At 57.5% G+C, this 56,284-nt stretch carries 54 protein-coding genes (2 of these 54 cut by a window edge); 18 read left to right on the forward strand and 36 right to left on the reverse strand.

The genetic code is table 11. From position 1 onward, the window contains the following. On the forward strand, positions 1-522 hold the 3' portion of the coding sequence (locus RYB66_RS09840; protein ID WP_005746573.1) for a hypothetical protein. 384 nt of this gene lie to the left of the window's left edge; the window shows 522 of its 906 coding nt (coding positions 385-906); its start codon lies off the left edge, out of view; its stop codon occupies positions 520-522. Between the two features lie 50 nt (positions 523-572). Here the strand turns inward: RYB66_RS09840 and RYB66_RS09845 are convergent, their stop codons facing one another. Both RYB66_RS09845 and RYB66_RS09850 read right to left on the reverse strand, forming a co-directional pair. After that, a complete protein-coding gene (locus RYB66_RS09845) occupies positions 573-1,262 on the reverse strand; it encodes a hypothetical protein (RefSeq protein ID WP_057404606.1) in 690 nt (229 codons plus the stop codon). Between the two features lie 178 nt (positions 1,263-1,440). After that, positions 1,441-2,154, reverse strand: a complete 714-nt coding sequence (locus RYB66_RS09850) for a hypothetical protein (protein WP_005741120.1) — start codon at positions 2,152-2,154, stop codon at positions 1,441-1,443. A gap of 204 nt (positions 2,155-2,358) precedes the next feature. Here RYB66_RS09850 and RYB66_RS09855 point away from each other — a divergent pair, with 204 nt between their 5' ends. Further along, on the forward strand, positions 2,359-3,291 hold the full coding sequence (locus tag RYB66_RS09855) for a hypothetical protein (protein WP_010200907.1): 933 nt from the start codon (positions 2,359-2,361) through the stop codon (positions 3,289-3,291). A 65-nt stretch (positions 3,292-3,356) separates the two neighbouring features. On the opposite strand, the gene RYB66_RS09860 is transcribed toward RYB66_RS09855, so the two are convergent. After that, positions 3,357-4,487 carry an OpgC domain-containing protein gene (locus RYB66_RS09860; RefSeq protein WP_057404605.1) on the reverse strand — a complete coding sequence of 377 codons (1,131 nt, stop codon included), beginning with the start codon at positions 4,485-4,487 and terminating at the stop codon, positions 3,357-3,359. Positions 4,488-4,781: 294 nt separating this feature from the next. On the opposite strand from RYB66_RS09860, the gene RYB66_RS09865 reads away from it, so the two are divergent. From RYB66_RS09865 to RYB66_RS09875, 3 genes are all read left to right on the forward strand, one after another. Continuing rightward, positions 4,782-5,063 carry a type B 50S ribosomal protein L31 gene (locus RYB66_RS09865; RefSeq protein WP_002554875.1) on the forward strand — a complete coding sequence of 94 codons (282 nt, stop codon included), beginning with the start codon at positions 4,782-4,784 and terminating at the stop codon, positions 5,061-5,063. 152 nt (positions 5,064-5,215) lie between these two features. Next, positions 5,216-6,307, forward strand: coding sequence for a D-alanine--D-alanine ligase (gene ddlA / locus RYB66_RS09870; protein ID WP_004658205.1), 1,092 nt, complete (start codon positions 5,216-5,218; stop codon positions 6,305-6,307). Continuing rightward, positions 6,304-6,714, forward strand: coding sequence for an NUDIX hydrolase (locus RYB66_RS09875; protein WP_005741011.1), 411 nt, complete (start codon positions 6,304-6,306; stop codon positions 6,712-6,714). The genes ddlA and RYB66_RS09875 overlap by 4 nt, the downstream gene beginning before the upstream one ends. 38 nt (positions 6,715-6,752) lie before the next feature. Here RYB66_RS09875 and metR read toward each other — a convergent pair whose 3' ends face one another. Continuing rightward, positions 6,753-7,670, reverse strand: coding sequence for a transcriptional regulator MetR (gene metR, locus RYB66_RS09880; RefSeq protein ID WP_002554872.1), 918 nt, complete (start codon positions 7,668-7,670; stop codon positions 6,753-6,755). 106 nt (positions 7,671-7,776) lie between these two features. Here metR and RYB66_RS09885 point away from each other — a divergent pair, with 106 nt between their 5' ends. The 3 genes from RYB66_RS09885 (at position 7,777) to RYB66_RS09895 (ending at position 10,356) form a co-directional block, all read left to right on the forward strand. Beyond that, complete coding sequence (locus tag RYB66_RS09885; protein WP_005741012.1) at positions 7,777-8,511, forward strand: 5-methyltetrahydropteroyltriglutamate--homocysteine methyltransferase; 735 nt, start codon at positions 7,777-7,779, stop codon at positions 8,509-8,511. A 123-nt stretch (positions 8,512-8,634) separates the two neighbouring features. Further along, positions 8,635-9,627 carry an alpha/beta fold hydrolase gene (locus tag RYB66_RS09890; RefSeq protein ID WP_080164866.1) on the forward strand — a complete coding sequence of 331 codons (993 nt, stop codon included), beginning with the start codon at positions 8,635-8,637 and terminating at the stop codon, positions 9,625-9,627. 81 nt (positions 9,628-9,708) lie between these two features. Beyond that, positions 9,709-10,356, forward strand: coding sequence for a DsbA family oxidoreductase (locus RYB66_RS09895; RefSeq protein WP_005779272.1), 648 nt, complete (start codon positions 9,709-9,711; stop codon positions 10,354-10,356). 131 nt (positions 10,357-10,487) lie between these two features. Here the strand turns inward: RYB66_RS09895 and RYB66_RS09900 are convergent, their stop codons facing one another. The 10 genes from RYB66_RS09900 to RYB66_RS09945 all read right to left on the reverse strand — a co-directional run bounded on the left by RYB66_RS09900 (position 10,488) and on the right by RYB66_RS09945 (position 22,605). Then, on the reverse strand, positions 10,488-11,816 hold the full coding sequence (locus RYB66_RS09900) for a sigma-54-dependent transcriptional regulator (RefSeq protein ID WP_002554868.1): 1,329 nt from the start codon (positions 11,814-11,816) through the stop codon (positions 10,488-10,490). 15 nt (positions 11,817-11,831) lie between these two features. Next, positions 11,832-13,757 (reverse strand): ATP-binding protein, encoded by a 1,926-nt coding sequence (locus RYB66_RS09905; RefSeq protein WP_005741014.1) that lies wholly within the window; start codon positions 13,755-13,757, stop codon positions 11,832-11,834. A 55-nt stretch (positions 13,758-13,812) separates the two neighbouring features. After that, entirely contained in the window at positions 13,813-14,547 is a 735-nt protein-coding gene (locus tag RYB66_RS09910) for an amino acid ABC transporter ATP-binding protein (RefSeq protein WP_002554866.1), read from the reverse strand. Further along, positions 14,544-15,212: an amino acid ABC transporter permease gene (locus tag RYB66_RS09915; protein ID WP_170947361.1), complete on the reverse strand. Its 669-nt coding sequence runs from the start codon at positions 15,210-15,212 to the stop codon at positions 14,544-14,546. Before RYB66_RS09915 ends, RYB66_RS09910 begins: the two co-directional genes overlap by 4 nt. Further along, positions 15,209-15,955, reverse strand: a complete 747-nt coding sequence (locus RYB66_RS09920) for an amino acid ABC transporter permease (RefSeq protein WP_004658194.1) — start codon at positions 15,953-15,955, stop codon at positions 15,209-15,211. Before RYB66_RS09920 ends, RYB66_RS09915 begins: the two co-directional genes overlap by 4 nt. Positions 15,956-16,085: 130 nt before the next feature. Beyond that, positions 16,086-17,000 (reverse strand): glutamate/aspartate ABC transporter substrate-binding protein, encoded by a 915-nt coding sequence (locus tag RYB66_RS09925; protein WP_004664079.1) that lies wholly within the window; start codon positions 16,998-17,000, stop codon positions 16,086-16,088. Positions 17,001-17,347: 347 nt separating this feature from the next. After that, on the reverse strand, positions 17,348-18,886 hold the full coding sequence (glpD, locus tag RYB66_RS09930; protein ID WP_046832734.1) for a glycerol-3-phosphate dehydrogenase: 1,539 nt from the start codon (positions 18,884-18,886) through the stop codon (positions 17,348-17,350). 440 nt (positions 18,887-19,326) lie between these two features. Beyond that, positions 19,327-20,082 carry a DeoR/GlpR family transcriptional regulator gene (locus tag RYB66_RS09935; protein WP_003363617.1) on the reverse strand — a complete coding sequence of 252 codons (756 nt, stop codon included), beginning with the start codon at positions 20,080-20,082 and terminating at the stop codon, positions 19,327-19,329. Positions 20,083-20,181: 99 nt separating this feature from the next. Next, positions 20,182-21,687, reverse strand: coding sequence for a glycerol kinase GlpK (gene glpK, locus RYB66_RS09940; protein ID WP_002554859.1), 1,506 nt, complete (start codon positions 21,685-21,687; stop codon positions 20,182-20,184). Between the two features lie 60 nt (positions 21,688-21,747). Further along, entirely contained in the window at positions 21,748-22,605 is an 858-nt protein-coding gene (locus tag RYB66_RS09945) for an MIP/aquaporin family protein (protein WP_005732236.1), read from the reverse strand. 340 nt (positions 22,606-22,945) lie between these two features. Between RYB66_RS09945 and ybaK the strand changes: the two genes are divergently transcribed. Then, complete coding sequence (gene ybaK, locus RYB66_RS09950) at positions 22,946-23,416, forward strand: Cys-tRNA(Pro) deacylase (RefSeq protein ID WP_004658186.1); 471 nt, start codon at positions 22,946-22,948, stop codon at positions 23,414-23,416. An 8-nt stretch (positions 23,417-23,424) separates the two neighbouring features. Here the strand turns inward: ybaK and RYB66_RS09955 are convergent, their stop codons facing one another. Both RYB66_RS09955 and argF read right to left on the reverse strand, forming a co-directional pair. Beyond that, positions 23,425-24,498: an ABC transporter ATP-binding protein gene (locus tag RYB66_RS09955; protein WP_004658185.1), complete on the reverse strand. Its 1,074-nt coding sequence runs from the start codon at positions 24,496-24,498 to the stop codon at positions 23,425-23,427. After that, on the reverse strand, positions 24,495-25,415 hold the full coding sequence (gene argF, locus RYB66_RS09960) for an ornithine carbamoyltransferase (protein ID WP_002554855.1): 921 nt from the start codon (positions 25,413-25,415) through the stop codon (positions 24,495-24,497). Before argF ends, RYB66_RS09955 begins: the two co-directional genes overlap by 4 nt. Before the next feature lie 450 nt (positions 25,416-25,865). Between argF and RYB66_RS09965 the strand changes: the two genes are divergently transcribed. From RYB66_RS09965 to grxD, 3 genes are all read left to right on the forward strand, one after another. Next, the gene (locus RYB66_RS09965) at positions 25,866-26,159 is read left to right on the forward strand and encodes a hypothetical protein (protein WP_002554854.1); all 294 of its coding nucleotides are present in this window, start codon (positions 25,866-25,868) and stop codon (positions 26,157-26,159) included. 132 nt (positions 26,160-26,291) lie between these two features. Further along, on the forward strand, positions 26,292-28,400 hold the full coding sequence (locus tag RYB66_RS09970) for a molybdopterin oxidoreductase family protein (RefSeq protein ID WP_316894317.1): 2,109 nt from the start codon (positions 26,292-26,294) through the stop codon (positions 28,398-28,400). A gap of 88 nt (positions 28,401-28,488) precedes the next feature. Beyond that, complete coding sequence (gene grxD, locus RYB66_RS09975) at positions 28,489-28,815, forward strand: Grx4 family monothiol glutaredoxin (protein ID WP_002554852.1); 327 nt, start codon at positions 28,489-28,491, stop codon at positions 28,813-28,815. Positions 28,816-28,943: 128 nt separating this feature from the next. Here grxD and bfr read toward each other — a convergent pair whose 3' ends face one another. The 4 genes from bfr to pyrC form a co-directional block, all read right to left on the reverse strand. Then, entirely contained in the window at positions 28,944-29,414 is a 471-nt protein-coding gene (bfr, locus tag RYB66_RS09980) for a bacterioferritin (RefSeq protein WP_002554851.1), read from the reverse strand. A gap of 201 nt (positions 29,415-29,615) precedes the next feature. After that, positions 29,616-29,834: a bacterioferritin-associated ferredoxin gene (locus tag RYB66_RS09985; protein WP_002554850.1), complete on the reverse strand. Its 219-nt coding sequence runs from the start codon at positions 29,832-29,834 to the stop codon at positions 29,616-29,618. Between the two features lie 198 nt (positions 29,835-30,032). After that, positions 30,033-30,710: a ribonuclease T gene (gene rnt, locus RYB66_RS09990; protein WP_002554849.1), complete on the reverse strand. Its 678-nt coding sequence runs from the start codon at positions 30,708-30,710 to the stop codon at positions 30,033-30,035. Then, entirely contained in the window at positions 30,707-31,750 is a 1,044-nt protein-coding gene (pyrC, locus tag RYB66_RS09995; protein WP_002554848.1) for a dihydroorotase, read from the reverse strand. Before pyrC ends, rnt begins: the two co-directional genes overlap by 4 nt. Positions 31,751-31,899: 149 nt before the next feature. On the opposite strand from pyrC, the gene RYB66_RS10000 reads away from it, so the two are divergent. Both RYB66_RS10000 and RYB66_RS10005 read left to right on the forward strand, forming a co-directional pair. Further along, on the forward strand, positions 31,900-32,805 hold the full coding sequence (locus RYB66_RS10000) for a flagellar protein MotY (RefSeq protein ID WP_004658181.1): 906 nt from the start codon (positions 31,900-31,902) through the stop codon (positions 32,803-32,805). A gap of 120 nt (positions 32,806-32,925) precedes the next feature. Beyond that, a complete protein-coding gene (locus RYB66_RS10005; RefSeq protein WP_003412906.1) occupies positions 32,926-34,143 on the forward strand; it encodes an argininosuccinate synthase in 1,218 nt (405 codons plus the stop codon). A gap of 434 nt (positions 34,144-34,577) precedes the next feature. On the opposite strand, the gene RYB66_RS10010 is transcribed toward RYB66_RS10005, so the two are convergent. Beyond that, complete coding sequence (locus RYB66_RS10010; protein ID WP_316894319.1) at positions 34,578-35,105, reverse strand: hypothetical protein; 528 nt, start codon at positions 35,103-35,105, stop codon at positions 34,578-34,580. A 1,295-nt stretch (positions 35,106-36,400) separates the two neighbouring features. Here RYB66_RS10010 and RYB66_RS10015 point away from each other — a divergent pair. Then, positions 36,401-37,027: a response regulator transcription factor gene (locus RYB66_RS10015; protein ID WP_002554843.1), complete on the forward strand. Its 627-nt coding sequence runs from the start codon at positions 36,401-36,403 to the stop codon at positions 37,025-37,027. Between the two features lie 159 nt (positions 37,028-37,186). On the opposite strand, the gene RYB66_RS10020 is transcribed toward RYB66_RS10015, so the two are convergent. From RYB66_RS10020 to metG, 4 genes are all read right to left on the reverse strand, one after another. Next, complete coding sequence (locus RYB66_RS10020; protein WP_002554842.1) at positions 37,187-37,369, reverse strand: PA3496 family putative envelope integrity protein; 183 nt, start codon at positions 37,367-37,369, stop codon at positions 37,187-37,189. A 106-nt stretch (positions 37,370-37,475) separates the two neighbouring features. Then, positions 37,476-38,114, reverse strand: coding sequence for an endonuclease III (gene nth, locus RYB66_RS10025; RefSeq protein ID WP_002554841.1), 639 nt, complete (start codon positions 38,112-38,114; stop codon positions 37,476-37,478). Beyond that, entirely contained in the window at positions 38,111-38,983 is an 873-nt protein-coding gene (rsxB, locus tag RYB66_RS10030; protein WP_005743203.1) for an electron transport complex subunit RsxB, read from the reverse strand. Before rsxB ends, nth begins: the two co-directional genes overlap by 4 nt. A gap of 129 nt (positions 38,984-39,112) precedes the next feature. After that, positions 39,113-41,161 carry a methionine--tRNA ligase gene (gene metG, locus RYB66_RS10035; protein ID WP_005743205.1) on the reverse strand — a complete coding sequence of 683 codons (2,049 nt, stop codon included), beginning with the start codon at positions 41,159-41,161 and terminating at the stop codon, positions 39,113-39,115. A 185-nt stretch (positions 41,162-41,346) separates the two neighbouring features. On the opposite strand from metG, the gene apbC reads away from it, so the two are divergent. Continuing rightward, entirely contained in the window at positions 41,347-42,441 is a 1,095-nt protein-coding gene (gene apbC / locus RYB66_RS10040) for an iron-sulfur cluster carrier protein ApbC (protein WP_004657466.1), read from the forward strand. A gap of 150 nt (positions 42,442-42,591) precedes the next feature. On the opposite strand, the gene RYB66_RS10045 is transcribed toward apbC, so the two are convergent. Beyond that, positions 42,592-42,801, reverse strand: a complete 210-nt coding sequence (locus RYB66_RS10045; protein WP_002554837.1) for a cold-shock protein — start codon at positions 42,799-42,801, stop codon at positions 42,592-42,594. Positions 42,802-43,120: 319 nt separating this feature from the next. On the opposite strand from RYB66_RS10045, the gene dcd reads away from it, so the two are divergent. Next, positions 43,121-43,687, forward strand: a complete 567-nt coding sequence (gene dcd, locus RYB66_RS10050) for a dCTP deaminase (protein ID WP_002554836.1) — start codon at positions 43,121-43,123, stop codon at positions 43,685-43,687. A 112-nt stretch (positions 43,688-43,799) separates the two neighbouring features. After that, positions 43,800-44,021, forward strand: a complete 222-nt coding sequence (locus RYB66_RS10055) for a hypothetical protein (RefSeq protein ID WP_002554835.1) — start codon at positions 43,800-43,802, stop codon at positions 44,019-44,021. 60 nt (positions 44,022-44,081) lie between these two features. On the opposite strand, the gene pdeM is transcribed toward RYB66_RS10055, so the two are convergent. The 10 genes from pdeM to RYB66_RS10105 all read right to left on the reverse strand — a co-directional run. Next, entirely contained in the window at positions 44,082-44,738 is a 657-nt protein-coding gene (gene pdeM, locus RYB66_RS10060; protein ID WP_005743206.1) for a ligase-associated DNA damage response endonuclease PdeM, read from the reverse strand. Further along, a complete protein-coding gene (locus RYB66_RS10065) occupies positions 44,735-47,227 on the reverse strand; it encodes a ligase-associated DNA damage response DEXH box helicase (protein ID WP_044299180.1) in 2,493 nt (830 codons plus the stop codon). The genes pdeM and RYB66_RS10065 overlap by 4 nt, the downstream gene beginning before the upstream one ends. A gap of 601 nt (positions 47,228-47,828) precedes the next feature. Further along, positions 47,829-48,593: an ABC transporter ATP-binding protein gene (locus RYB66_RS10070; protein WP_002554833.1), complete on the reverse strand. Its 765-nt coding sequence runs from the start codon at positions 48,591-48,593 to the stop codon at positions 47,829-47,831. A gap of 9 nt (positions 48,594-48,602) precedes the next feature. Beyond that, a complete protein-coding gene (locus RYB66_RS10075) occupies positions 48,603-49,721 on the reverse strand; it encodes a succinylglutamate desuccinylase/aspartoacylase family protein (protein WP_117140181.1) in 1,119 nt (372 codons plus the stop codon). Between the two features lie 12 nt (positions 49,722-49,733). Next, positions 49,734-50,444: an ABC transporter permease gene (locus tag RYB66_RS10080; protein ID WP_002554831.1), complete on the reverse strand. Its 711-nt coding sequence runs from the start codon at positions 50,442-50,444 to the stop codon at positions 49,734-49,736. Further along, positions 50,441-51,169: an ABC transporter permease gene (locus RYB66_RS10085; RefSeq protein ID WP_002554830.1), complete on the reverse strand. Its 729-nt coding sequence runs from the start codon at positions 51,167-51,169 to the stop codon at positions 50,441-50,443. The genes RYB66_RS10080 and RYB66_RS10085 overlap by 4 nt, the downstream gene beginning before the upstream one ends. Before the next feature lie 80 nt (positions 51,170-51,249). After that, positions 51,250-52,032 carry a transporter substrate-binding domain-containing protein gene (locus tag RYB66_RS10090; protein ID WP_316894321.1) on the reverse strand — a complete coding sequence of 261 codons (783 nt, stop codon included), beginning with the start codon at positions 52,030-52,032 and terminating at the stop codon, positions 51,250-51,252. Positions 52,033-52,375: 343 nt separating this feature from the next. Then, the gene (locus RYB66_RS10095) at positions 52,376-54,079 is read right to left on the reverse strand and encodes an ATP-dependent DNA ligase (RefSeq protein WP_316894323.1); all 1,704 of its coding nucleotides are present in this window, start codon (positions 54,077-54,079) and stop codon (positions 52,376-52,378) included. Then, a complete protein-coding gene (locus tag RYB66_RS10100; RefSeq protein WP_316894324.1) occupies positions 54,076-55,122 on the reverse strand; it encodes a ligase-associated DNA damage response exonuclease in 1,047 nt (348 codons plus the stop codon). Before RYB66_RS10100 ends, RYB66_RS10095 begins: the two co-directional genes overlap by 4 nt. A gap of 641 nt (positions 55,123-55,763) precedes the next feature. Further along, on the reverse strand, positions 55,764-56,284 hold the end of the coding sequence (locus RYB66_RS10105) for a penicillin acylase family protein (protein WP_316894326.1). The gene runs 1,954 nt beyond the window's last position; the window shows 521 of its 2,475 coding nt (coding positions 1,955-2,475); its start codon lies off the right edge, out of view — the gene reads right to left on this strand; the stop codon is at positions 55,764-55,766.

The raw sequence follows: 56,284 nt of genomic DNA on the forward strand, positions 1-56,284 counted from the left end.
CAAGTCAATATACGTATTGTCGCGACTGACGGTGCCAGGTTTGATACCACTGATTACAGCGTGGTGTTTGGCTCGTTTCCTCATATGCGTTATGACTTGCACCACGAAGAGGGCTTCAGGTTGATTCCGTATGGTTTCACCAAACCCGCTTTTCTGGCGACTCAAGCGCTCACAGAGGCAATGCTCGAGGTTACGTTTACCGACAGCAAGGCTTTTCCGCTGGAGGGCGGTGTATTTGATTTCGAGCTCAGTATCAAACATCACCAGGCTAACGGACAATACACCTCGGACAGTTCGGGGAAAATAATACAGCGGGTAACGTTTAAACGCTGCGAGGGCGGCTTGCTCGCTGATAATTTCACTCACCTGAGTGAAAACGGGCGAGAAACCTGGAGTACTCGCTACGAGCCAAAAAAGTATTGGGCTAATAATAGGCTCGCTGAGCAATTGGCGGATAAACCTCATGTGTACAATTTGGGGCTGATTTGCAATCGCTGGCTGATCAACTGGTCAAGGAGCTGACTTAAAAAACGCTCTGTCTGCCGTAGGCGCTACAGAGCGTTTTCTGACCATCAGGCCCTTGTATCGATCAAGTGTGTCGAACCTTTTTCTGCTTTTTCTTTGATCTGACTTATCCAGATTTCACTAGGGTCATCTTTTTTGCTGAGTGCTATTTTTCCAAGATCAATGATGTTTTGAAAATTTAGCAGGTCAAGTTTATAGGTTCCTTTGAATGTGTCTGTGTCATGGTCAGCCAGCGTCATGAGGATTTTGGCATGCGTGATCGCAGCATCCTTGAGGTGGGTTTTTTGGTTGATGGCATCTGATAAATACTTGATTTCATTGATGCCTAACTTATCGTCCAAGTCTATTATTTTAAGCTCGGCATCATCGCCTATCGTATAGCTGAAATTTTTACCCGTCAGGTCGGGGCGCAAATCTATAAGCTCCGCTCTGAACTCTTGGTAGAAACAGGATTGTAATTCCGACATGAGCAATGCATCCACATTAAGGTGCTCTAGATAAAGCTCTTTTGTCATTGGGCGAATGACTTTTTTAGTCGGGTCTCTCTCGTCGGGATGATTGGAGGTGAATTGCAGCCACGGCTCTTCCTCACGCGTGTAGAAAGCATTTGCAAACTCTTCTTTTTTACTCAGTGCCGGTTTATCCTCAGGCGATCGTGTGAGGGGTTCTGTTTGGAGGGGGTTCAAGGGACGTGATAGAGGAAGTAAAAAGTCGGAAGTAATAGTGCTAATGTACATTTTCTGCTCCTTGCTGAATAATTGTATCGTTCTTGTTATCGGTAAATGAACGAGATTCTTGGGCTGATAAAGCTGTGGGATAAATCCTGCTTACAGGCTTTGTGTGATTTGCGTCACGAAACAATGGCATGCCACTGGCTATTTCGAGCGAAATATCAACGGCCTGTATTTGCATTCATCAAACGTGCACATCAACCAGAGGTTTTGGTTCTTCCTCACGCTTCGGCGCATAGCGCTCGATCTGGTAAATAATCGTGTCCATGAAATTGCCAATATGGTTGCGGCTGAAGATCTGTCCGTAGTCGATGACTTTGCTGTAACTCTCCAGATTGAGGGTGTGCTGGTTACCGAATTTTTCCGTGTAATGGTCGAGTAGCGTCATCACAATTTTTGCGTGCGCACGCAGATCCTCTTTCAGTTGTTGACGTTCGTTCAGCTTCTCGGTCAGGTACGTGAACTCCGCCGGCGTGAGTACCTCGTCCGGGTCGGTCACCTGAATGTCCTGATTAAAGCCCAGCGTGAAGCCGAAATGCTTTTTTGACAGCTCTGTATTGAGGTAAAAAAGCTGCTGCTTGAAATCGTGGAAGTTGTCGTACATACGGCATATGGTTTGGTCAAAATCCTTAATGTGGTTTTCCAGATACCTGGCTCGGATATCTTTTGCTTCCTTTTCAGACATGTTCTCTAAAATAGCGCGTCCTGCCGCCGAATTTTTGTAGCTGGAAAACCAAGGTGTCTCTTCGGTCGTATAGAATTCAGCGTTCGGGTCACGCGGTTTTTTTTGTTCTGGCTCTGTAGGGAGCTTGTTCAAAGGGGGCGAGGCTATCTCGTTTTTTTTATCAAACAGGGTTTGCCATTCTTGTGCGGAGATGTAGTTAGGGCCGATATTCATTGTGCACCTGATTTTCTGTAGTCAATTTACTAACGGCACGAACAGGGAAAACTTGCGCTGAGAAGAGTGTAGGAATATTCCCAGGTTGCTGGGGTGGCAATTGTTTTGTAGGAAGTTTCTTTGTTTTTCGTTTTGCTATTGACCTTGAGATTGGATTTCTATTACGTCCTATTTTAGTTGTTTTATTAATATTAGGAGCGTCACATGAATAATCTCAAGGCAGCAAAGATTTTGGCATTTTCGTTGTTGGCATGCGCTTTACACCCGCAAGCGATAGCACACGAAGTGGGGCGGAATATTTTAAATGGGCAGGCAAGTGAGGCGGAAGTTTTAGAGGGATCTGGCGAGGTTAGAACGGAAGAGGCAGTAGAACCTAAATTTACTGAGCTGCCTGACAAATTTAATATTATCAAGGATTCATTGGTAAGCGCAGCGGACAGCCACTATTACGGCTTCACAGCATTGCGCGGGCAAAAGGTGTTGATTCAAGGGCATCTGTCCGGATCTGCTCAGTTGGAAATTCACGATGGCGCTAAATGGAATATGCTCGCCAGTGGTCAGAAAATGGTGCTCTCTTCTTTGACTCTTGGGCAGGATGTAATTGTTCGGGTGTCTCATAACGAGTCCAGTGCTTTTGTACAAGGTTCTACCTATGGCCTGATACTGGGTTCATTTCCAAAGGTCACCTATGCTCGCCTGCGAGATCAGCCATATGGTATGTCAAGAATACCTCCGGATGCGTCTACCCTGGGGCCGTTATCTGCTCAAGGAATAAGTAACGTTGTTCTGGAGATTGATATGACTGATTCGACAGGGACGCCCCTGGAAGGGGGCATTGCGTCATACTCAATTGATCTGCCGAAGTCCGATAAGTCTCGTCCCACTGGCCTTGTGAAGACTGACGCATCCGGTAAAGTCCGCACAGTGGTAGATATTGGCCGCTGCGTCGGTGGTAACGATGCAGATGTTTTTGCAGAGAAAGACAGATGGACACATATTTGGCGCACCCAATATTTTGAAGGTGGTTGGGTGGTGGATAATCCGTATGCTTTAAATACTGGCCTTGACACACCTCATCCTGATAAAGGGCAAGTCGGACATATCTGTCATCAGAGACTGATCAAAAGTACCCCGTAAGTAAATGTGTAAAGAAGACTGGCAAATGCGTTTTGCCAGTCTTTGTATTTGCAATGCTCCTTCCTTTACACCGCTATGGCGGCCTTATATCTCCCCAGCCGCTTATTCAATTCCAACCCATTGGCCATCAACATCATCAAGCCCAGCCCGACAATCGCGGTAGTCACCTGCATAGGCCATGTATCACCTGCCAGTGCGTTTGCCATGTCTGCCAGTGGCGCGAGCAATACGCCCAGGCAGAATACTTCCAGCGAATAACGGCCCATGCGGCAGGTCTGGCGGGCGGGCCAGTTTTCGAGCCAGGCGCTTGAGGTCGGCAGCAGTCGGGCGACGACGTAGACCAGTGCAAGGAAGTGCAGCAGGCGCGCGGGTGCCAGGTCGGTCTTGCTGATGGGGTACAGGGCGTCGAGGTGCAGGGTCGAGACCATTGCAGTGTGCAGGCCGGGCCATTTTTCGCTGAAGGTCAGCATCCCGGCGATCAACACGTAGACGGCGGCCATCAGGAACAGCGGTTGTTGGCGCAACGGAGAGTGTACGGCGGGTGTGGCTGTTTCGCTGCGCAATGCACAGGCACCGCCGAGAATGAACAGCAACTGCCAGGCCACCGGATTGAAATACCACACGCCACCGCCTTCATAGGCACGCAGGTTCCAGCCGAACAACGGCACCATCAGGTACAGGGCAATCGACAGGCCGACCGCCAGTTCCAGTTTGCGCAGCATCAATGGCAAGGTCAGCGGCAAGGTCAGCAACAGCACGATGTACAGCGGCAACGGGTCGGTCAGGTTGGGCTTGAAACGCAGCAACAGTTCATCGGCCAATGCCTGTTGCGGGTTGCCGACGAAGTATTCAAGGCCCATTTGCTGGACCATGTCGCGCGTCTCGACATGATTGTTGGCGACGAAGACGATGCCCATCAGCAGGGTCAGCAGAAAGATATGCACCACATACAGCACCCAGGTGCGGCGCAGGATCCGCACGCCAGCCACCAGCATGCCGTCGCGCCGGGCGATGCGTCCATAGGCCAGGATAGATGCGTAACCGGCAAGAAAGACAAAGATTTCCGCTGCGTCGCTGAAGCCGAAGTTGCGTACGGTCAACTGCGCGAGCGGGTTGTCCGGCACGTGATCCCAGAATATGAAGATCAGCGCCAGGCCGCGAAAGAAGTCGATTCGATGATCGCGTCCGTTAGTCATAACGGGGGACTCTTGAAAGTGCTAATGAGTAAAGATCGGCCACAGAGGCTCAGGTTCCAGGCCAGCGACCAGTGACGTTCGGCGGCGCGGCAGGGTGCCGTTAATTCGGCCCGATTGCAAAAGCACGCTATTACAGAATGTCTCTGGCACGCTGGTTCTGGCGGTTTCAGGACGACAGTTGCTGCACGCACGCGTTCGATCAAGCTCGCCAATGATAGCAATCAACAGCAATCATTCTCATCTTCTGTTATGTTACTGTATAACGATTGCAGTCAACTTACTGGAGAGCTAATCATGAAACCCGACATCCATCCCGCTTACCGTACTGTGCTGTTCCATGATACCGCTGCCGACGTCTACTTCCTGATCGGCTCGACCGTAGACACAGACCGTACGCAGCAGCACACCGACGGCAACACCTATCCTTATGTCGCGCTAGACGTGTCCAGCGCCTCGCACCCGATGTATACCGGGCAGCAGCGCAAGACCACCAACGAGGGCCGGATCGCGGGTTTCAACAAGCGTTTCGCCACCTTCGGCTCTGGCGGCAAGAAAGAAACCGCAGCGGCTCAATGAGCTGTCTGACCTCCCGGTGATGGGCATTTCGCATGGATTGCCCACCACCGGGGTTTTTTTTGCCTGAATTCCAGGCGTATGGCCAATCATCTGCTGGACTAACAGCCAACATTGCTTTTATCTTCGCGGCCTGAAAAACAGGAGTAACCGCTTTGAAAAAGTCAGTCGCCATCGTTTTCGGTGGGCAATCCAGCGAGCATGAGGTTTCGTTGCAGTCGGCACGCAACGTGATCAATGCGATTGATCGTGAACGCTATACGCTGACCCTGATCGGCGTCGACAAGCTGGGCCGCTGGTTGCGCTTCGACGAGGCCGACTACCTGCTCAATGCCAATGATCCTGCGCGGATCAAATTGAGTGCATCCGGCAAGCAGTTGTCGCTGTTGCCTGGCAGCACTGGTGGCCAGTTTGTCGAGGTCGAGACAGGCAAGCCACTGGCAGCCATTGACGTGGTATTTCCGCTGATCCACGGCGCGTTTGGTGAGGACGGTGCGTTGCAAGGCGTGCTGCGCATGCTGGCCGTTCCGTTTGTCGGCGCTGACGTACTCGCCTCGGCGGCGTGCATGGACAAAGACGTGACCAAGCGTCTGCTGCGCGATGCAGGCATTGCTGTCGCGCCGTTCATGGTGCTCAGCCGTGGGGAAACCCTGTCGTTCGCCGATGCAGCCACGCAGTTGGGCCTGCCGATGTTTGTCAAACCGGCCAATCAAGGCTCGTCGGTAGGCGTCAGCAAAGTGTCTGACGAGGCCGGCTTCGTGGCTGCACTGGCATTGGGTTTCGAATTTGACCACAAGCTGCTGATCGAGCAGGGCATCGTCGGCCGGGAAGTGGAGTGCGCGGTACTGGGTAACTTCGATGCGCAGGTCAGTGTCTGTGGCGAAGTGATTGCCAACGACGAGTTCTACGCCTACGACACCAAGTACCTGAATGGTGATCAGGCGCGCATCGCGATACCCGCCGAGTTTCCTGCCGATCTGAGTGATCAGGTGCGTGAAGTCGCGTTGCAGGCTTACAAGGTGCTGGGTTGCGCAGGGCTTTCGCGGGTCGATTTCTTCGTTACCGACACGCGTGACATCATCATCAATGAGGTCAACACGCTGCCTGGCTTCACTTCCATCAGCATGTACCCCAAGCTCTGGCAGGCCAGCGGTCTGACCTACGCCGAACTGATCCATCGCCTGATCGTGCTGGCCCTTGAGCGCGCTGATCAGGCGCGTTTGCTGAAAACGGAAATCTTTGCATGAAGATAATCCGCATCGCGGCGGCGCTGCTGATCGGCACAGACGGCCGGACCCTGCTGGTGCGCAAGCGCGGCACTCAGGCATTCATGCAACCGGGCGGCAAGATCGAACCTGGCGAACCGGCACCGCGGGCGCTGGCCAGGGAGCTTGAAGAAGAACTCGGGCTGATCATCGATCCGCAGCAGGCGCTGTTTCTCGGCGAGTTCGTTGCACCGGCTGCCAATGAGCCAGGTTTTGAGGTGTGTTGTCAGCTTTACGAGGTCAGATCTGATGCCCAGGTTCTGCCCGCCGCCGAGATCGAAGAAGTACTCTGGGTCGGCACAGACAGTCTTGCGGATGTGCATCTGGCTCCGCTGACACGCGACCTGATCCTGCCGTTGTACCGCCAGCGGCAAACCCGAGCGAACTGAACCCGTGTCGTCCTGTGCCTTGGCGCAGGACGATACTGTCAGCGAACCACGCTAACCCCGTCCAGCGTCGAAAACGAGGTGTCCTTGGCGGTCAGCAGGAAATCGCGCATGTACGGCGCGTCGAGCATGTCGGCGCGAATACCGGCATACAGCGTTGCGAACAGCCCTTTCTCACCCAGGCGCTTGGCCTTCACATAGCCGCGTGAGCTGTATTCATGCAGCGCCCAGTGCGGCATCCCACAGACCCCGCGTCCGCTGGCGACCAGTTGCATCATCATCACCGTCAATTCCGAGGTTCGTACCTGTGCAGGCTCGATATCGGCGGGCTCCAGAAAACGGGTAAAGATGTCCAGTCGGTCGCGCTCCACCGGGTAGGTGATCAGCGTTTCGCTGAGCAGGTCTTCTGGAACAATGTACGGCCGGCCCGCCAGCGCGTGTTGATTGGCCACCGCCAGCATCGCTTCATAGGTGAACAGCGGCACGTAGGTGATGCCGGGCAATTCCAGCGGGTCGGACGTCACCACCAGGTCCAGGTCACCACGCGCCAGCGCGGGCAATGGTGCAAACGAGAAGCCGGAAGACAGGTCCAGTTCGACCTCGGGCCAGGCATCGCGGAACTGGTCGATGGTCGGCATCAGCCATTGAAAACAGCTGTGGCATTCGATTGCCATGTGCAGCCTTCCCGCAGTGCCGCCTGCCAGACGGGCGATGTCACGCTCGGCACTGCGCAGTTGCGGCAGCATGGAATCGGCCAATTGCAGCAGGCGCAGACCGGCGCTGGTAAACCGTACCGGTTTGGTCTTGCGCACAAACAGCGGCATGCCCATGCGCTCTTCCAGTTCCTTGAACTGATGGGACAGCGCCGACTGCGTCAGATGCAGGCGTTCGGCGGCCTCCACAAGGCTGTCGGCCTCGCGCAGGGCGTGCAGGGTTTTGAGGTGGCGTATTTCAAGCACCGTCAGTGCTCCATGAGCAGTATTTGTGATCAACACGAAAAAAATGAGTTTGTCTCATGTTGTGTCAGCTGTCGACAATAGACCCATCTTTTATGGAGGACGCATCGTGGCCCTGACTCAATACCCTGACTATTTTCACATTGGCGCAGACTGTGAATTGCAGCACGCTCTGCAGGCTTTCTGGAAACAGGATCAGGGTGTTTCGACAACTGACGCCGAACTGCGCACCTGGTTGATGGCGCGTTACCCGCGGCAGGTGCCACACCTGAAACGCGACCAGCGTTTTCAGCCTGATTGGGCACCGCTGCTGGCGAGCGTCGCTGAAGCGTGCGAGCAAGGCCGCAAGCCCGCATTGATCGGTCCTCTGACACTGCTCTGGCTAAGTGACGTTCAGGGTGACCAGGTAGATCGCCTCGACCTGCTGGAGCATCTGCTGCCGGTGTATGGCGAGATCTTCGGGCGTCTGGCGGCGCGCGGTGTCGAGTGGATTCAGATCGACGAACCGATCCTGGCGCTCGATCTGCCGCTGGCATGGAGCAACGCCTTCGAACGTGCCTATCACATTCTTCAGTATTCGCCGTTGAAGAAGCTCATTGGCCTTTATCACGGTGACCTGCGGCCCAACCTGGGTGTCGCGGCCTTGTTGCCGGTTGCAGGGTTGCATCTGGACAGCGTGACCGAACCGGAGCTGCTGGCTCCGGTGTTTGATCGTCTGCCGGTTTACAAGGTCCTGTCCTTGGGCGAGTGCGACACGCATTCGGGCTGGCACCAGGAGTCCCTCCTCGAAGCGCGCGCCCGTTTTGGGGAAAACCTGATGGTGGCGGATCAGTTCGCCGCGTAACGCAACACCCGATTAACGACCACTCAGCGCCATTCATCAAACTGTCACGCAAGTGTGGCAGCGCGCTTGGCGAAACATCATCAGACTCGCGGCCTACTGGGGATCTGTTTTTTGGTGTTTTTCATGCGGGTTTTAATTTTTCTGGCCGCGCTTCTGTGCGGCTTGCCGTCTTTTGCGGCCGATCGTTGTGATGTCGATGTTCCTGTACAGCATGCTGACCTTAAAGAGGTACGAATTGCCTATCAAAGCATCGGCAGTGAATCCGACCCTGCCTTGCTGTTGGTAATGGGCCTTGGCGGGCAGTTGATTCATTGGCCGGACGAGGTTGTGGTTGCGCTGTGTCAGCAGGGCTACCGGGTGATTCGCTACGACAATCGCGACGTCGGTCTGTCTACCTGGGTGCAACAGCCAGCCGAGGCCAACCTGACCTTTGAAGTGCTGCGCTACAAGCTGGGCCTGCCGGTCTCTGCGCCGTATTCGCTGACCGATATGGCCGATGATGCCTTGGGCCTGATGGACGCCTTGCAGATTCGCCAGTTTCACGTTCTTGGCGCGAGCATGGGCGGCATGATTGCCCAGCACCTGGCCGATCTGGCCCCGTCGCGGGTCGAAAGCCTGACGCTGATCATGACCAGCTCCGGTGCGCAGGGCTTGCCTATGCCCAGTGCGGCGTTGATGCAACTGCTGGCGCGGCGCGGCGCACCCAACCGGGAAATGGCCATCGAGCAGCAGGCCGATCTGCTTGCAGCGCTGGGCAGCCCGCAGGTCAAGGATGATCGCCAGCAATTGCTGCATCAGGCTGCGGTGTCCTACGACCGGGCCTTCAATCCCGAGGGCGTCAAGCGTCAGATCATGGCGATTCTGGCCGAGCCGAGCCGGGTGGAGTTGCTGAACCGTCTGCGCCTGCCGGTTCTAGTGGTGCATGGCACGGCTGATCCATTGTTGCCGGTCATGCATGGTGTGCACGTGGCCGCGCATATTCAGGGCAGCCAGTTGCGCCTGATTCCGGGGCTGGCGCACCGTTTTCAGGAAGCCTTCAAGGCACCGTTGCTCGGGGCGGTGCTGCCGTACCTGAAAGCCCAGCATGAAGACGGTCGCAGCCTTGCCCAACTGTAAACCCTGCCCGGTTGTCAGGCACTGACAGAGGTGTATCGTATGGCCCTTGCTTATTGAATCTGCTGACTGAAAAGGGCCGACATGACGACTGCACTGAAGATCGATTTCATCTCCGATGTTTCCTGCCCCTGGTGTGTCATCGGCCTGCGCGCGCTGGATCAGGCGCTGGAGGCGCTGGGTGATGAAGTGCAAGCTCACATCCACTTCCAGCCTTTCGAGTTGAACCCGAACATGCCTGCCGAAGGGCAGGACATCAAAGAGCACATCGCCGAAAAATATGGCTCTACGCCAGAACAGATCGAAGGTATTCACGAGACAATTCGTGAGCGCGGTGCCGAGCTGGGCTTCACCTTTGCCAAGGGCGAGCGACGTATCTACAACACGTTCGATGCTCATCGCCTGTTGCACTGGGCCGAACAACAAGGCAAGCAGTACGTATTGAAGCAGGCGCTGTTCGAAGCCTATTTCAGTGACCTGAAAGACCCGTCCAGCCACCAGACTCTGGCAGACGTAGCGCAGAAGGTCGGCCTGGACCGTTTGCGTGCTCAGGCCATCCTCGACAGCGGCGAGTACACCGCAGAGGTCCGCGAAGCCGAGCAACTCTGGACATCCCGCGGTATCACCTCCGTGCCGACCATGGTCTTCAACGACCAGTACGCGGTATCGGGCGGGCAGCCGGTTGAAGTGTTCGTCAGCGCGATCCGGCAGATGCTCAGCGAGTCGAAGTAACGCACTGTCTGTGCAGGATCGGTGTCGTGCGGACGCCTATCGTTCCGCACGCTCCAGCGTGGGAATGCAGTGGGTGACGCTCTGCGTCACAGATCTGCGCGATACCGCACACTCAAGATTGGACACAGTGCTCAAAGCCCGTATTTCTTGACCTTGTCGAACAAGGTGGTCTTGGCCATGCCCAGTTCCTGACTGGCCTGGCTGAGGTTGCCGCCGCTGCGTTGCAGGGCCTCGCTGAGCAGGGATCGTTCGAAGGCCTCAACCGCTTCGGCAAACCCCAGGCTTTGATTTTCACTGACCGTGCCTGCCTGTTTGAACGCCGGCAGACCCAAGGCAAACCGCTCGGCTACGTTGCGCAGTTCCCTCACGTTACCCGGCCAGTCGTGGCTCATCAGGCTTGAACTGGTCTGTCTGTCCAGCGTCGGCGGCTCACGGTCGAAGCGCAATGACGACAACTGCAGGAAGTGTTCGAACAGTTGCAGAATGTCTTCGCGGCGCTCACGCAATGGCGGCAGCTCCAGCGTGACGACGTTCAGACGGTAATACAGGTCGCTGCGGAACTGACTGGTCTTGCTCAGTGCATTGAGGTCGGATTTGGTCGCCGCAATGACCCGGCAATCCACTGCAACACTTTGGTTCGAACCAAGCCGCTCCAGAGTTCGTTCCTGGAGGACGCGCAACAGTTTGATCTGCAGGTTGACCGGCATGCTTTCCACTTCATCGAGAAACAGCGTGCCATTGTGGGCGTGTTCGATCTTGCCGATGCGCCGCTTGCCCGCGCCGGTAAATGCATTGGCTTCGTGACCGAAAATTTCCGACTCGAACAGGCTTTCTGCCAGCCCGCCGCAATTGAGTGCCACGAACTGACTGTCCTTGCGTCGGCTGAAGTCGTGCAGGCAGCGCGCGACGAGCTCCTTGCCGGTGCCGGTCTCGCCTTCGATCAGCACATTGGCCGACGTATCGGCGACGTTGGTAATCAATGCACGCAGGTTTTGCATGGCGGGGGAGCGGCCGATGATTCGGCCTTCCAGCGAATCGCGTTCGGCCAGTTGCTTGCGCAACGCCCAGACTTCCCGGGCCAGCCCGCGCTGCTCCAGCGCGCGCCGGGTGACGTCGACCAGGCGCTCGGGAGAAAAGGGTTTCTCCATGAAATCGTAAGCACCATCGCGCATTGCGTTGACGGCCATGGTGATGTCGCCGTGGCCGGTGATCAGCACCACCGGCAGGCTGCTGTCACGCGCCTTGAGGCGGCTCAGTAATTCCAGCCCGTCGATACCCGGCAAACGAATGTCGCTGATGACGATACCGGCAAAATTGTCACCGATGCGCTTGAGGGCGTCTTCGGCGCTGGATACGCCTTCGCTGGCAATGTCTTCCAGCGCCAGCGCCTGCTGGCAGCCGAGCAACACATGCGGGTCGTCTTCGACGATCAGCACGGTCAGGTCGCTGTTGATGCTCATGGGTGTCGTCTCATGTCAGTCCACCTGGGCCGGGCCGCTCGGGCGATTGTCGGTCGGGGCATCGGGGACAAACGGCAGGCTCAGGACAAATGTTGTGCCGCCGTCACCTGGGTGCTCTGCGCTCAGGCTGCCCCCGGCTGCGGCGGCGAGGCTCGCCGACAGGGTCAGGCCCAGTCCCAGGCCTTGTTCGCCGGGTTTGGTGGTGAAGAAAGGTTCGAACAGGTGCTTGCGGGTTTCGGTATCGATGCCGTGCCCGTTATCACGTACCCGCAAGCGATAACGCCCGTCTTCAATTGACCCGGTGAGCCACAATTCGGGCGCTGGCTGGTTGAACATGGCGTCCAGCGCATTGCCGATCAGATTGACCAGGATCTGTTCCAGGCGGGTCTGGTCGATGCTCAGGGTGGCGTCGACGAAGTCTCGGTGTAACGTCAGGCCAGACTGCTCCAGGCGTACGCCCAGCAACTGCGCCGCAGCCTCGACGGCCTTGCTCAGTTGCGCCTGGCCCTGATCGTCGCCGCGTCGGGCGAATGCGCGCAGGCTGGCGGTAATGCGGCCCATGCGGTCGACCAGATCATTGATGGTGCGCAGGTTGGCACTGGCGGTGTCCAGCGCGCCTCGCTCAAGAAAACGCACGGTATTGCCGGACAAGGTGCGCAATGCCGCCAGAGGCTGGTTCAATTCATGAGCGATGCTGGTCGACATCTGGCCGATGGCTGCCAGCTTGCCAGCTTGCACCAACTCGTCCTGGGCTCTGCGCAGGGTGTCTTCAGCCTGTCTTCGTTCGCGAATCTGCGCCTTGAGGCGTTCGTTGCTGGCTCGCAGGTGTTCGGTACGCTCGGCGATCTTGCGTTCCAGCTCATTGTTCGCAGCCTGCAGCGCCTCTCTGGCCGCCAGTCGGGTCGAGATCACCTTGCGCCGCTCGTTCCAGGCAATCAGCAGAAAGGTCACCAGGGCGCAGGCCACAGCTACCAGCATGCCCTGATTGGCCGCTTCACGGCGCAGGTCTTCCAGTGGCGTAAGCAGCGTCAGATGCCAGGCGGTATCGCTCAGCGGACGGCTCTGGGCCAGATAACTGACCTGCTTGTGCTCCCGATCGACGCTGACGTTGGCCGGGAAAACAAGCTTTTCGACGCCTTCGGAGAGGGTTTCCCGTTCCAGTGGCACCAGTTCGTTAAGCGGCCACCAGTAATATTGCAGGCTGCGGGCCAGGCGTTCCTTGACCTGCGGGGTGAGCGGTCGTACTGACTTCAGGCGCCGAGCCGGGTCGCTCGAGAGGATGATGATGCCGTTCTCGTCGCTGACAAACGCCTCCAGGCGAGCACGCTGCCAGCGTTCTTCCAGTGCTTCAAGGCGTACTTTGATCACGGCGACGCCGATGATCCGGCCTTTGTCTTCCAGCCCGTGGGCCAGGTAGTAGCCCGATTCGCCCGTGGTGGTGCCGATGCCGTAAAAACGGCCGGGCAGTCCGCGCACCGCGTCCTGAAAATAGGCGCGGAAGGACAGGTCTTCACCCTGATAGCTGTCGGAATCACGCCAGTTACTGGTGGCCAGCACCCGACCGGTGGTGTCCATCACATAAATGGCGCGGCTGCCGCTGCGTCGGTTCATCCCTTCCAGATAACGGTTGACCTGCTGCTGAAGCTCGGGACTTGGCTTGTTGAGCAACTGCGACACGCTGGATTCAAGCTCCAGCACGCTGGGTAAATAGGTGTATTTGCTGATTTCGCTCTCGACCGTGCGGGCATGTAGCTCCAGCTGGCGCTCACCGGTCTCGCGCAGGCTCTTGATACCGCTGTGTTCGCTTATCAGGTAGGCGATATAGCCCAGTCCGATCATCAGCATGAGGATCAGCGGCGGTAAAAACAGTTGGCGTATCAGACGAGGTTTCACGGCGAGTGATGGCGGCGCGGCGCGATACAGAGTGGGGTCGCATTTCATCACAGTCGTCCTGAACCGAACAGCTGCCCGCGAATGCGCGGGCAGCCGGCATTACCTAGTGCTGGAGAATCTTGGCGAGAAATTGCTGAGCGCGTTCCGAACGTGCGCTGACGTCACCGAAAAACTCTTCTTTTTCGCAGTCTTCGACAATCTGTCCCTTGTCCATGAAAATCACCCGATTGGCGACCTTGCGAGCGAAGCCCATTTCGTGGGTCACGCACATCATGGTCATGCCTTCGTGCGCCAGTTGTACCATCACGTCGAGCACTTCGTTGACCATTTCGGGGTCCAGCGCAGACGTCGGTTCGTCAAACAGCATGACCACCGGGTCCATCGCCAGGGCGCGAGCGATGGCAACACGCTGTTGCTGACCACCGGAAAGCTGCCCGGGATGCTTGTGCGCATGCTCGGAGAGACCGACGCGGTCCAGCAATTTCAGGCCTTTTTCGGTCGCTTCGGCCTTGCTGCGACCCAGTACCTTGATCTGCGCGATGGTCAGGTTTTCGACAATGCTCAGGTGCGGGAACAGTTCGAAGTGCTGAAACACCATGCCGACCCGCGAGCGCAGTTTTGGCAGGTTGGTCTTCGAGTCGGAAATCGATGTGCCGTCGACGACAATGTCGCCTTTTTGAAACGGTTCCAGCGCATTCACGCATTTGATCAGGGTCGACTTGCCGGAACCGGAGGGCCCGCACACCACAACCACTTCACCTTTGCTGACCTCGGTGCTGCAATCGGTCAGCACCTGGAAGTCGCCATACCATTTGTTGACGTTTTTGATGGAAATCATACGGCAAACCTTTTTTGCAGACGCTTCACCAGCAGCGAGGCGGCAAAGCTGATCGTGAAATACACCAGACCGGCAATGATCAGGAACTCGTTGGCGCGCCCGATGATGTCGCCACTGGAGCGCGATGCATTGAGAAAGTCCACAAGGCCCACGGTGTACACCAGAGAGGTGTCCTGGAACAGAATGATGCTCTGTTGCAGCAACAGCGGCGTCATCTTGCGAAACGCCTGGGGCAGGATGATCAGTCGCATCATCTGCGAGTAATTCATGCCCAGCGCCTGGGCTGCGCCCATCTGTCCTTTGGAAATCGACTGCACGCCGGCACGGACGATTTCGCAAAAGTACGCGGCTTCGAACATCATGAAGGCCACGACACAGGAAGCGAAGGCCCCGATGGGCGTGTCTTCACCGGTAATCCAGCGCAACACGAATGGCACTGCGAGGTAGAACCAGGTGATCACCAGCAGCAGCGGGATCGAACGGAAGTAGTTCACGTAAGCGCCAGCCACATTGGCCAGCAGCTTGTTTGATGACAGGCGCATCAACGCCAGCAAAGTGCCAAGCACCAGGCCGCCGACAACACCCATTGCCATCAGCTTGAGGGTCATGACCATGCCGTTCCACAGGCCGGGAATGGCCGGGACGATTCCAGTGAAGTCCATTATTTGCCCCCCAGCGAGATGAGTCCGGGTACAGCGACTTTCTTCTCGATCATGCGCATCAGCAGCATCAGGCTCATGTTCAGCGTGAAGTAGATGAGGGTGGCGAGCGTAAAGGCTTCAAACAGGTTGGCGGAAAACTCGGCGGTCTGTTTGGTCTGCGCGAGCAGCTCCATGAGGCCGATAAGCGACGCTACCGACGAGTTCTTGAACACGTTCAGGAATTCGGAAGTGAGCGGCGGAATGATGATCCGGTAAGCCTGTGGCAACAGCACGTTCCAGTAGATCTGCGGCAGCTTGAAGCCCATTGCACGCGCGGCCGATTCCTGGCCCTTTGGCAGTGCTTCAATGCCGGTACGCACCTGTTCGCAGACCCGTGCAGCGGTAAACAGACCCAGGCAGACCACCACGCTCAGGAACGCGGAGGTAGTCGGGTTGAGGTCCTGCTTGTACCACTCCTGCAGGTTTTCCGGCAGCAGGTCGGGCACCAGAAAGTACCAGATGAACAGCTGCACCAGTAGTGGCACATTACGGAAAATTTCCACGTATACCGTGGCAATACCCGATACCAGACGGCTTGGTACGGTGCGCATGACGCCCAGTACCGAACCCAGTATCAGGGCAATAATCCAGGCAACGACAGCAATGGCGATGGTCCAGCCCAGGCCGGATATGAACCAGTCCAGATAGGTCTCGCTGCCGACGCCGGTGGACTTGAAGAACACGCCCCAGTCCCAGTTGTAATTCATCAGGGTCTCCCCCTATTTTTCTATTTATATCGAGATGCACGCACTGTCGGACTTCGAGAGTGAGGAGCCGGTCCCGAACAGGTTTTGCCTGCCCGGGATGCGATCAGTTCAGGCTGGCTGAACCGGTTGCTCAGGCTTTCTTGTCTTCTGCGGCCTTGTCGGTCGGGTTCTGAATCAGTTCCTTGAGCTTGTCGCTCATCGGGAAATTCAGATTCAGTCCTTTAGGCGGGACGGGGGACATGAACCACTTGCTGTAGATGGCGTTGATGTCGCCAGACTTGTAGGTGGCAACAATGGCGTCATCCACTGCCTTCTTGAACGGGGCATCGCCCTTGCGGACCATGCAGCCGTAGATTTCGTAGGATTGCGCAGTACCGGTCACTGCCCAGTCATCCGGCTTCTTGGCCTTGGCCATCTCGCCGGCCAGCAGCGCGTCGTCCATCATGAATGCGACCGCACGGCCAGACTCAAGCATCTGGAAGGATTCGCCGTGGTCCTTGGCCGAGATCACGTTCATGCCCATCTGCTTGTCGGCGTTCATCGCCTTGAGGATGCGCTCGGAAGTTGTGCCCGCGGTGGTCACGACGTTCTTGCCTTTCAGGTCATCGAAGTCTTTGTAGCTGGAGTCTTTTTTCGACAGCAGGCGCGTGCCGACTTCGAAGATGCCGATGGAGAAGTCGACCTGCTGCTGACGCTCGACATTGTTGGTGGTAGAACCACATTCAACGTCGACGGTGCCGTTCTGAACCAGCGGAATACGGGTCTGAGACGTTACCAGGTTGTACTTGACCTTGAGGTCAGGCATGTCGAGGTCTTTCTTGATGGCTTCGACGATTTTCAGCTGGATGTCATGCGAGTAGCCCATCGGTACGCCAGAAGCGTCTGCGATGTAGGAAAACGGAATGGACGCGTCACGGTGGCCCAGCGTGATGGTGCCGGATTCCTTGATTTTCTTCAGGGTGCCGGTAAGTTCGGCGGCGAAAACCGGGGTGCTGATCAGAGCGGCAGTGATTGCTACGCCCAACAGATGGGGAACGATGCGCATTGATGAATCCTTGATTTCATTTTTATTGATGGGGCCGCAATGTGAGTCGGCCCGCTTCTTGGCGAATGCTTCAACGGCGTCCAGATCCAGACACACGCCCTGTCGAAACGCTCGGTTCAGAGTGTAGAGCATGAGTCGTGCCAAGCAGCTTGAATCAATCAAGGCTATGAATTTAAAGGATTTTATTCGTGGTTGAATGCGACGCCCGGAATCGAAGCGTCCGGGAAGCCGAATCAGGCAGAGCGAAATGTTCGGAAAACCGAATGCAGCCGGGTATTCAGGGGAGGGCGGTGCAGAGGAACAAACCTGTTCGCCGCGCGATGGACGAACAGGTGGTATGCGAGCTATCAGGCAGCCTCGATAGCGCCCTTGTTGCGCACAACAGTTTCCAGGTAGCTGCGCACAGCGGCCTGTTCTTCAGGCGTAGTGAACAGGCCAAGCTTGGTTCGGCGCCACAGGATGTCTTCGATGCTGGTAGCCCATTCCTGGTCGCACAGGTAATCGACCTCTCGGGTGTACAGACCTGCACCCAGATGCTGGCCGAGGTCTTCCAGACCTTGCGCGCCTTCCAGCAAGCGCCAGCTGCGGCTGCCGTAGGTAATCGCCCAGCGTTTGGCGATAGGCGCGGGCAGCCAACTGAAGCGACGGGTCATTTCTGCTGCCAAGGCTTCTGGCGTGGTCATGTCTTCGCCGCCTGGCAGTGCTGCCTTGGCCGTCCAGCTCGGTTTCATCTGCTTGAAGAACGGTGCCAATTGCGTCATCGCCGATTCGGCCAGTTTGCGGTAGGTGGTCAGCTTGCCGCCGAACACCGACAGAATTGGTGCCTCGTCCGCGCCGCCTGACAACGAAAGCGTGTAATCACGGGTAATGGCAGACGGATTATCGGACTCGTCGTTGCACAGCGGGCGCACGCCAGAGAATGTGTGGAGCACGTCTGCGCGACTCAACTGTTTCTTGAAGTGGTCGTTGGCCACTTTCAGCACGTAATCCATCTCGCCTTCGGTGATGTCCACCTTGTTCGGATCGCCCTGATACTCACGGTCGGTGGTGCCGACGATGGTGAAGTGCTCCAGGTACGGAATCGTGAACACGATGCGCTTGTCTTCGTTCTGCAGAATGAACGCGTGCTCACCCTCGTACAGTTTCGGCACGATCAGGTGGCTGCCTTGAATCAGGCGGATGCCGTAAGCCGAATCGAGCTTGAGGTCTTCACGGATGAACTTGGCCACCCACGGGCCTGCCGCATTGACCAATGCCTTGGCGTGGATCGAGAACAGGCTGCCGTCGCTGCGCTCAAGATGCAGATGCCACATGCCCTTGATACGGCGGGCGCTGACACAGCGAGTCTGAGTATGAATGTGCGCGCCGTTTTCACGCGCTGCCATGGCGTTGAGCACCACCAGACGAGCGTCATCGACCCAGCAATCGGAGTATTCGAAGCCACGGGTGATGCTCGAGTTGAGCGGGCTGTCCGCACCAAAACGAATGGTTTTCGAAGCGGGCAGCTTTTCGCGCTTGCCGAGGTTGTCATACAGGAACATGCCGGCACGAATCATCCACGCTGGACGCAGGTGCGGGCGGTGCGGCAAGACAAAACGCATGGGTTTAACGATGTGCGGCGCCTTGGCAAGCAACACTTCGCGCTCTGCAAGTGCCTCGCGGACCAGGCGGAATTCGTAGTGCTCAAGATAGCGCAGGCCGCCATGAATCAGCTTGCTGCTGGCCGAGGACGTGTGGCTGGCCAGGTCGTCCTTTTCGCAAAGAAAAACCGACAGGTCGCGACCGGAGGCATCCGCCGCAATACCGACACCATTGATGCCACCGCCAATAACGGCGATGTCGTAAACCTCGGAGAGGGGTTGGGTTGGCACGGTAGTGTGGGGCATTGGTGGCCTCCTGGACAATTCGTGAGCAAAGCTCGAAAGGCGAATCTGAACATTAATGTTCACTTTCGAAAATAATAGCTCAATAAAATTGCCCTTGCCAGCACGTATCGATTGAAAATACTGATGGTGGAGTCAGGAAAAGAACAAAAATGAACATTGTAGGGCGGGATGTTATGCGCGGGATGATCGTACTTTCTGATGCTTTTCGTTCTGCACGTGCCAGCCTAGACACCTCTCGTGTCTCAGGCTCCAGCGGGAATGCAGATCGCGACGCTCTGGTCGCACGAGGACGCAGAGCGTCCAGAAAGGCATGCGACGCGGAGCGTCGCACGATATTCGGCGCTCTGCGTCACACATCTGCGCCGCGCCTCATATTCAGGATAGGGCGCAGAGTGTCCAGAACGGCATGTGTAATCGCGGAAACCACTCGTTCCTGACAATCACACTACTTCCAGACGAATTTTGTGCTGATTCAGCAACTGCTGCAGCGCGGGCACAGGTGGCTGATCGGTTACCAGGCAGTCGATGAGGGTGATTGGCCCCAAGCGGACCATTGCATTGCGCCCGAACTTGCTCGAGTCAGCCGCCAGCAGCACTTTGCGTGCGTTGGCGATGATCGCCTGGGAAACCCGTACTTCCTGATAATCGAAATCCAGCAGGCTGCCGTCTTCATCAATACCGCTGATGCCGACCAGGGCGAAGTCCACCTTGAACTGGGTAATGAAGTCGATACTTCCCTGGCCCACGACGCCGCCGTCACGACGCACATTGCCGCCAGCTATCAGGACCTCGAAATCATCCTTGGTACTTAGGATCGATGCCACATGCAGGTTATTGGTGATGATCTTCAGGTTGTTGTGGTTGAGCAGGGCGCGGGCGATGGATTCGGTGGTGGTGCCGATATTGATGAACAACGAGGCGTTGTCCGGGATCTGTGCGGCGATGGCCTCGGCGATCCGTTGTTTTTCGTCGCGCATCTGATCCGCACGCATGGCGTAGGCGGTGTTTTCGATGCTGGAGTCATAGGCCGCGCCGCCGTGGTAGCGACGCAGCAGATTCATTTCCGCCAGTTGATTGATATCACGGCGGATGGTTTGTGGGGTCACGACGAACAGCGTCGCCATTTCCTCAATGCTGACGTAACCACGGTCACGGACCAGTTCGAGGATCTGTTGTTGGCGGGGAGGCAGGTTCATTGTTTTTCCTTGAGCGCCCTCTGCAAATGGCGCCCATCATGCCGCAGGCAAGTGTGACCTGTCAGCCGGAATCCTGTCCCCTCCGCACAACAGCGGGTATCACTCTTCGTTTTCGTGCGGTTCCCAGTCACGGGTCCGCGCGACAGCTTTTTGCCAGCCCGCGTAGAGTTTCTCGCGGTGGGCCTCTTCGCAGGAAGGTTCGAACACGCGCTCGATCACCGCCTTGTTGCGCAACTCGTCCAGGCTGCTCCAGAACCCGATCGCCAGACCGGCCAGGAACGCGGCGCCCAAGGCTGTTGTTTCACGCATTTGCGGGCGTTCAACGTGGGTGCCGAGAATGTCCGCCTGGAACTGCATCAGGAAGTTGTTGGCCACGGCACCGCCGTCCACGCGCAGTGACTTGAGGCGTTCGCCGGAGTCCTGCTGCATCGCATCAAGTACGTCGCGGGTTTGATAGGCGATGGATTCCAGCGCTGCACGGATGATGTGATCAACCTTCACGCCACGGGTCAGGCCGAACAGTGCGCCTCGTGCATACGGGTCCCAGTAGGGCGCACCCAGACCGGTGAACGCCGGCACCAGATACACGCCGTTGCTGTCCTTGACCTTGCTGGCAAAGTATTCGGTGTCCAGCGCGTCGTTGATGAGTTTGAGTTCGTCGCGCAGCCACTGCACGGTCGAGCCACCGTTGAACACGGCGCCTTCCAATGCGTAAGCCACTTCACCGCGAGGCCCGCAGCCAATGGTAGTCAGCATGCCATGCGCCGATTTCACCGCTTTCTTGCCGGTGTTCATCAGCAGGAAGCAGCCGGTGCCGTAGGTGTTCTTGGCTTGGCCGGGTTCGACACACATTTGGCCGAACAGCGCCGCCTGTTGGTCGCCTGCGATACCGGCAATCGGGATGCCGCTCTTGCTGTGGCCGTAGACCTCGGAAGAGCCTTTGACTTCTGGCAGGATCTCACGCGGGATATCCAGCACATCGAGCATGCGCTGATCCCATTCCAGCGTATGGATGTTGAACAGCATGGTCCGCGAGGCGTTGGTGTAGTCGGTAACGTGCACCTTGCCGCCGGTGAATTTCCAGATCAGCCAGGTATCGATGGTGCCGAACATCAGTTCGCCTTTGCGGGCGCGCTCGCGGCTGCCTTCGACGTTGTCCAGAATCCACTTGACCTTCGAACCGGAGAAGTACGGGTCAATCACCAGGCCTGTAGTGTCCTTGATGTACTCCTCAAGACCGTCACGCTTGAGCTGCTGGCAAATCTCGGTGCTGCGTCGGCACTGCCAGACAATTGCGTTGTAGATAGGGCGGCCGGTATCGCGCTCCCAGATGACGGTGGTTTCGCGCTGGTTGGTGATACCGATGGCAGCGATCTGGTTATGGTGCAGATCAGCCTGCGCCAGCGCCTTGGTCATGCACGCAGTCTGAGTGGCGAAGATTTCCATCGGGTCGTGCTCGACCCAGCCTGCCTGCGGATAGTGCTGTACGAATTCGCTTTGGGCAGTGCTCACCACGTTGGCATCGCGGTCGAAAATAATGGCGCGCGAGCTGGTGGTGCCCTGGTCAAGAGCAATGATGTAGTTCTTGTTCTGTGTGTCAGTCATGTCGATTGCCTTGCATTGTTGGGTGGGATTCAGTTGGGTGAGATTCAAATTGAGTGAAATTCAAGATGAAGCCTGAACTTTGCCGCGAACCACTGGAGCATTTTTTTCGTTTTCAACAGGATCGGCACTCGGCAGATGACGCGCAATCAGCGCGCGATAGCCAGCAGCACCAAGGCAGGCGCCCAGGATGGGCGCAAAAATCGGAACCAGGAAATAAGGAATGTCACGACCACCGGTGAAGGCTATTTCACCCCAGCCAGCGAAGAACGTCATCAGCTTTGGACCGAAGTCGCGCGCCGGGTTCATGGCAAAACCGGTCAGCGGGCCCATCGAGCTGCCGATCACCGCCACCAGCAGGCCTATCAGCAAGGGTGCCAGCGGGCCGCGCGGCAAACCGTTGCTGTCATCGCCCAGAGCCATGATGACGCCCATCAGAATGGTGGTGATGACCACTTCGACCAGAAACGCCTGACCCACGGAAATGGCAGGGTTTGGATAGGTCGAGAACACCGACGCCAGTTCAAGGCTCTGTTCGCTGCCGCGAATGATGTGGTGCGCGTGTTCGAAGTCGAAAAAAAGACTGATGTACAACAGGTACACCAAGCCAGCTCCGCAGAACGCGCCTGCGATTTGCGCCGAGATATAAAAAGGCAATTTGCGTTTTTCGAAACCGGCAAACAGACTCAGCGCGATGCTGACGGCCGGGTTGAGGTGGGCACCTGAAATGCCGGCGCTGAGGTAGATCCCCATGCTGACGGCCATGCCCCAGATGATGCAGATTTCCCACAAGCCGAAAGTGGCTCCCGCGACCTTGAGCGCTGCAACGCATCCTGTGCCGAAAAAAATCATCAGGGCTGTGCCAAGAAATTCAGCTACACATTGCCCGGTGAGTGTCGGTTGTTTTAGTGCGATGGTCATGGATACCTCATTTTTGTTTTTGTCTCGGCACCCTGAGACAGGCATGGGTGCTCGTTATTCGTGCGTATCAGAAAAACCCCATTTCTGATCGCTGGTGCGAGTTATACCGAAAAACCGCTTTCGATAATATTCGTAAACGAAAAAATATAGACAAGAAACAACGCTGTCAAAGGTCGGAACCGAACGGTCATGGAGTGGATACGAGCCCGCACAGCCGCTTTATACCGGGATTTTATGGCTGTTACCAAAAAGCCATCAGTGTTGCAGGTGGCGTGAATCAAGGCATGTTCACTTTACTTGGCTTAAAGTGGCAGGCAGTCGGAAGCCTAAGGAGCGTTGCATGACCCCTGCATTGGATTTACTGAAAAAACTTCGCGCCGAACATCGTATCCACAGTTACGAACACGATCCCAAAGCAGCGTCATATGGGCTGGAAGCAGCGGAAAAGCTGGGGCTGGAGCCCGCGCGGGTTTTCAAGACATTGTTGGCCAGTACCGAAAAGGGCGAGTTACTGGTCGCCGTAGTGCCGGTCGTCGGAACGCTTGATCTGAAGGCTCTGGCACAGGCCGCCGGGGCGAAAAAAACCGAAATGGCTGACCCCGCGGCGGCGCAGCGCTCAACGGGCTACCTGTTGGGTGGCATCAGCCCACTGGGCCAGAAGAAGCGCCTGCGTACGTTCATTGACGACACAGCGCAGGGTTTTGAGAGTATTTACGTCAGCGCCGGGAGGAGGGGGCTGGAGGTTGAGCTTTCGGCAGCCGTGCTGGCCGAGCATACGCAGGCTCGGTTCGCACCGATTGGCAGGGAATAAGCTGGGGCTCAGTGATTGACCGTATGCGCCGCGACGCTGCCTGGCGCTGCAAACAGCACCAGATGGTCAGCTGCCACCCGAATGCCGACTTCCTCGCCCTGGCTGTGATCGGCATGACTGGGGAAAATGGCTTCAAGTTGGCTGCCGGTAGACAGCTGCAGGCGATACAGCGTCGATGCGCCCTGAAATGTTCGACCGATTACCCGCGCTTTCAGGTCGCTTTGCGGCGCGTAGACGATATCGTCAGGTCGCAGCAAGACATCCACGGCGCTGCCGCTGACGCCCGGATATGCCCGGTTGCCACGCAGAACACCCAGTTCGGTGCGCACCGATTCGGGGTCTATCATCTGCCCGCGAATGAAATACCCCTGGCCAATGAAGCTGGCAACAAAGGGTGTGCGAGGTTCGTGATACAGGTTGTAAGGCGTATCCCACTGCTCCAGGCGACCCTCCTTGAATACGCCGACATGATCGCTGACCGCGAAAGCCTCTTCCTGATCATGGGTCACCAGAATGGCACTGGTGCCACGCGCCTTGAGAATATCGCGCACCTCATGGCTCAGACGTCTACGCAACTCGCCATCCAGGTTGGAGAAGGGTTCATCGAGCAACAACAGTTGTGGCTCCGGTGCGAGCGCCCTGGCCAGGGCCACTCGTTGCTGCTGCCCACCGGACAACTCGTGAGGGTAGCGTTTGCCCAGGGCGCCGAGGTTGACCAGTTCAAGCAACTCGGCGACTACCTGATCCAGCCGCGGGTGGTTGCGAATGCCGAATGCGATGTTCTCGGCGACGCTCAGGTGCGGGAACAGCGCGTAATCCTGAAACACCATGCCGATGCGACGCTTCTCCGGTGCCAGAGTCCAGCCCGGACGGGAAATGACTTCGCCCGCCAGGGTTATCTCCCCTGCATGTATCGGCTCGAAACCGGCAATCGCACGCAGTGTGGTGGTCTTGCCGCAGCCCGATGAACCCAGCAGGCAGCCGATATCACCCGCGTTAAGGTGCAGATTCAACTCCTGCACCACGCGCTGATTCTGGTAGCCGCACGCCAGATTGCGCAGGTTCAGCAGCAACTGGCTCATGCGCGCTGATGGGACGGCGCGACGAGAAACTCCAGCAACGCTTTCTGTGCGTGCAGGCGATTTTCAGCTTGATCCCACGCGACCGAACGCGAATCATCCAGCAGATCTACACTGATTTCTTCGCCACGGTGGGCAGGCAGACAGTGCATGAACAGTACGTCCTTGTCGGCCAGGTCGAGCAAGGCGCGCGTTACCTGAAACGGTGCGAACAACGCCATGCGCCGAGCGGTTTCCTCTTCCTGACCCATGGAGGTCCACACGTCGGTGCTGACCAGGTGTGCGCCGGCGACCGCTGCTTTCGGGTCGCGGACAATGGTCACTCGCTCACCGGCCAGCGCCAGGAACTCGGGGTTCGGCTCGTAACCGGCAGGGCAGGCCACGCGCAACTGGAAGTCGAACTGAATGGCCGCTTCTATATAGCTATTGCACATGTTGTTGCCATCGCCGATCCAGGCGACGGTCTTGCCTTTGATCGAGCCGCGATGCTCCAGAAAGGTTTGCATGTCGGCCAGCAACTGGCATGGGTGCAGGTCATCCGACAGACCATTGATAACCGGAACGCGGGAATTGGCGGCGAATTCGGTCAGATTACTGTGCGCGTAGGTACGGATCATTACCGCATCGAGCATGCGTGACATCACTTTTGCGCTGTCGGCAATTGGCTCGCCACGGCCCAATTGGGTGTCACGATGGGACAAAAAGATGGCCTGGCCACCCAACTGAATCATCCCTGCTTCAAAAGAAAGACGGGTACGTGTCGAGGATTTCTCGAAAATCATCCCCAATACCCGGTTCTTCAGCGGCTCAAAAAGCTCACCGCGATTTCGCAGGTCTTTGAGCTCTACGCCACGACGGATCAAGCCCAGGAGTTCATCTGGGGTGTAATCCATCATCGAGAGAAAGTGCCTGGCGTTCATGATTAACTACCTTTTTTGCAACAGACCGCAGGTTATCAAAGCCGGTTTTTATCGGGAAAACGGGCGAGACCTGCGGCGGAAGCCGCACGAGGCGACGAATAAGAAAGGCGCGATAGTATAAAAAAATGTCGCGTCTTACCAATAGCATGCTGTTTTCTGAAACACCGATGTCACTGGCGCTCCCTTTCAGGGGGCACTGTTATTCTTTGTTGACGAGTTAAAAACTGGCTAAGCTGATGAGGCCAATAGCCATCTCTGCTTTTTCCGAAGGCAGCATTTGTACACTGCTCAAATAGCGCTTGGCAATTAGTACCAATCCTGCAACAGTCCGGGTTTGCGCGGGTGCGCTGAATGCGACCCGCTTCACGGGCTGGAAACAAGGACCGTTTCTTTAATGCCGGGCGTAGGTTATAAATCGTTGCCGATACATTACTGATCGAGGGGTGGGGAATGGACTCAAAAGAGCGTCAACTAACGGAGTTACTCGGGCTGACCGCCCGCACGCTTACCCATCTGACCGCCTCAATGACCTCGATGTCCTTTGAGTTGCTGCGCAGCGAGGACGAAGTCACGCGTAATGCGGGGCGGCGCATGATTGATCGCATGGCGACCATCAGCTCAGGGCTCGACGAGCACTGGCGCCTGATCGGTGACCTGACCGGTGTTCACCTGGCTCAGGAGCAGGTCGAAACCGTCACTGAAATCCAGCTGCAGCGCAAGGTCGTCACGCCTATCGGCGGCTGATACGGTCTACTCATCGGCGCGCCTGATGCTCCCCGATTCACATGACAAACGTCAGTGGCGCGGGGTATTGGCAGCGGCCATAGTGCTTGTCAGGCAATCAACCGGATTGCCACGACAAGATCTGAGGCTGTGATGACCCGGACTGAACACTACCGCGCCTGCCACCTGTGCGAGGCCATTTGCGGTCTTGCCATCGAGACCGTTACCGAGCCGGATTCCGCCCCGCGCATCACCTCGATCAAGGGTGACCCGCTGGACACTTTCAGCCGTGGCCACATCTGCCCCAAGGCTGTTGCGCTGCAAGACATTCAGAACGACCCCGACCGCTTGCGACAGCCGATGCTACGCAGCGGTGATCAGTGGCAGCCGATTGCCTGGCAGCAGGCGTTCGATCTGGTGGCGGAGCGGCTTTACGCCATTCAGCAGCGCCATGGGCAGAACGCGGTAGCGGTCTATCAGGGCAACCCCAGCGTGCATAACTACGGGTTGATGACCCATAGCAATTACTTTCTCGGTCTGCTCAAGACCCGCAATCGTTTTTCGGCGACGTCGGTCGATCAGTTGCCGCACCACCTCACCAGTTTCCTGATGTATGGCCACGGCATGCTGTTGCCGATTCCGGATATCGATCACACCGACTTCATGCTGATCCTGGGTGGCAACCCATTGGCGTCCAACGGCAGCATCATGACCGTGCCGGATGTTGAGAAGCGTCTGAAAGCCATCCAGCAGCGCGGCGGTAAACTCGTGGTCATCGACCCGCGCCGCAGTGAGACGGCGGCCATCGCCGACCAGCACCTGTTCGTGCGTCCGGGCGGTGATGCAGCGCTGCTGTTCGGGCTGCTCAATACTCTGTTTGAAGAAGGCCTGACTCGCGAGAGTCACTTGCCTATCGATGGCCTGGATCAGGTGCGACACGCCATTGCAGGTTTCACTGCGCAGGCCATGAGCCCACGCTGCGGCATTGCCGCCGAGCAGATCCGGCAACTGGCGCGGGATTTTGCTGCAGCCGACAAGGCGGTCTGTTATGGCCGAATGGGGGTGTCGACCCAGGCCTTCGGCACGCTGTGTCACTGGTTGGCGCAACTGATCAATCTGGTGACCGGCAACCTGGATCGCGTGGGCGGAACGCTGTGTACGGAGCCCGCAGTTGACCTCGTCAGTTCGACTTCGGGCGGCCATTTCAATCTATGGCAAAGCCGGGTGTCCGGCCTGCCTGAGTACGGCGGCGAGTTGCCGGTTTCAGCGCTCGCCGAGGAAATGCTCGTGGACGGGGAAGGGCAGGTTCGCGCGCTGGTGACTGTCGCGGGTAACCCGGTTCTGTCCACCCCCAATGGCCGTCAGTTGGAACAGGCGCTCGAAGGTCTGGAGTTCATGCTCAGCATTGATCTGTACATCAACGAAACTACCCGCCACGCCGACTTGATCCTGCCGTCCACCTCAGCGTTGGAAAACGATCACTACGACACCACCTTCAATACCCTGGCAGTGCGCAACGTCACTCGCTTCAATCAGGCCATTTTCGACAAGCCCGAAGGTGCGCTGCATGACTGGGAGATCTTTGTCGGTCTGGCCAGATCATTTGCAGCCCAGGCGCAGCGTGAACTCAAACCGACCCTGCCACCCGCGCAGATGATCGATCGCGGGTTGCGCGCAGGCTTCTATGGCGATGCATCGCCGCACAAACTGTCACTGGAAACGCTGGCCAGTCACCCGCATGGGCTTGATCTGGGCGCGTTGAAGCCTAACCTCACCGAACGCCTGAAAACCGCCAATGGGCGGATTCAGGCGGCCCCAGAGGTCATCATGGCCGACCTGACGCGCTTCGCTGCCGATCCCGCTCCCGATTCCGGAGCGTTGTTGCTGATTGGTCGTCGACACGTGCGCAGCAATAATTCGTGGATGCATAACTATCACAGGCTGGTAAAAGGCAAGCCCCGGCATCAATTGCTGATGCACCCTGACGATCTTGCCTGTCGTGGTTTGAGCGATGGCCAGCAGGTTCGGGTCAGCTCCCGGGTCGGGACGATCGAGGTGCAAGTGTTGGGCAGTCTGGACATGATGCCCGGAGTGGTCAGCCTGCCGCATGGCTGGGGGCATTCGCGTGCGGGGGTGAAAATGGATATTGCCCGGAGTCAGCCAGGGGTGAGCGCCAATGACCTGACCGACGAACGGCAACTCGACGTACTCTCCGGCAATGCGGCGTTGAACGGTGTGTCGGTACAGGTGGCTGCCTGTTAAGGCTCAAGACAGAGCGTCATGCTCGGGATTTCGTTACAATGCGCCACCGTGCCGACAACTGAGTCGGATATTTCAGCCGAGGTGCTCCATGGATATCATCGAAACGATCAAAGAGCAGATTGCCAACAACACCATTCTGCTTTACATGAAAGGCGCTCCGAATGCCCCTCAATGCGGCTTTTCGGCCAAGGCTTCCCAGGCATTGATGGCGTGTGGCGAAAAATTTGCCTACGTCGACATTCTGCAAAACCCTGAAATTCGCGCCAACCTGCCAAAGTACGCCAACTGGCCGACTTTCCCGCAACTGTGGGTGGCTGGCGAACTGGTCGGCGGTAGCGACATCATCACCGAAATGATGGCTGATGGTTCGCTGCAAACGCTGGTCAAGGAAGCATCGGCCGCCAAAGCCGAGTAAAGCCTTGCGCTGCAGCGTGGGCACGATCGTCGAGATTATCGTGCCCTGCGCTCAAGCCTGGTTTTACGCACAAGAAAAAGCCCGCTCTCGATTGAGGCGGGCTTTTTCATTGCAACGCAACCGGTAAATCAGTCGCCCATCTGCGACTGCAGGTAGTTCTCGATACCGACCTTGACGATCAGACCCAGCTGGGTCTCGAGCCAGTCGATTTGCTCTTCCTTGGGCTCGAGGATGTCTTCCAGCAGTTCACGGCTGCCGAAGTCACCTACCGTTTCGAAGTGAGCGATGGCCGCTTTCAGATCAGCCAGGCCTTTCTGCTCGATCTTCAGGTCGCACTCCAGCATTTCCTTGGTGTGCTCGCCAATCAGGATCTTGCCCAGATCCTGCAGGTTTGGCAGCCCTTCAAGGAACAGCGTGCGCTTGATCAGCTTGTCAGCGTACTTCATCGCATGGATGGATTCTTTGTACTCATGGCCGCCGAGCTTTTTCAGACCCCAGTCTTCATACATGCGCGCATGCAGGAAATACTGATTGATGGCGACCAGCTCGTTTCCGAGGATCTTGTTGAGATGCTGGATGACTGTAATGTCGCCTTTCATGTTCGAGGTCCTGCCGGTGGCTTGTGTATATAAGCGCCGAGTGTGAGCCGCGCTTAAACGCCTGTCAAACCTAAGTTGTTGAATAATAAGTGAATTTAAATAGGAATAAGAATGTTTGAGTTCCGCATCTTGACGCTAAGCGCTTGAATTACAGGCATAAAAAAACCGGGCAGGGTGCCCGGTTCTTTAAAAGAGGGGTATTCAGGCGGCTGAAAATTCTGCTGGATAGGCCAGCGATGCCTGAGTGGTTTGCAGTTCTGTCAGCGTGTCACGCACCACTTCCTTCGCAAGGCAGGCGCATTTTCCGCATTTACTCGCAACACCCAGCGTTTCACGGACTTCACGATAACTGCAGCAGCCTTCCAGAATTGCATCCCGGATTTGACCGTCTGTGACACCTTGGCAAAGACAAACATACATAAGCTATTGACCGTCGCTGGTTTATTGCTTGGTGCCGAGGAGCTTAATGTTAATGAGAATGCTTGTCAAAACTGTTTTTGGTTCGATTCAGGTAGAACGATGAGTGGTTGTTTTCAGAGTCAGCGTATCCAGATATCCCGTTCCAGACAGGCATGAAAAAACCGGCGCGAAGCCGGTCCGTTCACTGGCGTGCCGACGTTAGTCGTCGAAGTCTTCCCAGCCGCCCATTTCCTTCCAGCGGTTGACGATGCCGCAGAACAGCTCTGCAGTCTTCTCGGTGTCGTAGCGAGCCGAGTGGGCCTCGCGGCCGTCGAAGTCGATTCCGGCAGCCTGGCAGGCCTTGGCCAGCACGGTCTGACCGTAGGCCAGGCCTGCGAGGGTAGCGGTGTCGAAGCTTGAGAACGGGTGAAACGGGTTGCGCTTCATGTCCATTCGCGCGACAGCGGCATTGACGAAGCCGAGGTCGAAGCTGGCGTTGTGGCCGACCAGCACGGCGCGTTTGCAGCCATTGGCCTTGAGAGCCTTGCGCACGCCGCGGAAGATGTCGTTCATTGCGGTTTCTTCGCTGACCGCCATGCGCAACGGGTGATCCAGCTTGATACCGGTAAACTCCAGCGCAGCGGCTTCGATGTTGGCACCTTCGAACGGCTCTACGCGGAAGAAATAGGTGTGTTCCGGGAACACGAAGCCTCTTTCATCCATGCCGATGGTCACGGCAGCAATTTCCAGCAGTGCGTCGGTGGCTGAGTTGAAACCGCCGGTTTCTACGTCGACGACCACGGGCAGGTAGCCGCGAAAGCGTGCTGCCATCGGGTGACGAGAACCGCCGCCACCGCCGTGGCCTTCGTGTTCGTCGTCAAAATGATCTTCACTCACGCGTGTTCCTCCAGACGCCAGCGCAGTTTTTCACCAGCGCGCAGCGGGATAACGGTCAACTCGCCAAACGGCAGGCTGGCAGGGGCGGTCCACTCGTCACGCACCAGCGTGATGGTGTCCTGATTGGCGGGCAGGCCGTAGAACGCCGGACCGTGAAGGCTGGCGAAGCCTTCCAGTTTGTCCAGAGCGTTACGCTGCTCGAAAGCTTCTGCATACAATTCGATGGCCGCGTAGGCGGTGTAGCAACCGGCGCAACCGCAAGCGTTTTCCTTGGCGTGTTGGGCGTGCGGTGCCGAGTCGGTACCCAGGAAGAACTTGCCGCTGCCACTGGTGGCGGCGTCGAGCAGGGAGGCCTGATGCGTATTGCGCTTGAGAATGGGCAGGCAATAGAAGTGCGGGCGAATGCCGCCAACCAGCATGTGATTACGGTTGTACAGCAGGTGATGCGCGGTGATGGTGGCCGCGACATTGGCCGATGCTTCATTGACGAACTGCACCGCTTCACCGGTGGTGATGTGTTCAAACACCACTTTTAGCGTCGGGAAGCGTTCGACTACACGACGCAGGTGCTCATCGATGAAAACCTTTTCGCGATCGAATACGTCGATCTCGCCGCGTGTCACTTCCCCGTGTACCAGCAGGAGCATGCCGACTTCAGCCATGGCTTCGAGGGCAGGGAAGATCTTGTCGATGCTGGTGACACCGGAATCGGAGTTGGTGGTTGCACCGGCCGGATACAGCTTGGCGGCGTGCACGAAGCCACTGGCTTTCGCGGTACGGATGTCTTCAGGCGTGGTCTGGTCGGTGAGGTACAGCACCATCAACGGCTCGAAGCGGCTGCCGGCCGGGCGTGCAGCCAGAATGCGCTGACGATAGGCATCGGCTTGCTGCGCGTTGCGCACCGGAGGCACGAGGTTGGGCATGATGATTGCGCGGCCAAAAGTTCGCGCTACGTCAGCAACGGTATGAGGCAAGACAGCTCCGTCACGGAGGTGAATATGCCAGTCGTCGGGACGCAGGAGGGTCAGGCGGTCAGACATTGGGGATTCCAGGCGGGTCAAACTCGCTGGGAATGCTACCGGAAAAGACTCTCTCAGGCATCCGCTATCAAGTTTTGCACGAAGTTACCGATAGCCCCCTTGTCAGTCAGTCATTTTTTGTTTCGCGTTTATTTCCAGTGGAGCCTCCCGTGCGCCAGCGATATTTAGCCCTGCTCAGCATGTTTGCCAGCCTCCCGGCGATGGCTATCAGTTTCCAGACACGTCTGGAGAGCATCGAGTGGAAGGTCGAAGGCGATCAGTTCGAATGCCGCCTGACTCAGCCGATCACCGACTTCGGTGCCGGTGAGTTCGTGCGCCGTGCCGGTGAGCAGGCGACGTTTCGCCTCAAGGCTTCATACAACATGCTGGGCAACGGTTCCGCAACGCTGCTGGCCGCCGCAGCACCGTGGCAGCCGGGGCGCGGTGATATCAATCTGGGTTCGGTGCGCGTCAGCAATGGCGACATACCCTTCAATACTTCCCAGGCACAGGCCGGGCGCCTGATCAGTGGTCTGATGGACGGTCGCAGCCCGCTTATCCGTCACTACACCCGTGACGGTGGCCAGATGGAAGTGCGCCTGCTGCCGGTCAAGTTCAGCAAGGCGTTCAGCGATTACCAGGCGTGCACAGCCAAACTTCTGCCGATGAACTTCGATCAGGTCAAACAGGCTGAAGTAGGATTTCCCGGTGGCGGTATTGAACTGGATGCCCGTGCCAAGGCGCGTCTGGACAACATGGTGGCCTATCTGAAGGCCGACCCGACGGTTAACCGTATCGAGCTTGACGGCCATTCGGATAACAGTGGCAATCGACTCACCAACCGTGACCTTTCCCGCCGCCGTGCGCTGGCGGTCATGGACTACTTCAAGGCTCAGGGTATCCCCGAGCAGCAAATCACCCTGCGTTTTCACGGCGAACGCTACCCGCTGGTGCCCAACACCAATGAGGCCAATCGTGCGCGCAACCGCCGCGTGAACGTGCATCTGGAGCGTGTTGCGCCCGATGAGCGTCCGGTACCTGTAGCCTCTGCGGTCAGTGCAGCGCACACGTCCTGAGGGCTGCATAACGCTCCTGCCAAACGTCGCCTTGTCGTCACAAGCTGTCGCGCCCCTGTAAATTTGCTGGTTTGAACGGTAGAATCAGCGGTTTTCCGTACAACCCGGTGGAGTGATGGCATGGCGGACGTAAACAAGGTAGTTCTCGCGTATTCCGGTGGCCTGGATACTTCGGTAATCCTCAAGTGGCTGCAAGATACGTACAACTGCGAAGTGGTGACCTTTACCGCTGACCTGGGTCAGGGTGAAGAAGTCGAGCCGGCGCGCGCCAAGGCTCAGGCCATGGGCGTGAAAGAAATCTACATCGATGACCTGCGCGAAGAGTTCGTGCGTGATTTCGTGTTCCCGATGTTCCGTGCCAACACCGTCTATGAAGGCGAGTACCTGCTGGGCACTTCCATCGCTCGCCCGCTGATCGCCAAGCGCCTGATCGAGATCGCCAACGAAACCGGCGCTGATGCCATTTCCCATGGTGCCACCGGCAAAGGCAACGATCAGGTGCGTTTCGAGCTGGGCGCCTATGCGCTCAAGCCAGGGGTCAAAGTGATTGCTCCGTGGCGTGAATGGGACCTGCTCTCTCGTGAGAAGCTGATGGACTACGCCGAGAAGCACAACATTCCGATCGAGCGCCACGGCAAGAAGAAATCCCCGTACTCGATGGATGCCAACCTGCTGCACATCTCCTATGAGGGCGGCGTGCTGGAAGACACCTGGACCGAGCACGAAGAAGACATGTGGCGCTGGACCAAGTCCCCTGAGGACGCGCCGAACGTTGCAACTTATCTGGAGCTGACCTACCGCAATGGCGACATCGTTGCGCTGGACGGCGTTGAGATGACGCCTGCCACTGTGTTGGCGACCCTGAACCGCATCGGTGGCGAAAACGGCATCGGACGTCTGGATATCGTTGAAAACCGCTACGTGGGCATGAAGTCCCGTGGCTGCTACGAGACACCGGGCGGCACCATCATGCTGCGCGCTCACCGCGCCATTGAATCGATCACCCTGGATCGTGAAGTCGCCCACCTCAAGGACGAACTGATGGCCAAGTACGCCAGCCTGATCTACACCGGTTACTGGTGGAGCCCGGAGCGTCTTATGCTGCAGCAGATGATCGACGCGTCTCAGGCCCATGTGAACGGTGTTGTACGTCTGAAGCTTTATAAGGGCAATGTGATCGTCACCGGTCGCAAGTCGGACGATTCGTTGTTCGATGCCAATATTGCTACCTTTGAAGATGACGCAGGCGCCTATGATCAGGCTGATGCGGCAGGCTTCATAAAGCTCAATGCCTTGCGTATGCGTATTGCTGCGAATAAAGGCCGCAAGCTGTTCTGATGCTGCTGGTTGTTCGATGAGTGCAGCCCTTGCGGGGCTGCACTTTAAACCCGGGTTCCCCGTCACGCCTGTAAAGCGTCAACGCCTGTAGCCATTTCTCGAATTCAGGCTCCCTGACAAGTTACTCATTGTTCATGAGTGTTTCGAAACCGTCCTGCCGGACACTCAATGTGTTTTCGGTGTTGCAGTGCGCGTTTGATATTGACAGCGTATTTCCTTCGGCAAGTCATGTAAGAAGTCTTTAGCCGGGTGCAGGCGATCATGTACCACCGCCTATGTACTCATTAAATCCGTTCTTACCGTTCATGGCGAAAAGCGCAGGTGTGCTTTTGGTTTTTTCCTACAGTAGCTGTCGAAGTTAAAAGCAAGGGGCCTGGTGCTTTCTGCGTGGCAGTCGAAACTTATGCACTCGGTACCTGTTTTAGAGTCTGGCCTCAGGGCGTGTCGCTCTCGCGTTGTTGCCTGAACTCGAATCGATAGGCTTTGCCGATATTCCATACCTGGCGAAGGCTCAGGTCCAGTAGCTGGGCAATCTCGGCTGCGGTATAGCCCAGCGCCGAGTAATGCATGGCGTGGCCGGCCACCACGTCGTCGATATCCGTAGTGTCATGACGGGCGTCCCTGCGGGTGGTGAGCATGGGCTGACTGACAGCGATCGTCACACCGTTTTCGGTGGCCAGTTGGCGAACGTCTTTTTTATTCATGCGTAATGAATATTGCAGCGCTGTGAAGCCTGCGCCCTTGGCGGCCAGGTATTTGAGTTGTTCAAGCTTGCCAGCGTGTTCAGGCCCGTCTGGCAGGGTTGGCGCTGTATCAGTTGAGGAAGGGTTTGATGCGCCTGCCACCTCTCCATCGGGTATGACTGCAATAATACCGCCTTTGGCAACAAAGTTTTCCACAGCGGTGATTAACTCAGAGGCGGTGGGTATTGATGAGCGCGTGCGCGCATATCTAGTATTCATGGTGTGTCCCTTTTTGAACATGGTTATACACAGAGCCCATTCAAAAGAGTTGCCAGGCACTCAGTGTTTGTCACGCAGCAGCTCGCCTGATGAGCCGTGTACGTAACACCTGAATTCAGCCGGTTCGCGTAATACACCGAGTTCGTGTAAACGCGCCGCTCATGAACTGCAAAGCTGTATTACCTAATGATAGGGTTTCATAGGGCTGCACATAGTTAATGGCAGTAAATAATAAAGTTTCTGTTAAAAAAGTAACGACTGGTAATAAAATTTGCAAGTGAAAAATGGCGTGTCTCCAGAATTGATGTGTCGTTCTTTATAAAGTCTTACGTGTTGTAATGTTGCGTCCGTGAATTTTGTAGTACGTTTCCTATTCGATTCCCTGTGTCTGGACCTGAAATAAAAAATGGTATTTGCTACTTGCTGAAGGAGCTACTTATGGTCTTGAATGATGTAGGGTTATGCTATGGTGTGTGTAAGATTTTGCGACAGTTCAAGGGTCGGTGGATTACCATTATTTAGCGTTTGTCGGCAGTGGCCCAATATGGCAGGCCGCGTTTATGTTGTGCGCTTCCGTTGTAGGACTTTTCTTTCAGGCCTGTAGGGTGTGTCCTTAAATAAATATTTGTACGAAATTCCGTAATGGATGTGTAATTTTTAATCCCCGTTTACGTATGTAATGCGTGGTGTGTATTCACTGATTTTCCATCATGGGGTTTCGGGTAAGGCATCCGGATGCAAGGCCTCTATAGTTGGCTGGCTATCTGGATAAAGGCTGTAATGCCTGCCAGCGCCCTATATCGATGTGCGAGCGGCGAGACAAAGATCGATGAAAACTGATGGCAGTCCTGCATTTTCCTGGCGTACAGGTAGTGGCCTGCCTTCAAATGATTCAGCTCAAGGGTTTTCAACTGTTTTTGCTGGCGATAAGCCATGTGTCAGGCGTGTTCTGACGGTGATGCAAAAATAGTGTGGCGATACTTTTAACAGATGCAGCAAGGTCATTTTTGAACGTAAAAGTTTGGCCGGGTTTTGCTGCATGCATTTACTGACTGGCGCTGCGATGCTTATGCCGTAGCCGCCAGCAATAAAAAATCACCAGATTCCGAAAAGGAAGGCTCTGTGAAAATTAATAAAAAATGTACGTTCCTGCCGAGTTTTGTAGGAAGTTTCTGCTGTAATTGTAGGAATGGTCTTTGGCTGTCAGTCCACAAGGGTGAGCGCCATGCAAAGCAGTAAACGACTAAGTTATTGTGCTGGCTCTGAAAATTCGAATAGCGAAAAATGGACTGCCCATGAATAAAGTGCTGATCGTGGATGATCATCCCGTCATTCGCCTTGCTGTACGCATGCTGATGGAGCGTCATGGCTATGAGGTCATCGCGGAGACTGACAACGGTGTGGATGCGCTGCAACTGGCTCGTGAGCACCTTCCTGATATCGTCATTCTTGATATTGGTATCCCCAAGCTCGACGGGCTGGAAGTCATTGCCCGCCTGTCAGCCATGACATTGCCGTTCAAGGTCCTGATTCTGACGTCTCAGGCACCCGGCCACTTTTCCATGCGCTGCATGCAGGCAGGGGCCGCCGGATATGTCTGCAAGCAACAGGACCTGACCGAGCTGCTCAGCGCTATCAAGGCGGTACTCTCGGGGTACAGCTACTTTCCCAATCAGGCGTTGCATACTGTTCGCTCCAGTATGGGCAACGCGAGCGAGTCGGACATGGTTGACCGACTTTCCGGCAGGGAGATGATGGTTCTGCAACAACTGGCCAGAGGCAAGACCAACAAGGAAATTGCAGACGGTATGTTTCTGAGCAATAAAACCGTCAGTACCTACAAAACGCGTTTGCTGCTCAAGCTCAACGCGCATTCACTGGTCGATCTGATCGAGCTCGCCCAGCGTAACGGGCTGGTCTGAGTAGCCGGCCTGTTTGAGAAGGGCGTGTGCCTGATGTCCACGTGTGTGGAGCGAGTGACGAGCAGCCATCTCACGTATTGAAGCCTCTTCTGCGAGAGGCTTCAAATGCCAGAGTAGGACGTTAGGTGCCAGGAAGCCGGTGCGAGGTTTTGCGCTTGTCTAGAAGTCGAAATCGTAATCGGCCAGTTGTTTCTGCAAGCGCCGCTCTTCAAGCAGGTTGTCGATGGTGCGTCGTTTGCTCAGATTGGTCTTTGCCGGCTCTACGGTCGCAGTTTCGGTTTCGTCCGTATCGACGGCAACAAGGTCATCGTCCACGTCCAGTTGCTCGTTGTCAGTGCTCATGAAGTCGACTCCAGGGCTTGGGCTCTCTGGCGCTTCTTATATCGACAATCCACAAGCGGGTAAAAAAGATTTTTTCAATCGACAGGGCAGCAATTACCTGGCTGGCTCAATCGTCGGACGTTTTCTCCTTGTAATCGCACAGGTCTTCTATACGGCAACTGCCGCATCTGGGCTTGCGTGCCTGGCAAACGTAGCGTCCGTGCAGGATCAGCCAGTGGTGCGCATCGAGCAGATAGTTCTTGGGCACAAATTTCATCAATTGCTTCTCGACCTCCACCACATTTTTCCCTGGTGCGATGCCCGTACGGTTGCTGACGCGAAAGATGTGAGTGTCTACAGCCATTGCGACCTGACGGAAAGCGGTGTTGAGCACGACATTGGCAGTCTTGCGTCCTACGCCCGGTAAGGCCTCGAGCGCTTCTCGGGTCTGCGGTACTTCGCTGTTATGCAACTCCACCAGCATCCGGCAGGTTTCAATTACGTTTTTGGCTTTGCTGTTGTAGAGGCCAATTGTCTTGATGTACTCGGACAGCCCTTCAACGCCCAGGTCATATATGGCTTGTGGCGTATTGGCGACCGGGTACAGCTTCGCCGTGGCCTTGTTGACGCTCACGTCAGTGGCCTGGGCAGAAAGGATAACGGCTATCAACAGCTCAAAAGGCGTGGTGTAGGCCAGTTCGGTTTTCGGGTCCGGATTGTCCTCATGCAGCCTGCGAAAGATTTCCTGACGTTTTGCAGCATTCATGGGCGGAGATTTTCCTCAGGATGAGTCTGTGCGGGGGCTTGCAGAAGCGCTGCAAGTGCCTGTTCGGCTGCTTCATATTCGCGTTGCAACTCCACGAGCCTGGCGGCCTGCTCGGCAATCGGCGGATGGCCGAAAGCCTTGAGCGACTTGTTGAGCTGCGCACGACTCATGGCCACGGCAATCCGGGCTTTTTTCAGGGCCTCGTCCGGCGTGGCAGGCTTGTCGTTCTGGACGTGTCTGGCGGCGGACTGTAAAGCGTCACGACTTGGTTGAGCGCGCTGTGACCGGGCGATACGCTCGGCCAGCCGGGTTTGTTGCTCGCGGTACAAGCGTGCATTGCGTGCTTCGAAACGCAGCCGGGCGTGGGTACGCTTGCGCAGACGAGCTTGTTGCAGATCAGGGGTGGGCGCCAGGCCGCCTACAATGGGTGTGACACTCGCCAGCGGCAGTGGATGCATTTCAATGCAGTCCACCGGGCATGGCGCAACGCACAGATCGCAGCCGGTGCACTCATCGACAATCACGGTGTGCATCAACTTTGCAGCGCCGACAATGGCGTCCACGGGGCAGGCCTGAATGCATTTGGTGCAGCCAATGCACTCTGCTTCGCGAATGAACGCAACCTGCGCAGGGGCTGCACCGCGTTCCATATCCAGCCTCAGAACCGGAATAGCAAGCAGCTCTGCCAGTTGGGCTATTGTTTCGTCCCCGCCCGGTGGGCATTTGTTGATGGCTTCGCCGCCGGCAATGCCCTCTGCGTAGGGCTTGCAGCCGGGGTGGCCGCACTTGCCGCACTGAGTCTGCGGCAGAAGGGCGTCGATGCTGCGGATAAGGTCCACGTCGGGAAGCAGGCGAATCAATTCAGTCATGATCTTGCCAGGTGACCAACAGGTGTTCTGTCTATCGAGGGTGCAGCATTATCGGACAGATCGGGAGGTTTGCGAATGCGCAAAGGCCCGGTATCCGCCTGATGGCTGGATACCGGGCCTTGTCCGGGTTTACTTGATGCGCTGGCCGGGTTTTGCACCACTGTCCGGGCTGAGCAGATAGATCTCCTCGCCGCCAGGGCCTGCCGCCATCACCATGCCTTCCGAAATGCCGAAACGCATTTTCCTTGGCTTGAGGTTGGCGATCATCATGGTCAGACGGCCTTCGAGCTCGGACGGGTTCGGATAGGCGCTTTTGATGCCGGAAAAGACATTACGTTGCTCGTCGCCGATGTCCAGAGTCAGGCGCAGCAACTTGTCGGCACCCTCCACATGTTCGGCCTTGAGAATCAGGGCAACGCGCAGGTCTACAGCGGCAAAAGCGTCAAAGTCGATTTCCGCCGACAGCGGGTCTTTGGCGAGTTCGCCATTACCGGCAGGCGCACTGCTCGCGGTAGCGTCGGTAGCGGTCAGGTCTTCCTTGGAAGCAGCAGCCATGGCTTCTACCTTGAGTGGATCTATGCGGGTCATCAGTGCCGAGAACGGGTTGAGCTGATGATTGCCCAGCAAGGTCTTGTGGTCTTCCCAGGTCAATGGTTCGACGTTGAGAAACTTCTCTGCGTCGGCGGCCAGATTCGGCAATACCGGTTTGAGGAAAATGACCAGTTGGCGGAACAGATTGATACCCAGCGAGCAGACTGCCTGGACTTCATCCTGTTTGCCTTCCTGTTTGGCCAGCGCCCACGGCGCTTTTTCCGCGATATAGGCGTTGGCGCGATCCGCCAGAGCCATGGTTTCACGCATGGCACGGGCGAAGTCGCGGGCTTCATAGGCGTCGGCAATGCTCGGCGCGGCCGCCAGGAATGCATCGGTCAATTCGGGAGCCGCATTGGCCTCGCCCATCACACCGGCGTTGCCTTTGTGAATAAACCCGGCACAACGGCTGGCGATGTTCACGACCTTGCCGATCAGGTCAGAGTTGACCTTTTGCACGAAGTCTTCGAGGTTCAAATCCAGGTCGTCGACGCCACGACCCAGTTTCGACGCGTAGTAATAGCGCAGGTACTCGGGTGGCAGATGGTCCAGGTAGGTGCGTGCCTTGATAAAGGTGCCACGTGACTTCGACATTTTCTGTCCGTTTACGGTCAGGTAGCCGTGAACGTTGATGCCGGTCGGTGTGCGCAACCCTGCACCTTCCAGCATGGCTGGCCAGAACAGGGCGTGGAAATTGACGATGTCCTTGCCGATGAAGTGATAGAGCTCGGTGGTCGCACCCTTGCCCCAGTACGCGTCGAAGTCCAGGTCCGGACGACGTGCACACAGGTTCTTGAAGCTGGCCATGTAGCCGATCGGCGCATCCAGCCATACGTAAAAGTATTTGCCTGGCTCATCGGGGATTTCAAAGCCGAAATACGGCGCATCGCGGGAGATGTCCCACTGTTGCAGGCCGCTGTCCAGCCATTCGGCGATCTTGTTGGCGACGGCGTCCTGCAGGGTTCCGCTGCGCGTCCAGCTTTTCAGCATCGCGTCGAATGCAGGCAGGTCGAAGAAGAAGTGCTTCGAGTCCTTGAGTACCGGTGTGGTCCCGGAAATTGCCGACTTGGGGTTTTTCAGGTCGGTCGGGGCATAGGTTGCGCCGCACTTTTCACAGTTGTCGCCGTACTGATCTTCAGCCGCACATTTCGGGCAGGTGCCTTTGATGAAGCGGTCGGCCAGGAACATTTTCTTTTCCGGGTCGAAATACTGGGTCACCGAACGGGTTGCTATATGACCTGCGTCGCGCAGACGCGTGTAGATCATGCTCGACAGCTCGCGGTTTTCGTCCGAGTGCGTCGAGTGGAAATTGTCGAAATCCACCAGGAAGTCGGCGAAGTCGGCGCTGTGTTCGGCCTTGACGTTGTCGATGAGCTGTTCTGGCGTAATGCCTTCTTTTTCAGCGCGCAGCATGATTGCCGAACCGTGAGCGTCGTCCGCGCAGACATAAATGCATTGGTTGCCGCGGTGCTTCTGAAAGCGCACCCACATGTCGGTCTGGATGTACTCGAGCATGTGGCCAAGGTGGATGGAGCCATTGGCATAGGGCAGGGCGCTGGTAACGAGAATCTTGCGTGGCTCGGACATGGGGCTCGGCTACTTGAAGTGAAACGGAGACCGGCCACTATAAAGGTCTGAGCGATTTTTTTCACCCCGCTCGGTTGTGGGAATACTCCTGAGTGGTTGGGCAGGGTTCAGTGAAATCATGTCGGCTACGGACAGAACAGGTACGATAGTCGGCTGTTTCACTCAGTCTTTTACGGAGTAAGCCCATGAGCGCAGTCAATCGCGCAGCGGTGGAGACGATTCTTCGCCAGTACACCGACCCTTATCTGAATCAGGACCCGGTCAGTGCCGGTTGCGTGCGGTCCATCGATATCCAGGGTGCACAGGTCAGCGTGCAACTCGAACTGGGCTATGCCGCCGACCTGTTCAGGAACGGCTGGGCGCAAGTGCTGAAAACCGCCATCGAGAACCTGGACGGCGTCAGCTCGGCCACGGTTGCCATTAAAAGCGTGATCAGCGCGCACAAGGCACAGAGCCAGATCCCTGGTCTGGCCAATGTGAAAAACATCGTGGCCGTTGCCTCGGGCAAGGGCGGTGTCGGCAAGTCCACCACGGCGGCCAATCTGGCATTGGCACTGTCTCGCGAGGGCGCACGGGTCGGTATTCTCGATGCTGATATCTACGGGCCGAGTCAGGGTGTGATGTTCGGTATTGCCGAAGGCACGCGGCCGAAGATCAAGGATCAGAAGTGGTTCGTGCCGGTCCAGGCTCATGGCATTGACGTGATGTCGATGGCGTTTCTGACCGATGACAACACGCCTATGGTCTGGCGCGGGCCTATGGTGTCAGGGGCGTTGCTGCAACTGGTCACGCAGACTGCCTGGAATGATCTGGACTATCTGGTTATCGACATGCCGCCCGGCACGGGCGATATCCAGTTGACGCTGGCGCAGAAGGTCCCGGTTGCCGGTGCCGTGATTGTCACCACGCCTCAGGATCTGGCCTTGCTGGATGCGAAGAAGGGTGTCGAGATGTTCCGCAAGGTCAACATCCCGGTGCTGGGCGTTGTGGAAAACATGGCGGTACACATCTGCTCCAATTGCGGCCATGCGGAGCATCTGTTTGGTGAGGGCGGCGGTGAGAAGCTGGCGTCGCAGTACAACGTCGAGCTGCTGGCATCACTGCCGTTGTCGATGCTGATTCGCGAGCAGGCAGATGGCGGCAAGCCTACCGCTATTGCCGAGCCGGAAAGTCAGATTGCGATGGTGTATCAGGAGCTGGCACGTCACGTAGGCGCACGAATCGTCTTGCAGGAAGCTGCAAGCCCGGCGATGCCGACCATTTCTGTCAGCGACGATTGATTCTGTAGCGGTGCTCTGGCGGGGAGGCGCAGCCAATTGACGTCTCTCGGTCAGGCTTATGCGTGGCTTGATGGGTAAGCAAATGCTCAAACGACAGGCAATAAAAAACCCCGCTTTTAAAGGCGGGGTTTTTAAGCGAATCAGTACAAGTTAGATAACTTGAACTTCTTCAGCTTGCATGCCTTTCTGACCGCGGGTAGCGATGAAAGAAACCTGTTGGCCTTCTTTCAGGCTTTTGAAGCCGTCGGATTGGATAGCTTTGAAGTGCACGAACAGGTCGTCACCGGATTGTGGAGTGATGAAGCCGAAGCCTTTTTCATCGTTGAACCACTTAACGGTACCAGTTTGGCGATTGGACATAGTATATCTCCTTGGACAAAGTTAACTGCGGCGTAGGAAGAGCCCTGGCCGAGACTGAGTGCAAAGAGCTGGAAAATTCATGGAGATGGTTGGATCGAAATTCAACATCGTGTAGAGATTCTCAGTGACACAAGCAACACAGTGACGCCACCTTAACCCTTTTTTCCGAACGTGCCAATGGTCTGTTGATGATTATTTCCATTCGCAGCGAAAGAGCCCGGTTCGTCACACAAACTCGCTATCTGTTGCCTTTGAACCGTCGGCCCCGGCCCGGTAAGATGCCGGATATCTTTTTTACCTCGCTATTCAGGACACCGCCATGAGCATCAAATCGGACAAGTGGATTCGCCGCATGGCGCAGGAACACGGGATGATCGAGCCCTTTGTCGAGCGCCAGGTACGTGGCGAAGGAGCTGACAGGGTGATCTCCTTCGGCGTGTCCAGCTACGGCTACGACGTGCGTTGCGCAGACGAATTCAAGGTGTTTACCAACATCAATTCGGCCACTGTCGATCCGAAAAACTTTGATGAAAAAAGCTTCGTCGATATCAAGAGCGACGTATGCATCATCCCCCCCAACTCGTTCGCGCTGGCACGCACCGTCGAATATTTCCGCATTCCGCGTAACGTTCTGACCATCTGCCTGGGCAAAAGCACCTATGCGCGCTGCGGCATTATCGTCAACGTCACGCCGCTTGAACCAGAATGGGAAGGCCATGTGACGCTGGAGTTCTCCAACACCACGACATTGCCGGCCAAGATCTACGCCAACGAAGGCGTGGCACAGATGCTGTTCCTCGAGTCCGATGAGGAATGTGAAGTGTCCTACAAGGATCGAGGCGGCAAATACCAGGGCCAGCGTGGCGTCACCCTGCCACGTACCTGATTTGCCGGTCAGGTGATTAGTGGAATTGAATTAATACTCTATTTCGCACTCTATCTGCTCACATGCTTTCGCATAATCAATATGTGCGACGGCCTTTGATCTGGAGTGCCCTATGAAGACTACTTTCAAAATCTCTGAACAGGTTCAATCTCCGCTTAACGAGATCGGGTTGCTTGCCTGGTCATTGATGGCTCATTCGGATCTGCTTCCCGAGCTTAATGTGGTCGGTGGTGGCATTCCGGGTGATCCAGGGCCAGATACTCCCTATCCGGAGCCCACTGAGCCAGGTGGACCTACCGTTCCTGACGAGCCGCCACCTGCGCCGGTTGCCTGATTACCAGTTCCCTGCTTCTCCTTGTGAGGGGCAGGGCCTCGTATGCGGCGGCTAGCGACGCTATACCACTCGCCACACGGCATCACCGCCTGTCACATAGACTGAGCAGTCCTGCGCCGGACGAATCTGAAACCCGCCCGTAAATTCACCGAACGCTGGCAGCAGGCTGACGCGTTGGCCCAGGTAGAAGCACGCCAGTCGCAAGCTTTGCCTGCCACGCCCGTGCAGCCGGTAAACCGGGTGAACGTGCCCGGCCAGTACGTGCAATTGCGGGTGTGGGTCAGGCTCGTGTTGCAAGGCAAAGGGCCCCAGCGTCAGGGGTTCGGGAACTACATCTATGCCCAGATAGGCGGGCGGGTCGCCCGCCCGTTTGTCATGGTTACCGCGGATCAGGGTGATGCGCAACGCCGGGTGTTCGCCCCGCCATTGTTCCAGTGCCGCGAGCGTGCCCGCTGCGTGTGATTCCGGCGCGTGCAGAAAGTCGCCCAGAAAGATCAGATGATCGCAGGCATACGCATCGAGCAGGCTGTCCAGTCGTCGCAGATTGGCTTGAGTGGTGCCGTGTGGCACTGGTTGACCCAGCTTGCGGTAGGCCGCTGCCTTGCCAAAGTGCGCATCGGCAATCAGCAAGGATCGTTCTGCGGGGTAGTAGATGGCCTTGTCGGCCAGCAGCCACAGCTCTTCTCCCGCCAGTGTTATCGCGACGTACGGTTTCATTGCTCATGCTCCGGACCTGCGGCTTTCTCCAGATCACGGACCATGCGCGCAATGCGGTCAGCGAGTTTTTCCGAACTGAGACTTTCGCGAAAGCGCTCGACCAGCAGTGGAAACGCCAGCGGGGTTGCGCGTTTTATCGCATGCAGGTCCAGCCTGCGACTGTTGATCTGGCGTAATGTCAGCTCCAGACGCTGCAGATCCAGCTCCTGGCGTAGCACTTCCTGTTCGGCCTGGGTCAGCAGCATGTTGTCAGCGTCGTATTGCTTGAATACCTCAAAAAACAGCCCGCTCGATGCCTGAAGCTGTCGATTGCTTTTCGCCGCTCCCGGGTAGCCGGAAAACACCAGCCCCGAAATGCGAGCGATTTCGCGAAAGCGCCGCAGTGCCAGTTCGCCCGCATTCAGGCTGGCAATAATGTCGGCCAAAAGATCCGTCTCGCTGAACAGGTCAGCCCGCAACGCCTGGGCCCAGTCGATCTCGCTGGCACTGAGCAACTCCAGCCCGTAGTCGTTGACGGCGATGGAAAAGGTCAGCGGCCGATGCCGGCTCAGGCGCCAGGCCAGCAGGCTGCCCAGCCCCAAATGCACATGACGACCGGCGAACGGGTAGAGGAACAGGTGCCAGCCTTCACGGGATTTAAGGGTTTCAGCCAGCAGCGTGTCACGTTGCGGTAGCCCGGACCATTGTTGCTGCACTTCCAGCAAGGGTTTGATGGCTTGCATTTCAGGGCTGGTGAATTCACCTCGCGCCGCCGCATCGAACTTCTCCACCACGGCGTCTGCCAGTTCGCTGGACAGGGGCATTCGCCCACCGTTCCAGCGTGGCACGGCGGCTTTCTTGCCAGTAGCCCGCTTGACGTAGGCGGTCATGTTTTCCACTCGGACCAGCTCCAGCAAGCGCCCGCCGAACAGAAAGCCGTCACCAGGCTTGAGCCGGGCGATGAAACCTTCTTCAACACTGCCCAACGAGCCGCCACCGCCGCCTTTTTTCCAGTACTTCAGGTTAATGGTAGCTTCGCTGACGATGGTGCCGACGCTCATGCGGTGTCGCCTGGCAAGACGCGCATCGGGTACACGCCAGACACCCTGTTCATCCGGTTCGGCGCGGCGGTAATCGGGGTAGGCCGTCAGTGAGTGACCGCCGTTGCGCACAAAGGCCAGCGCCCATTGCCATTGCTCGTCGCTGAGGTCTCGATAGGCCCAGGCGCTGCGCACTTCGGTCAGCAGTTCATCGGGCAGGAAGCCACCGCCCAGTGCGATGCTGACCAGATGCTGGACCAGAACGTCCAGCGGCTGCTGCGGCGATTCGCGTGGCTCGATCATCCGCGCGGCGACGGCGTCGTGGGCGGCGGCTGCTTCGACCAGTTCCAGGCTGTGGGTTGGCACCAGCGTGACACGCGAAGGGCGGCCCGGCGCATGGCCTGAGCGTCCGGCGCGCTGCATCAGGCGTGCGACGCCTTTTGGCGAGCCGATTTGCAGCACGCGCTCCACCGGCAGAAAGTCCACGCCCAGGTCCAGACTGGAGGTGCACACCACAGCCTTGAGTGCGCCTTCTTTTAACGCGCGCTCGACCCAGTCTCGGACCTCTCGCGCCAGCGACCCGTGATGCAGGGCAATCAACCCGGCCCAGTCGGGGCGGGCTTCCAGTAGCGCCTGATACCAGATTTCCGATTGTGCCCGAGTGTTGGTGAACACCAGACAGCTCGCGCTGCCTTCCACCTCGGTGACGACCTGCGGCAACATGCGCAAGCCCATATGCCCGGCCCACGGGAAGCGTTCGATGGAAGGCGGCAACAGCGTATCGACCTGTAAGTCCTTGACGATCTTGCCTTGCACGGTCACGCCGCCGTCGCCGATCAGCACCTGCTGCGCATGTTGCTGATTACCCAGCGTCGCGGAAATGCCCCACACGATCAGTTGCGGATTCCATCGCCGCAGGCGCGCCAGGGCCAGTTGCAACTGCACGCCGCGCTTGTTGCCGATCAGCTCGTGCCATTCGTCCACCACCACCATTTTCAGTGTCGACAAGGCAACCTGAGCGTCGGCACGGGTCAGCAGCAGTGTCAGGCTCTCTGGGGTGGTGATCAGCGCTGAGGGCAGCCGCCGGCTCTGGCGGGCGCGTTCGCTGCCGCTGGTATCGCCGGTGCGCAAGCCCACCGACCACGGGATATCCAATTCGGCCAATGGTGCTTCGAGGGCTCTGGCGGTATCGGCGGCCAAGGCGCGCATGGGCGTGATCCACAGGACACTCAGCGGTTCAGCGGGCGGTTTGCGTTTACGAGGTTTGTTGTCAGCGGTGAGCGTATTGGCTTTGGCGAAGCGGTTGAGCGCGGCGAACCATACGGCGTAGGTCTTGCCCGAGCCAGTACTGGCATGCAGCAGGCCGGACTCACCCTTCTTCACCGCCGCCCAGACCTCCTTCTGAAAAGCGAACGGCTTCCAGTCCCGGGCGAGAAACCATCGTCGAGCGAAATCGGTGGGTCTGCTCATCCGTTTGCGTGTGCTCTGAGTGGCGTTAAGTCAGAGACAGCGAAGAAAGGGTAATAGTTTTAAATGGTTATATGGCTGGAGCATGCGGAATCTCAACGATCGTGCGGCGCTGCGCGTCGCATGCGTTTCCGGACGCTCTGCGTCCTCCTGGCGACGCAGAGCCTCTAGCACTGCATCCCCACGCTGGAGTGGGGACTATAGTCGTGGATATTTCAATATCGTGCGTCGCTCCGCGTCGCATGCCTTTCCGGACGCTCCGCGTCCTCATGGCGACGCAGAGCGTCGAGACCTGCATTCCCACGCTGGAGCGTGCGGAACGATGATCTCAATATCGTGCGCCGCTCCGCGTCGCATGCCTTTCCGGACGCTCCGCGTCCTCCTGGCGACGCAGAGCGTCGAGACCTGCATTCCCACGCTGGAGCGTAGGAACGATGATCTCAATATCGTGCGTCGCTCCGCGTCGCATGCCTTTCCGGGCGCTCCGCGTCCTCTTGGCGACGCAGAGCCTCTAGCACTGCATCCCCACGCTGGAGTGGGGACTATAGTCGTGGATATTTCAGTTCCGGTTACCAGGCGTTTCCGGCTTCATACACAAAAAGCGCTACTTCAGATTTCCACTCAAAAACTGCTGTAAGCGCTCGCTTTTCGGATTGTTGAGCACCTCGTCCGGGTGGCCGGATTCTTCGATCTGGCCTTGGTGCAGGAACACCACCTGGCTCGCAACCTTGCGCGCAAAGCCCATCTCGTGTGTCACCAGAATCATGGTCCGGCCTTCCTCGGCCAGGCCCTGAATGACCTTCAGCACTTCACCGACCAGTTCCGGGTCCAGTGCCGAGGTAGGTTCGTCGAACAGCATGATTTCCGGCTCCATTGCCAGCGCACGGGCAATGGCCACGCGCTGTTGCTGGCCGCCCGACAGGAACGCCGGGTACTGATCGGCGACACGCTCCGGCAGCCCGACCTTTTCCAGGTACTTGCGCGCGCGGGCCTCGGCTTCGGCCTTTGGCACGCCCAGTACGCGGCGCGGCGCCATGGTGATGTTTTCCAGCACGGTCATGTGCGCCCACAGGTTGAAGTGCTGAAACACCATCGCCAGCCGCGTGCGGATGCGCTGCAGTTCATCCGCGTCGGCAACGCGCATGCCGTCCTTGTCGCTGACCATGCGCACTTGCTTGCCATCCAGGCTCATTGCCCCGTCATTGGGCTGTTCGAGAAAGTTGATGCAGCGCAGAAAGGTGCTCTTGCCGGAGCCACTGGCGCCGATCAGGCAGATCACGTCACCGCTGCTGGCCTTGAGCGATACGCCTTTGAGCACTTTGTTGTCGCCATAGCTTTTGTGCAGGCCATCGATGGTCAGTTTGTACATGACAGGTCCTCAAGGAGAAAGTAGATAGCCGCTGCGATAGGCCTGGGTGCCAGCGATGTGCGCAATGACCATGCCGGCAGTCGCCATGCGGCGCAGCGAGCGGGCGTACAGCAGGCCCGCGTTCAAGGCATGGATGCAGGCCACGGTGTCGCTGATCGGGTCGATGACCTCGGCAATCAGTTGGCCAGCCTCGACGTGTTCGCCGGGCATCGCGCAGAACACCAGCAGGCCGCCGACTGGCGTGGTCACCGGTTCGACCGCTGCCAATGGCGTAGCGGGATAGAGCAGTTCGGGCAGCGGCTGGCGTTCGCCGTCGATGATGCCTGCGTCGATCAGGTAATGAATGATGGCCTGACAGTCACGGCTGGCGAGGGCATGGTTTACATCGCCTTGCCCGCGCAACTCCAGTGTCACCGAGAAGCTGCCCATGGGGATCGGAAAGCGCTCACCGAAGCGTTGCTGCAATTGCCACCAGACCAGCGTGAAGCATTCGTCGAACGACTGGCCACCCGAGTCGGTCGCCAGCAGGCTGGCTTGCGCGCCCAGGTAGCGCGACAGCGGCTCGACTTTCGGCCAGGCTTCGGGCGTGGTGTACAGATGCTCGACCGATTCGAAATCACAGTGCAGGTCCAGCACCATGTCGGCATCGCAAGCCAGGCGCTGCAGGGTCAGGCGCAGCGATTGCAATTGGGTGTTTGCGGGTACGGCATCCAGCGCCGCTCTCAGGCTGTCCCGCACCAGTGCGACGTTGTGCTCTGCATCAGCAGTCAGCCGGGCTTCGATATCATCGCCGACCTGCGCGCCAAGGTCGCTGAACCAGCGATTGAAGTTCTGGCCGCTTTCCAGCTCGTAGCGGCCCAAAGGTGTGTCCATCAGGACCTGTTCCAGACCAATCGGGTTGGCGACCGGCACCACGACGACTTCACCCAGCAGGCGCCCGGCACTTTCCAGTTCTGCCAGACGTTGCTTCAGGTACCAGGCAACCAGCATGCCCGGCAGTTCGTCCGCATGCAGCGAAGCCTGGATATAAACCTTGCCGGAAGCGTTTTGCGGGCCGTAGTGAAAGCTGTGGACCTGCCGGGCAGTGCCTGGCACTGGCGACAGCAAGTCATGGGTGTGATGGTGCATGTTCAGTCCTGATTAATGGGCCGGGCCGAGAAAGGCCAGCCAGCGGCGTTCGGCAAGGCGGAACAGCCCGACCAGAATGAACGTCACGGTCAGGTACATGACGGCGGCGATACCGAAGGACTGGAAGGTCATGAAGGTCGCAGAGTTGGCATCCCGCGCCACTTTCAATATGTCCGGCACCGTGGCGGTAAAGGCCACCGTGGTCGAGTGCAGCATCAGGATCACTTCATTGCTGTAGTACGGCAGCGACCGGCGCAGCACCGACGGCATGATCACGTAGGCGTAAAGCTTCCAGCCGGTCAGGCCGTAGGCTTTGGCCGCTTCGACTTCGCCGTGGGCCATGCTGCGGATCGCACCGGCAAAGATCTCTGTGGTGTACGCACAGGTGTTCAGGGTGAAGGCCAGGATTGTGCAGTTCATCGCATCGCGAAAAAACGCATCCAGCATCGGCTGTTCACGCACCGCAGCAATGCTGTAAATGCCGGTGTAGCAAATCAGCAACTGTATATAGAGGGGCGTGCCGCGAAACAGGTAGGTGTAGAACTGCACTGGCCAGCGTACCCAGCGGTTTTTCGACACCCGTGCAATCGACAGCGGGATCGACACGCAGAAGCCGATGGCGATAGAGGCGCTGAGCAGCCACATGGTCATGGCCAGCCCAGTGATATTTACGCCGTCTGTATAAAGGAAGGGTTTCCAGTATTCCTGTAACAATTCGATCATCGCTGTGCCTCCCGGCTGCCTGCGGCATAGTGCCGTTCAGCCCAACGCAGGGCGAAGTTCGAGGCGCTGGTGATCAGCAGGTAGATCAATGCCGCCAACACCAGAAAGTAGAACAACTGGTAGGTGCTTTTGCCGGCGTCCTGCGAGGCCTTGACCAGATCAGCCAGGCCGATGATCGATACCAGCGCCGTAGCCTTGAGCAGTACCTGCCAGTTATTGCCGATCCCCGGCAGTGCGTAACGCATCATTTGCGGGAACACAACGTAGCGAAAGCGCTGGCCGCGTTTCAGTCCATAGGCCGTCGCTGCTTCCACCTGACCGCGAGGCACGGACAGAATCGCGCCGCGAAACGTCTCGGTGAAATATGCCCCATAAATGAAGCCCAAAGTGATGACACCCGCGCCAAACGGGTTGATCTCGATGTATTCCCATTCCATCGCGTCGGTGAGCATGGTCAGCCATGTTTGCAGGCTGTAGAAAATCAACAGCATCAACACCAGGTCCGGGATACCGCGGATCAGTGTTGTATAAATTTGTGCCGGCACGCGCAGCAGCGCCGAGCTCGACAGTTTGGCACTTGCCCCGATCAGCCCGAGCAGGATGCTCAGCGCGAGGGACAGCACAGCCAGTTTGATGGTCATCCAGGTGCCTTCCAGCAACAGCGGGCCAAAGCCCTTCAGGCTGAATGCCGAGAGTCCCAGGTTTTGCATGAGTGCATCGAGCATGGATAGGCCTTGCTTTCAAAAACAGAGACGCCCATCGATTGGGCGGCGAATCATCGCCGAAATCGATGGGCGTCGGGGTGTTATTTGCCGCTGTACAGGTTCAGGTCGCCAAAATGCTTTTTCTGGATTTCGGCGTAGGTGCCGTCGTCGTGCATCGCTTTGATGCCTTTATCCAGCAGCGCTTTCAGCTCTTTGTTGCCCTTGGCGATGCCGATGGCGGTTTTGGCTGGCAGCAATTCGCTGTCGATAGGCTTGCTGACTTCGTAATCAGCACCGGCTGGCGATTTCAGGAAACCCAGTTCGGCTTGCAGCATGTCCTGGATCGAAGCGTCCAGACGACCGGAAGTCAGGTCGGCGTAAACCTGATCCTGGTTGGCGTAGGCCTTGGTGGATAAACCGGCCTTGTCCAGTACGGCCTTGGCGTAGGCTTCCTGGATAGTGCCTTGCTCATAGCCAACGGTTTTGCCTTTCAGGCTGGCCGGGTCGGCGGTAAAGCCTGCACCTTTCTTGAACACCAGCGAAGTAGGGCCGGAGAACAGTTCGTTGGAGAAGTCGATGACTTTTTCGCGAGCAGGGGTCACGGTCATCGAGGAAATAACGCCGTCGAACTTGCGTGCCTTGAGGCCGGGAATCATGCCGTCGAAATCGCTTTCAACCCATTTGCAGGTGACCTTCAGCTCTTTGCAGATCGCGTTGCCCAGATCGATATCGAAGCCGACCAGGCTGCCGTCGGCGGCTTTGGATTCAAACGGCGCATAGGACGGATCAACGCCGAAGCGCAGTTCCTTGTATTCCTTGGCCATCGTATTACCGGCGGCGAGGCACAGAGCCAGTGCAGAAAGAGTCAGCCATGCTTTTTTCATTGTTCAGTCCTTAAAACCTTAAATGGGGCGTTGGGAACACGCGAAGCTTGCTACCGGCAAGTGCCAGACTGGCAGAAGGTAGCAATTTCCGAACCAGAGCGATGAACGTGCGTTTGAAATGTAAGGCGTTGTCGCTATTTCGTATAAATGGCTGGCAATCTGCCGCCTTGGCATGTTTATGGGCGGGATGTTGTTCTCTGTGACTTAAACCACACCCCCATCAGGCTCGCGGCGAGCGGCAGAATGGTAACGAAAGAGAACGGTTGTTGCGGGCAGGCAAACCCTGGTGGCAGGCCGTGTTTCAAAAAGGTGCACGTCAATTTGCGTGCACTTTTTCGGTGCGTCAGTTCAGCAGGTCCTGTAATGACGCCAGGCTGTCGGCTTCGGCCACCGGCTTGTCCTGCCGCCAGCGCAACATGCGCGGGAAGCGCACCGCAATGCCGCTCTTGTGGCGCTTTGACAAGGCAATGCCTTCAAAGCCCAGTTCGAATACCAGCGTCGGCGTGACGCTGCTCACCGGGCCAAATTTTTCCACGGTGGTTTTACGAACGATGGCGTCGACCTTGCGCATTTCCTCGTCGGTCAGCCCTGAGTAGGCTTTGGCGAATGGCACCAGCGTGCGCTCACTGGCGTCGGGCGGGCCGTCCCACACCGCAAAGGTGTAGTCGCTGTACAGACTGGCGCGTCGGCCGTGGCCACGTTGCGCGTAGATCAGCACGGCATCGACACTGAACGGGTCGATTTTCCATTTCCACCACACGCCCATGTCCTTGGTGCGACCGACGCCGTACAGCGAGTCGCGGGCCTTGAGCATCATGCCCTCGACGCCCAGACTGCGAGAGGCTTCACGTTGCGTCGCCAGATCAAGCCAATCCTTGCCAGTGAGTACCGGGGAGGGCATCAGCACCTCGCTCTGGACGCTTTCGATCAAGGTTTCCAGTTGCGTGCGACGTTCATGTTGCGGCCGGCTGCGCCAGTCATCGCCTTGCCATTCAAGCAGGTCATAGGCCAGCACTACCACGGGAACGTCGGCGAGGATCTTCTTGCCGAGTGTCTTGCGGCCAATCCTCTGTTGCAACAGGGCGAAGGGCTGAACCGAAGGTGACGCTGTGGTGGCATCACCGTTCAACGCAAATTCAGCGCTGCCATCGGGGCTTGGGTCGGGAGCTTTCCAGACGACGATTTCGCCGTCGATTACCGTGCCGTCAGGCAGGCACTGCGTCAGGCTGTGCAGCTCGGGAAAACGGTCGGTGACCAGCTCTTCGCCACGCGACCAGATCCACAAGCGTCCGTCACGTTTGACCAGTTGTGCGCGAATACCGTCCCACTTCCATTCCACCTGCCAGTTCTCGGCCGCCCCGAGCAACTCCTCGAACTGATCTGCGGGCTGTTGCAGGGAATGGGCAAGAAAAAACGGATAAGGCTGACCGCCACGTTGTGCGTGCTCATCTTCGGATTCAGGCGCGATCAGTTTCAGGTAACGCTCTGCGCTGGGCCGATGCGACAGGTCGGTATAGCCCACCAGCCTTTGGGCGACGCGCTTACTGTCGATGTCCGCCAGCGCAGCCAGTGCGCGCGTCACCAGCAGTTTCGACACGCCAACCCGGAAACTGCCGGTAATCAGTTTTATACAGACCATCAGGCTGCTGCGGTCCAGTTGCGACCAGAACATCGGCAGGCGTTCTGCCAGCTCTTCGGGCGGCAGGCCGCGCAACGGCAGCAGCTTGTCTTCCATCCAGGTGGCCAGGCCCTCGTCATTGCTGTGATCGGCCTGGGGCAGCAACAGCGACAAGGTCTCCGCCAGATCGCCGACCGCCTGATAGCTTTCTTCGAACAGCCACTCCGGCAGATTCGCCAGTGTCATTGCCTGCTCGCGCAACACGCGGGTCGGCACCAGTTGCCTAGGGCGTCCACCGGACAGGAAGTACACAGCCCAGGCAGCATCCTCTGCAGCCGCTTTCTCGAAATAATCACGCATCGCGGCGAGTTTGGCGTTGCTCGATGTGGTTGCGTCCAGTTTTGCGTAGAGTTCCGCGAAGGCTTTCATGACTGAGCCTCCCTCGCAGTTACCGCCTCAGGCTCTACCGTCGCCGGATTGCTGTCTTCTTCATCGCCGTATTCGGTGCTGAAGCCTTGCGCATCCAGCCCCAGTTCGCGCAGATAACGCACTAATATGCCGACCGAACCGTGGGTGACCATGACCCGCTCGGCACCAGTCTGTTCGATGGCCCACAGCAAGCCCGGCCAGTCAGCGTGATCGGATAGCACAAAGCCGCGATCCACGCCACGCCGACGTCGCGTGCCGCGCAGCATCATCCAGCCGCTGGCAAACGCATCGCTGTATTCGCCGAAGCGCTTCATCCAACTGCTGCCACCGGCCGAGGGCGGGGCGAGAATCAACGCCTGACGCAGGGCCGGATCAGTCTTTTTGAAATCGCCAGCGTATTGGGTTTCCGGAATACGAATGCCACCTTCGCGATAGACCCGGTTCAACGGCTCGACAGCGCCATGCACCAGAATCGGCCCGATCTGCGAATCAATGCCATGCAGAATGCGTTGCGCCTTGCCGAACGAGTAGGCGAACAGCACGCTGGCCTTGCCTTGGGCCGCATTGCCACGCCACCACTGGTTGATGCCTTCGAAAATCTGCGACTGCGGTGCCCAGCGATAGATCGGCAGGCCGAAGGTCGATTCGGTAATAAAGGTGTGACAGCGCACCGGTTCGAACGCCGCACACGTGCCGTCGGGTTCGACTTTGTAATCCCCGGAAGCCACCCAGACTTCGCCTTGGTACTCCAGCCGCACCTGCGCCGACCCCAGCACATGCCCGGCCGGGTGCAGGCTGAGTTTTACCCCGTGATGGGTGATGGTTTCGCCGTATTCCAGGGTCTGCAGGTTGATGTCCTGGCCAAGGCGCGAACGCAGAATGCCCTCGCCACTGGCCGCCGACAGGTAATGCTGATTGCCGGTACGGGCGTGGTCGCCATGCGCATGGGTAATGACGGCCCGTTCGACCGGGCGCCACGGGTCGATATAGAAATCACCGGGCGGGCAGTACAAACCTTCGGGACGAGCAACGACAAGATCCATGAGGCAACCGTATGGATGGGCTTGTTAGCTATGAGCCGGGGCAGGGCGGGAAGTTCGGGGAGTTTGCGTGAGGGCTGCGTAGCGTGAGGTGCGATAAATGTCCAAAAGAACACTATCGTGCATAAAAGCGCTTTGTTATCACGATGGCACTGACGACGCAGAGTGCGACCTTAGTGACGGCAGAGTCCTGGCGCTGATCCGGGGGGTAGCCTGGCAGGACGCCAGGCTAGCCGCACCGGGCCATGGATGGCCCGGTGCGGCGACCCCCGGATCAGTGTCAGGGCGAAGGAACCCGACGAAGTCGGGCCGGAAACAGGAGCGAGGGGATTTGCCTACTTTGGCCCCATCAAAGTAGGTCGCCGAGGGGCCAAAAGGTGACTCAAGTCGAGCCTGAATCTCACTGAATCGCAGAACTGTGTGACGCAGGGCGTCACGAAATGCATTACCACGCGGAGCGTGGGAACGATAGGCGTTCGGGATATTGCCGCTGGAGCATTCGGAAGGATAGGCGTTCGGGAGCCTGTTCCGTGTGGCTATTCCCGCTGGAGCATTCGGAACGATAGGCGTTCGGGAGAACACTATCGTGCCCATGCTCCGCGTGGGTACGCCGTTCTGGACGCTCCGCGTCCGGTTTTCGGCGCCTACTTGCCCGGCGTCAGTGTCAGGCGTTGCTTGCCGTAGCCCTTCTCATAGTTCTGCTGTTGCAGCGGGATCGACATGTATTGCCCCTTCTGCCACGGATCAATGCTGTTGGCGTAATACGGGCTGGCCGGGTTGCCGGACTGGCCGGTGCTGATCAGGCCGGTCATAGGCTCGACAAGGCTGAAGTCGACGATCATGCGCAGGCCGGGGGCCACGTGTGTATCGAAACCTTTACCCCACTCGAAACCGGACACGTTCAGCGTGCTGTGGTCACCACCTGCCGGTGAGGCACCGCGATTGAACTCGCCGCCACCCAACTGTTTGGCGAGCGGGCTGGTCGAGGTCCAGTTGTCGCGGTGCAGTTTGCCCCATTGCCAGGCCTTGTGATCGCTGCCCAACAGGCTGTCGCCCCTGGTGACAGCAGCCGCCAGACTGCGCGCCAGGATGGCTGGCTTGTCTTCTTTCTGCGGAGTTTTGACGTCATCCCAGTAAGGGCTGTCATCACGGCCCAGCAAATGGT

The sequence above is a fragment of the Pseudomonas syringae group sp. 243L2 genome, from assembly GCF_032587875.1.
Lineage (GTDB): Bacteria > Pseudomonadota > Gammaproteobacteria > Pseudomonadales > Pseudomonadaceae > Aquipseudomonas > Aquipseudomonas amygdali.

Excerpts from the sequence above, each read along its gene's own strand:
- RYB66_RS09845 (WP_057404606.1), bottom strand. The coding sequence starts at position 1,262 with ATGTACATTAGCACTATTACTTCCGACTTTTTACTTCCTCTATCACGT.
- RYB66_RS09850 (WP_005741120.1), bottom strand. The coding sequence starts at position 2,154 with ATGAATATCGGCCCTAACTACATCTCCGCACAAGAATGGCAAACCCTG.
- RYB66_RS09855 (WP_010200907.1), top strand. The coding sequence starts at position 2,359 with ATGAATAATCTCAAGGCAGCAAAGATTTTGGCATTTTCGTTGTTGGCA.
- RYB66_RS09860 (WP_057404605.1), bottom strand. The coding sequence starts at position 4,487 with ATGACTAACGGACGCGATCATCGAATCGACTTCTTTCGCGGCCTGGCG.
- RYB66_RS09865 (WP_002554875.1), top strand. The coding sequence starts at position 4,782 with ATGAAACCCGACATCCATCCCGCTTACCGTACTGTGCTGTTCCATGAT.
- RYB66_RS09875 (WP_005741011.1), top strand. The coding sequence starts at position 6,304 with ATGAAGATAATCCGCATCGCGGCGGCGCTGCTGATCGGCACAGACGGC.
- RYB66_RS09890 (WP_080164866.1), top strand. The coding sequence starts at position 8,635 with ATGCGGGTTTTAATTTTTCTGGCCGCGCTTCTGTGCGGCTTGCCGTCT.
- RYB66_RS09895 (WP_005779272.1), top strand. The coding sequence starts at position 9,709 with ATGACGACTGCACTGAAGATCGATTTCATCTCCGATGTTTCCTGCCCC.
- RYB66_RS09900 (WP_002554868.1), bottom strand. The coding sequence starts at position 11,816 with ATGAGCATCAACAGCGACCTGACCGTGCTGATCGTCGAAGACGACCCG.
- RYB66_RS09905 (WP_005741014.1), bottom strand. The coding sequence starts at position 13,757 with ATGAAATGCGACCCCACTCTGTATCGCGCCGCGCCGCCATCACTCGCC.
- RYB66_RS09910 (WP_002554866.1), bottom strand. The coding sequence starts at position 14,547 with ATGATTTCCATCAAAAACGTCAACAAATGGTATGGCGACTTCCAGGTG.
- RYB66_RS09920 (WP_004658194.1), bottom strand. The coding sequence starts at position 15,955 with ATGAATTACAACTGGGACTGGGGCGTGTTCTTCAAGTCCACCGGCGTC.
- RYB66_RS09925 (WP_004664079.1), bottom strand. The coding sequence starts at position 17,000 with ATGCGCATCGTTCCCCATCTGTTGGGCGTAGCAATCACTGCCGCTCTG.
- glpD (WP_046832734.1), bottom strand. The coding sequence starts at position 18,886 with ATGCCCCACACTACCGTGCCAACCCAACCCCTCTCCGAGGTTTACGAC.
- RYB66_RS09935 (WP_003363617.1), bottom strand. The coding sequence starts at position 20,082 with ATGAACCTGCCTCCCCGCCAACAACAGATCCTCGAACTGGTCCGTGAC.
- glpK (WP_002554859.1), bottom strand. The coding sequence starts at position 21,687 with ATGACTGACACACAGAACAAGAACTACATCATTGCTCTTGACCAGGGC.
- RYB66_RS09945 (WP_005732236.1), bottom strand. The coding sequence starts at position 22,605 with ATGACCATCGCACTAAAACAACCGACACTCACCGGGCAATGTGTAGCT.
- ybaK (WP_004658186.1), top strand. The coding sequence starts at position 22,946 with ATGACCCCTGCATTGGATTTACTGAAAAAACTTCGCGCCGAACATCGT.
- RYB66_RS09955 (WP_004658185.1), bottom strand. The coding sequence starts at position 24,498 with ATGAGCCAGTTGCTGCTGAACCTGCGCAATCTGGCGTGCGGCTACCAG.
- argF (WP_002554855.1), bottom strand. The coding sequence starts at position 25,415 with ATGAACGCCAGGCACTTTCTCTCGATGATGGATTACACCCCAGATGAA.
- RYB66_RS09965 (WP_002554854.1), top strand. The coding sequence starts at position 25,866 with ATGGACTCAAAAGAGCGTCAACTAACGGAGTTACTCGGGCTGACCGCC.
- RYB66_RS09970 (WP_316894317.1), top strand. The coding sequence starts at position 26,292 with ATGACCCGGACTGAACACTACCGCGCCTGCCACCTGTGCGAGGCCATT.
- grxD (WP_002554852.1), top strand. The coding sequence starts at position 28,489 with ATGGATATCATCGAAACGATCAAAGAGCAGATTGCCAACAACACCATT.
- bfr (WP_002554851.1), bottom strand. The coding sequence starts at position 29,414 with ATGAAAGGCGACATTACAGTCATCCAGCATCTCAACAAGATCCTCGGA.
- RYB66_RS09985 (WP_002554850.1), bottom strand. The coding sequence starts at position 29,834 with ATGTATGTTTGTCTTTGCCAAGGTGTCACAGACGGTCAAATCCGGGAT.
- pyrC (WP_002554848.1), bottom strand. The coding sequence starts at position 31,750 with ATGTCTGACCGCCTGACCCTCCTGCGTCCCGACGACTGGCATATTCAC.
- RYB66_RS10005 (WP_003412906.1), top strand. The coding sequence starts at position 32,926 with ATGGCGGACGTAAACAAGGTAGTTCTCGCGTATTCCGGTGGCCTGGAT.
- RYB66_RS10010 (WP_316894319.1), bottom strand. The coding sequence starts at position 35,105 with ATGAATACTAGATATGCGCGCACGCGCTCATCAATACCCACCGCCTCT.
- RYB66_RS10015 (WP_002554843.1), top strand. The coding sequence starts at position 36,401 with ATGAATAAAGTGCTGATCGTGGATGATCATCCCGTCATTCGCCTTGCT.
- RYB66_RS10020 (WP_002554842.1), bottom strand. The coding sequence starts at position 37,369 with ATGAGCACTGACAACGAGCAACTGGACGTGGACGATGACCTTGTTGCC.
- nth (WP_002554841.1), bottom strand. The coding sequence starts at position 38,114 with ATGAATGCTGCAAAACGTCAGGAAATCTTTCGCAGGCTGCATGAGGAC.
- rsxB (WP_005743203.1), bottom strand. The coding sequence starts at position 38,983 with ATGACTGAATTGATTCGCCTGCTTCCCGACGTGGACCTTATCCGCAGC.
- metG (WP_005743205.1), bottom strand. The coding sequence starts at position 41,161 with ATGTCCGAGCCACGCAAGATTCTCGTTACCAGCGCCCTGCCCTATGCC.
- apbC (WP_004657466.1), top strand. The coding sequence starts at position 41,347 with ATGAGCGCAGTCAATCGCGCAGCGGTGGAGACGATTCTTCGCCAGTAC.
- RYB66_RS10045 (WP_002554837.1), bottom strand. The coding sequence starts at position 42,801 with ATGTCCAATCGCCAAACTGGTACCGTTAAGTGGTTCAACGATGAAAAA.
- dcd (WP_002554836.1), top strand. The coding sequence starts at position 43,121 with ATGAGCATCAAATCGGACAAGTGGATTCGCCGCATGGCGCAGGAACAC.
- RYB66_RS10055 (WP_002554835.1), top strand. The coding sequence starts at position 43,800 with ATGAAGACTACTTTCAAAATCTCTGAACAGGTTCAATCTCCGCTTAAC.
- pdeM (WP_005743206.1), bottom strand. The coding sequence starts at position 44,738 with ATGAAACCGTACGTCGCGATAACACTGGCGGGAGAAGAGCTGTGGCTG.
- RYB66_RS10065 (WP_044299180.1), bottom strand. The coding sequence starts at position 47,227 with ATGAGCAGACCCACCGATTTCGCTCGACGATGGTTTCTCGCCCGGGAC.
- RYB66_RS10070 (WP_002554833.1), bottom strand. The coding sequence starts at position 48,593 with ATGTACAAACTGACCATCGATGGCCTGCACAAAAGCTATGGCGACAAC.
- RYB66_RS10075 (WP_117140181.1), bottom strand. The coding sequence starts at position 49,721 with ATGCACCATCACACCCATGACTTGCTGTCGCCAGTGCCAGGCACTGCC.
- RYB66_RS10080 (WP_002554831.1), bottom strand. The coding sequence starts at position 50,444 with ATGATCGAATTGTTACAGGAATACTGGAAACCCTTCCTTTATACAGAC.
- RYB66_RS10085 (WP_002554830.1), bottom strand. The coding sequence starts at position 51,169 with ATGCTCGATGCACTCATGCAAAACCTGGGACTCTCGGCATTCAGCCTG.
- RYB66_RS10090 (WP_316894321.1), bottom strand. The coding sequence starts at position 52,032 with ATGAAAAAAGCATGGCTGACTCTTTCTGCACTGGCTCTGTGCCTCGCC.
- RYB66_RS10095 (WP_316894323.1), bottom strand. The coding sequence starts at position 54,079 with ATGAAAGCCTTCGCGGAACTCTACGCAAAACTGGACGCAACCACATCG.
- RYB66_RS10100 (WP_316894324.1), bottom strand. The coding sequence starts at position 55,122 with ATGGATCTTGTCGTTGCTCGTCCCGAAGGTTTGTACTGCCCGCCCGGT.